This window comes from Campylobacter concisus (assembly GCF_050447485.1).
GTDB lineage: Bacteria > Campylobacterota > Campylobacteria > Campylobacterales > Campylobacteraceae > Campylobacter_A > Campylobacter_A concisus_BQ.
The window spans coordinates 1-57,671 of record NZ_JALMFY010000002.1 but is presented as its reverse complement, the minus strand read 5'-3'; the positions used below and the strand labels follow the sequence as shown (position 1 = coordinate 57,671).

Annotated in this window: 59 protein-coding genes and 1 pseudogene (1 of these 60 running past the window's edge); 47 read left to right on the top strand and 13 right to left on the bottom strand. The window is 40.9% G+C overall.

Going from position 1 to position 57,671, the window contains the following annotated elements; translation table 11 throughout:
* From MTT29_RS09670 to MTT29_RS09570, 21 genes are all read left to right on the top strand, one after another.
* A protein-coding gene (locus tag MTT29_RS09670) for a hybrid sensor histidine kinase/response regulator (RefSeq protein WP_429800508.1) crosses the window boundary here: on the top strand, positions 1-1,775 show its 3' portion. The gene continues 577 nt to the left of window position 1, outside the view; only the last 1,775 of its 2,352 coding nucleotides appear in the window; the start codon falls outside the window, past its left edge; its stop codon occupies positions 1,773-1,775.
* Between the two features lie 7 nt (positions 1,776-1,782).
* Positions 1,783-2,283 (top strand): chemotaxis protein CheW, encoded by a 501-nt coding sequence (locus MTT29_RS09665; RefSeq protein ID WP_429800507.1) that lies wholly within the window; start codon positions 1,783-1,785, stop codon positions 2,281-2,283.
* An 8-nt stretch (positions 2,284-2,291) separates the two neighbouring features.
* On the top strand, positions 2,292-2,918 hold the full coding sequence (gene serB / locus MTT29_RS09660; RefSeq protein WP_429800506.1) for a phosphoserine phosphatase SerB: 627 nt from the start codon (positions 2,292-2,294) through the stop codon (positions 2,916-2,918).
* A 3-nt stretch (positions 2,919-2,921) separates the two neighbouring features.
* Positions 2,922-3,914 carry a transaldolase gene (locus tag MTT29_RS09655; RefSeq protein WP_103648094.1) on the top strand — a complete coding sequence of 331 codons (993 nt, stop codon included), beginning with the start codon at positions 2,922-2,924 and terminating at the stop codon, positions 3,912-3,914.
* Positions 3,914-5,074, top strand: a complete 1,161-nt coding sequence (locus tag MTT29_RS09650; RefSeq protein WP_429800505.1) for a type IV pilus twitching motility protein PilT — start codon at positions 3,914-3,916, stop codon at positions 5,072-5,074. Before MTT29_RS09655 ends, MTT29_RS09650 begins: the two co-directional genes overlap by 1 nt.
* 68 nt (positions 5,075-5,142) lie before the next feature.
* Positions 5,143-5,679 carry a 50S ribosomal protein L25/general stress protein Ctc gene (locus tag MTT29_RS09645; RefSeq protein WP_002939542.1) on the top strand — a complete coding sequence of 179 codons (537 nt, stop codon included), beginning with the start codon at positions 5,143-5,145 and terminating at the stop codon, positions 5,677-5,679.
* Between the two features lie 11 nt (positions 5,680-5,690).
* Positions 5,691-6,239 (top strand): aminoacyl-tRNA hydrolase, encoded by a 549-nt coding sequence (gene pth, locus MTT29_RS09640; protein WP_035143659.1) that lies wholly within the window; start codon positions 5,691-5,693, stop codon positions 6,237-6,239.
* Positions 6,236-7,300, top strand: a complete 1,065-nt coding sequence (locus MTT29_RS09635) for an LptF/LptG family permease (protein ID WP_429800504.1) — start codon at positions 6,236-6,238, stop codon at positions 7,298-7,300. Before pth ends, MTT29_RS09635 begins: the two co-directional genes overlap by 4 nt.
* Positions 7,301-7,355: 55 nt before the next feature.
* Entirely contained in the window at positions 7,356-8,579 is a 1,224-nt protein-coding gene (lysA, locus tag MTT29_RS09630) for a diaminopimelate decarboxylase (protein ID WP_429800503.1), read from the top strand.
* On the top strand, positions 8,563-9,642 hold the full coding sequence (pheA, locus tag MTT29_RS09625) for a prephenate dehydratase (RefSeq protein ID WP_429800502.1): 1,080 nt from the start codon (positions 8,563-8,565) through the stop codon (positions 9,640-9,642). The genes lysA and pheA overlap by 17 nt, the downstream gene beginning before the upstream one ends.
* Positions 9,642-10,739, top strand: coding sequence for a histidinol-phosphate transaminase (gene hisC / locus MTT29_RS09620; RefSeq protein WP_429800501.1), 1,098 nt, complete (start codon positions 9,642-9,644; stop codon positions 10,737-10,739). Before pheA ends, hisC begins: the two co-directional genes overlap by 1 nt.
* A 4-nt stretch (positions 10,740-10,743) precedes the next feature.
* Complete coding sequence (gene fliF / locus MTT29_RS09615) at positions 10,744-12,441, top strand: flagellar basal-body MS-ring/collar protein FliF (RefSeq protein ID WP_429800500.1); 1,698 nt, start codon at positions 10,744-10,746, stop codon at positions 12,439-12,441.
* Positions 12,441-13,472, top strand: coding sequence for a flagellar motor switch protein FliG (gene fliG / locus MTT29_RS09610; RefSeq protein ID WP_012001435.1), 1,032 nt, complete (start codon positions 12,441-12,443; stop codon positions 13,470-13,472). The genes fliF and fliG overlap by 1 nt, the downstream gene beginning before the upstream one ends.
* Positions 13,469-14,335 (top strand): flagellar assembly protein FliH, encoded by an 867-nt coding sequence (fliH, locus tag MTT29_RS09605; RefSeq protein WP_429800499.1) that lies wholly within the window; start codon positions 13,469-13,471, stop codon positions 14,333-14,335. The genes fliG and fliH overlap by 4 nt, the downstream gene beginning before the upstream one ends.
* Complete coding sequence (gene dxs, locus MTT29_RS09600; RefSeq protein ID WP_429800498.1) at positions 14,328-16,154, top strand: 1-deoxy-D-xylulose-5-phosphate synthase; 1,827 nt, start codon at positions 14,328-14,330, stop codon at positions 16,152-16,154. Before fliH ends, dxs begins: the two co-directional genes overlap by 8 nt.
* 71 nt (positions 16,155-16,225) lie before the next feature.
* Positions 16,226-16,636 (top strand): Fur family transcriptional regulator, encoded by a 411-nt coding sequence (locus MTT29_RS09595; RefSeq protein WP_009294652.1) that lies wholly within the window; start codon positions 16,226-16,228, stop codon positions 16,634-16,636.
* Between the two features lie 139 nt (positions 16,637-16,775).
* Positions 16,776-18,182: a CHAD domain-containing protein gene (locus MTT29_RS09590; protein ID WP_429800497.1), complete on the top strand. Its 1,407-nt coding sequence runs from the start codon at positions 16,776-16,778 to the stop codon at positions 18,180-18,182.
* Positions 18,183-18,195: 13 nt separating this feature from the next.
* Positions 18,196-18,918, top strand: coding sequence for a bifunctional demethylmenaquinone methyltransferase/2-methoxy-6-polyprenyl-1,4-benzoquinol methylase UbiE (gene ubiE / locus MTT29_RS09585; protein ID WP_429800496.1), 723 nt, complete (start codon positions 18,196-18,198; stop codon positions 18,916-18,918).
* Positions 18,911-20,077, top strand: a complete 1,167-nt coding sequence (xseA, locus tag MTT29_RS09580) for an exodeoxyribonuclease VII large subunit (RefSeq protein WP_429800495.1) — start codon at positions 18,911-18,913, stop codon at positions 20,075-20,077. Before ubiE ends, xseA begins: the two co-directional genes overlap by 8 nt.
* Before the next feature lie 2 nt (positions 20,078-20,079).
* Complete coding sequence (serC, locus tag MTT29_RS09575) at positions 20,080-21,159, top strand: phosphoserine transaminase (RefSeq protein ID WP_429800494.1); 1,080 nt, start codon at positions 20,080-20,082, stop codon at positions 21,157-21,159.
* Positions 21,159-22,619, top strand: coding sequence for a methyltransferase regulatory domain-containing protein (locus MTT29_RS09570; RefSeq protein ID WP_429800493.1), 1,461 nt, complete (start codon positions 21,159-21,161; stop codon positions 22,617-22,619). The genes serC and MTT29_RS09570 overlap by 1 nt, the downstream gene beginning before the upstream one ends.
* Before the next feature lie 45 nt (positions 22,620-22,664).
* Here MTT29_RS09570 and MTT29_RS09565 read toward each other — a convergent pair whose 3' ends face one another.
* Entirely contained in the window at positions 22,665-23,405 is a 741-nt protein-coding gene (locus tag MTT29_RS09565) for a sulfite exporter TauE/SafE family protein (RefSeq protein WP_148823816.1), read from the bottom strand.
* Positions 23,406-23,549: 144 nt separating this feature from the next.
* On the opposite strand from MTT29_RS09565, the gene MTT29_RS09560 reads away from it, so the two are divergent.
* Both MTT29_RS09560 and MTT29_RS09555 read left to right on the top strand, forming a co-directional pair.
* Complete coding sequence (locus MTT29_RS09560; protein WP_429800492.1) at positions 23,550-24,821, top strand: anthranilate synthase component I family protein; 1,272 nt, start codon at positions 23,550-23,552, stop codon at positions 24,819-24,821.
* Positions 24,822-25,078: 257 nt separating this feature from the next.
* Positions 25,079-25,327 (top strand): annotated as a pseudogene (locus MTT29_RS09555) (phosphatidylserine decarboxylase); the annotation flags it as partial.
* Positions 25,328-25,715: 388 nt separating this feature from the next.
* On the opposite strand, the gene ychF reads toward MTT29_RS09555, so the two are convergent.
* Genes ychF through rpiB form a run of 6 tightly spaced genes read right to left on the bottom strand, consistent with a single transcriptional unit; the run spans position 25,716 to position 30,199 of the window.
* On the bottom strand, positions 25,716-26,819 hold the full coding sequence (gene ychF, locus MTT29_RS09550) for a redox-regulated ATPase YchF (protein WP_103638395.1): 1,104 nt from the start codon (positions 26,817-26,819) through the stop codon (positions 25,716-25,718).
* The gene (locus MTT29_RS09545) at positions 26,819-28,270 is read right to left on the bottom strand and encodes a leucyl aminopeptidase (protein ID WP_429800491.1); all 1,452 of its coding nucleotides are present in this window, start codon (positions 28,268-28,270) and stop codon (positions 26,819-26,821) included. Before MTT29_RS09545 ends, ychF begins: the two co-directional genes overlap by 1 nt.
* Positions 28,251-28,856: a DedA family protein gene (locus tag MTT29_RS09540; protein WP_021086394.1), complete on the bottom strand. Its 606-nt coding sequence runs from the start codon at positions 28,854-28,856 to the stop codon at positions 28,251-28,253. Before MTT29_RS09540 ends, MTT29_RS09545 begins: the two co-directional genes overlap by 20 nt.
* Position 28,857: 1 nt before the next feature.
* Positions 28,858-29,406: an adenine phosphoribosyltransferase gene (gene apt, locus MTT29_RS09535; protein ID WP_002939787.1), complete on the bottom strand. Its 549-nt coding sequence runs from the start codon at positions 29,404-29,406 to the stop codon at positions 28,858-28,860.
* A 20-nt stretch (positions 29,407-29,426) separates the two neighbouring features.
* Positions 29,427-29,759, bottom strand: coding sequence for a hypothetical protein (locus tag MTT29_RS09530; protein ID WP_002939538.1), 333 nt, complete (start codon positions 29,757-29,759; stop codon positions 29,427-29,429).
* Positions 29,756-30,199: a ribose 5-phosphate isomerase B gene (gene rpiB, locus MTT29_RS09525; protein ID WP_103604696.1), complete on the bottom strand. Its 444-nt coding sequence runs from the start codon at positions 30,197-30,199 to the stop codon at positions 29,756-29,758. Before rpiB ends, MTT29_RS09530 begins: the two co-directional genes overlap by 4 nt.
* 109 nt (positions 30,200-30,308) lie before the next feature.
* On the opposite strand from rpiB, the gene MTT29_RS09520 reads away from it, so the two are divergent.
* A complete protein-coding gene (locus MTT29_RS09520) occupies positions 30,309-31,694 on the top strand; it encodes a DUF4139 domain-containing protein (protein ID WP_429800490.1) in 1,386 nt (461 codons plus the stop codon).
* Positions 31,695-31,712: 18 nt separating this feature from the next.
* Here MTT29_RS09520 and MTT29_RS09515 read toward each other — a convergent pair whose 3' ends face one another.
* From MTT29_RS09515 to folD, 3 genes are read right to left on the bottom strand one after another with little or no spacing between them, the layout of a single operon-like run.
* Positions 31,713-32,369, bottom strand: a complete 657-nt coding sequence (locus tag MTT29_RS09515; RefSeq protein WP_429800489.1) for a site-2 protease family protein — start codon at positions 32,367-32,369, stop codon at positions 31,713-31,715.
* Complete coding sequence (gene lepB, locus MTT29_RS09510) at positions 32,356-33,261, bottom strand: signal peptidase I (protein ID WP_429800488.1); 906 nt, start codon at positions 33,259-33,261, stop codon at positions 32,356-32,358. The genes MTT29_RS09515 and lepB overlap by 14 nt, the downstream gene beginning before the upstream one ends.
* A gap of 11 nt (positions 33,262-33,272) precedes the next feature.
* Entirely contained in the window at positions 33,273-34,124 is an 852-nt protein-coding gene (gene folD / locus MTT29_RS09505; RefSeq protein ID WP_012001452.1) for a bifunctional methylenetetrahydrofolate dehydrogenase/methenyltetrahydrofolate cyclohydrolase FolD, read from the bottom strand.
* Positions 34,125-34,207: 83 nt separating this feature from the next.
* Between folD and MTT29_RS09500 the strand changes: the two genes are divergently transcribed.
* From MTT29_RS09500 to MTT29_RS09430, 15 genes are all read left to right on the top strand, one after another.
* Positions 34,208-34,810: a c-type cytochrome gene (locus MTT29_RS09500; protein WP_429800487.1), complete on the top strand. Its 603-nt coding sequence runs from the start codon at positions 34,208-34,210 to the stop codon at positions 34,808-34,810.
* The gene (gene hemL / locus MTT29_RS09495) at positions 34,807-36,090 is read left to right on the top strand and encodes a glutamate-1-semialdehyde 2,1-aminomutase (protein ID WP_429800486.1); all 1,284 of its coding nucleotides are present in this window, start codon (positions 34,807-34,809) and stop codon (positions 36,088-36,090) included. Before MTT29_RS09500 ends, hemL begins: the two co-directional genes overlap by 4 nt.
* Positions 36,090-36,371 carry an AtpZ/AtpI family protein gene (locus tag MTT29_RS09490; RefSeq protein WP_087582590.1) on the top strand — a complete coding sequence of 94 codons (282 nt, stop codon included), beginning with the start codon at positions 36,090-36,092 and terminating at the stop codon, positions 36,369-36,371. Before hemL ends, MTT29_RS09490 begins: the two co-directional genes overlap by 1 nt.
* Positions 36,355-36,873, top strand: coding sequence for a hypothetical protein (locus MTT29_RS09485; protein ID WP_223231290.1), 519 nt, complete (start codon positions 36,355-36,357; stop codon positions 36,871-36,873). The genes MTT29_RS09490 and MTT29_RS09485 overlap by 17 nt, the downstream gene beginning before the upstream one ends.
* The gene (locus tag MTT29_RS09480) at positions 36,863-38,107 is read left to right on the top strand and encodes an MFS transporter (RefSeq protein ID WP_429800485.1); all 1,245 of its coding nucleotides are present in this window, start codon (positions 36,863-36,865) and stop codon (positions 38,105-38,107) included. Before MTT29_RS09485 ends, MTT29_RS09480 begins: the two co-directional genes overlap by 11 nt.
* A gap of 3 nt (positions 38,108-38,110) precedes the next feature.
* Entirely contained in the window at positions 38,111-39,757 is a 1,647-nt protein-coding gene (locus tag MTT29_RS09475) for a flagellar hook-length control protein FliK (protein WP_429800484.1), read from the top strand.
* Positions 39,754-40,020: a FlhB-like flagellar biosynthesis protein gene (locus tag MTT29_RS09470; RefSeq protein ID WP_223227339.1), complete on the top strand. Its 267-nt coding sequence runs from the start codon at positions 39,754-39,756 to the stop codon at positions 40,018-40,020. The genes MTT29_RS09475 and MTT29_RS09470 overlap by 4 nt, the downstream gene beginning before the upstream one ends.
* Positions 40,021-40,086: 66 nt before the next feature.
* On the top strand, positions 40,087-41,787 hold the full coding sequence (locus tag MTT29_RS09465; protein WP_429800483.1) for a methyl-accepting chemotaxis protein: 1,701 nt from the start codon (positions 40,087-40,089) through the stop codon (positions 41,785-41,787).
* Between the two features lie 34 nt (positions 41,788-41,821).
* Positions 41,822-42,388: a CheB methylesterase domain-containing protein gene (locus MTT29_RS09460; RefSeq protein ID WP_103616498.1), complete on the top strand. Its 567-nt coding sequence runs from the start codon at positions 41,822-41,824 to the stop codon at positions 42,386-42,388.
* A complete protein-coding gene (locus tag MTT29_RS09455; protein WP_107831799.1) occupies positions 42,378-43,202 on the top strand; it encodes a CheR family methyltransferase in 825 nt (274 codons plus the stop codon). The genes MTT29_RS09460 and MTT29_RS09455 overlap by 11 nt, the downstream gene beginning before the upstream one ends.
* A gap of 88 nt (positions 43,203-43,290) precedes the next feature.
* Complete coding sequence (gene gyrA / locus MTT29_RS09450; protein WP_429800482.1) at positions 43,291-45,912, top strand: DNA gyrase subunit A; 2,622 nt, start codon at positions 43,291-43,293, stop codon at positions 45,910-45,912.
* A 50-nt stretch (positions 45,913-45,962) separates the two neighbouring features.
* Positions 45,963-46,457, top strand: a complete 495-nt coding sequence (locus MTT29_RS09445) for an LPP20 family lipoprotein (RefSeq protein WP_429800542.1) — start codon at positions 45,963-45,965, stop codon at positions 46,455-46,457.
* Positions 46,433-46,825 carry a hypothetical protein gene (locus tag MTT29_RS09440; RefSeq protein WP_429800481.1) on the top strand — a complete coding sequence of 131 codons (393 nt, stop codon included), beginning with the start codon at positions 46,433-46,435 and terminating at the stop codon, positions 46,823-46,825. The genes MTT29_RS09445 and MTT29_RS09440 overlap by 25 nt, the downstream gene beginning before the upstream one ends.
* 12 nt (positions 46,826-46,837) lie before the next feature.
* Positions 46,838-47,992, top strand: a complete 1,155-nt coding sequence (locus MTT29_RS09435) for a sigma-54-dependent transcriptional regulator (RefSeq protein WP_107945236.1) — start codon at positions 46,838-46,840, stop codon at positions 47,990-47,992.
* A 70-nt stretch (positions 47,993-48,062) separates the two neighbouring features.
* Positions 48,063-49,088 carry an aspartate-semialdehyde dehydrogenase gene (locus MTT29_RS09430; protein WP_021090026.1) on the top strand — a complete coding sequence of 342 codons (1,026 nt, stop codon included), beginning with the start codon at positions 48,063-48,065 and terminating at the stop codon, positions 49,086-49,088.
* Between the two features lie 46 nt (positions 49,089-49,134).
* On the opposite strand, the gene MTT29_RS09425 is transcribed toward MTT29_RS09430, so the two are convergent.
* The 3 genes from MTT29_RS09425 to MTT29_RS09415 form a co-directional block, all read right to left on the bottom strand.
* A complete protein-coding gene (locus MTT29_RS09425) occupies positions 49,135-49,548 on the bottom strand; it encodes an Rrf2 family transcriptional regulator (RefSeq protein WP_429800480.1) in 414 nt (137 codons plus the stop codon).
* Positions 49,549-49,623: 75 nt separating this feature from the next.
* A complete protein-coding gene (locus MTT29_RS09420; protein ID WP_429800479.1) occupies positions 49,624-50,259 on the bottom strand; it encodes an NAD(P)-dependent oxidoreductase in 636 nt (211 codons plus the stop codon).
* A gap of 28 nt (positions 50,260-50,287) precedes the next feature.
* On the bottom strand, positions 50,288-50,662 hold the full coding sequence (locus MTT29_RS09415; protein ID WP_429800478.1) for a cupin domain-containing protein: 375 nt from the start codon (positions 50,660-50,662) through the stop codon (positions 50,288-50,290).
* Positions 50,663-50,904: 242 nt separating this feature from the next.
* Between MTT29_RS09415 and MTT29_RS09410 the strand changes: the two genes are divergently transcribed.
* The 8 genes from MTT29_RS09410 to MTT29_RS09375 form a co-directional block, all read left to right on the top strand.
* On the top strand, positions 50,905-51,882 hold the full coding sequence (locus MTT29_RS09410; protein WP_429800477.1) for a cation diffusion facilitator family transporter: 978 nt from the start codon (positions 50,905-50,907) through the stop codon (positions 51,880-51,882).
* A 37-nt stretch (positions 51,883-51,919) separates the two neighbouring features.
* On the top strand, positions 51,920-52,309 hold the full coding sequence (locus tag MTT29_RS09405) for a transporter (protein WP_429800476.1): 390 nt from the start codon (positions 51,920-51,922) through the stop codon (positions 52,307-52,309).
* An 89-nt stretch (positions 52,310-52,398) separates the two neighbouring features.
* Positions 52,399-54,189 (top strand): translation elongation factor 4, encoded by a 1,791-nt coding sequence (gene lepA / locus MTT29_RS09400; protein WP_103620163.1) that lies wholly within the window; start codon positions 52,399-52,401, stop codon positions 54,187-54,189.
* A 172-nt stretch (positions 54,190-54,361) separates the two neighbouring features.
* Complete coding sequence (locus MTT29_RS09395) at positions 54,362-54,592, top strand: 2-hydroxymuconate tautomerase family protein (protein WP_103566346.1); 231 nt, start codon at positions 54,362-54,364, stop codon at positions 54,590-54,592.
* Complete coding sequence (locus tag MTT29_RS09390; protein WP_103620162.1) at positions 54,586-55,308, top strand: hypothetical protein; 723 nt, start codon at positions 54,586-54,588, stop codon at positions 55,306-55,308. Before MTT29_RS09395 ends, MTT29_RS09390 begins: the two co-directional genes overlap by 7 nt.
* 10 nt (positions 55,309-55,318) lie before the next feature.
* Positions 55,319-55,876, top strand: coding sequence for a YajG family lipoprotein (locus MTT29_RS09385; RefSeq protein WP_021090028.1), 558 nt, complete (start codon positions 55,319-55,321; stop codon positions 55,874-55,876).
* Positions 55,876-56,445 (top strand): ComF family protein, encoded by a 570-nt coding sequence (locus tag MTT29_RS09380; protein WP_429800475.1) that lies wholly within the window; start codon positions 55,876-55,878, stop codon positions 56,443-56,445. The genes MTT29_RS09385 and MTT29_RS09380 overlap by 1 nt, the downstream gene beginning before the upstream one ends.
* A gap of 113 nt (positions 56,446-56,558) precedes the next feature.
* A partial coding sequence (locus MTT29_RS09375; protein WP_429800474.1) for a cache domain-containing protein occupies positions 56,559-57,671 on the top strand: 1,113 nt, incomplete at its 3' end.

Below are 57,671 nucleotides of genomic sequence, written 5' to 3'. Positions count from 1 at the left end.
AAGCAAGACGTGCTTCAAAAGGCATAGCTCCAAAATCTCCTGAAGAGATAGCCCCAGCCGCAAGCGCTGCACCAGCACCTGCACCTAAGCCAGCTCCTAGTAGAGAAAGAGATGCAGATAAAAAAGTGCCAGCAGCTAGTAGCAGCAGTGCAGTAGCACAAGAGCAAACGATACGTGTTGAAGTAAAAAGACTTGATCACTTGATGAATTTAATCGGCGAGCTTGTTCTTGGTAAAAACCGTTTGTTAAAAATTTATGATGACGTAGAAGAGAGATATGAGGGCGAGAAATTCCTCGAAGAGCTAAATCAAGTAGTCTCAAGCCTAAGCTTAGTTACGACTGATATCCAGCTAGCTGTTATGAAGACGAGGATGCTTCCAATAGCAAAAGTCTTTAATAAATTCCCACGTATGATACGCGATCTTAGCCGTGAGCTTGGTAAGCAGATCGATCTTGAAATTTCAGGTGAAGAGACTGAGCTTGATAAATCAATCGTTGAAGAGATCGGTGATCCGCTAGTTCATATCATCAGAAACTCATGCGACCACGGTATCGAAGATCCTGAGACAAGAAAGGCAATGGGAAAACCTGAAAAAGGTCTTGTTCAGCTAAAAGCTTACAACGAGGGTAACCATATCGTTGTTGAGATAGTTGATGATGGTAAGGGCTTGGATGCTGATATGCTTAAAGCTAAGTCTATAGAAAAAGGCATCATCACTGAGCGTGAAGCTGATGCGATGAGTGAGAAAGAGGCATTTGGTCTTATATTTAAGCCAGGATTTTCAACTGCAGCGAAGGTTACAAACGTATCTGGTCGTGGCGTTGGCATGGACGTTGTTAAGACAAACATTGAAAAACTAAATGGTATCATTGATATCGAGAGTGAAGTTGGAAAAGGCACAGTTATGAAGCTTAAAATTCCACTTACACTTGCGATCATTCAATCACTTCTTGTCGGAACACAAGAGGAATTTTATGCGATACCACTTGCGAGCGTTCTTGAAACTGTTCGCGTACCTATCGATGATATCTATACGATCGATGGCAAAAACGTTCTAAGACTAAGAGATGAGGTCTTATCTCTTGTTAGACTTTCAGACGTCTTTGGAGTCAATAAAGTCTTTGACGGCGGAGATCAAACTTATGTCGTTATCATCGGCGTTGCCGAGGCAAAACTGGGCATCATCGTTGATACTTTAGTTGGTCAAGAAGAGATCGTTATTAAGTCAATGGGTGATTATCTACAAAATATCCCAGGCATCGCTGGAGCTACTATAAGAGGCGATGGCCGCGTAACTCTTATCATAGACGTTGGTGCTATGATGGAGATGGCAAAGGATATTAAGGTAAATATTAGAGCCGAAATGGAAGATAGCACTAAAGCAAAAGAGAAACCAAGCGATTATAAGGTTCTAATCGTTGATGACTCTAAGATGGATAGAACCATCATGCAAAAATCGCTTGAGCCAATCGGCGTCACAATCATAGAAGCAACTAACGGAGTAGAAGCACTCAATATAATTAAATCAGGCGAGCATGCATTTGATGCGGTGCTCATTGATATTGAGATGCCAAGGATGGACGGATATACTCTAGCTGGTGAAATTCGAAAATACTCTAAGTATCGCACTTTACCGCTAATAGCAGTAACATCAAGAACGTCTAAAACTGATAGATTGCGCGGAGTAGAGGTTGGTATGACAGAATATATCACAAAACCATATTCGTCAGAGTACCTTGAAAACGTTGTTAGAAAAAATATTAAATTAGGTTAGGGGTTAGGTGATGAATGATAAACTAAACCAAGTTTTAAGCAAACAAAAACAGCAAATTGACGAGCCTGAGATAAAAAACAACGAAGATATAGTCCAACTTGTAGGCTTCGTTGTTGGCGAAGAAGAGTATGCGATACCTATTTTAAATATCCAAGAGATAATCAAGCCTATCGAATACACCCGTGTTCCTAGTGTGCCTGACTATGTCCTTGGTGTATTTAACTTGCGTGGAAACGTTATCCCTCTTATTGATTTGCGAAAACGTTTTTCATTAAATGTTACAAAGCAAAGCTCAAATACAAGATATATCGTCATGAAAGATGAGGATAACATCGCAGGCTTCGTGATAGACCGCTTGACGGAGGCTATCAGGATAGACCGTAACAGGATTGATCCGCCGCCAGAGACTTTGGTAAAAGACAAAGGCATGATCTATGGTATCGGCAAACGCGATCAAAATATCCTTACGATTTTAAAGGTTGAGAGCCTTTTAAAGCGTGATTTTTAGGGCATAGCTTGATAAAACTTTGTGTTTTTGACTTTGACTCTACGATAATGGACGGCGAGACGATTGATATCCTCGCCGCCGCTAATAACGCCAGTGATGAGGTGGCTAGCATAACGAAGCGTTCTATGAACGGCGAACTTGATTTTTTTGAAAGTCTTACAGCAAGAGTAAAATTTTTAAAAGGAATGCCACTTTCAAAGGCAGATGAAATTTGCAAAAATTTACCTATCATGCCAGGAGCTAGCGAGCTTATAGACGCTCTAAAGCAAAAGGGCATAAAAGTCGTGGTTTTTAGTGGTGGTTTTCACATCGCGACTGATAAGATGCAAGAAAAACTTAAATTTGATGCAAATTTTGCAAATATTTTGCACCATAAAGATGGAATTTTAACAGGTGAAGTTGGCGGAGAGATGATGTTTGGTAGCTCAAAAGGTGAGATGATAGATCGCTTAAAGGGGCTATTAAATTTAGATAAAAGTGAGATCATGTGCGTTGGCGACGGCGCTAATGATATTTCGATGTTTAGAAAATGTGATCTAAAGATTGCCTTTTGTGCGAAAGAAATTTTAAAAAAAGAGGCGACGCATTGCGTGGATGTCAAGGATCTGCGTAAAATTTTAAATTTTATAAGGTAAAAAATGTATGACAATGAAGCTAAATTTTCTCTTTGGTGTGACTTTATAGAGAGAGATTTTTTACAAAACGAATTCAACTCTTTGCTAGAAAAAGGCGTTATAAACGGAGCTACAAGCAACCCAGCTATCTTTAAAACAGCTTTTGCATCACCTGCTTACAAACAGATCATACAAAATAGCAACAAGCGTCACCCAAAAGATCTATATGAAATTTTAGCGACTCAAGATATCAAGATCGCCGCATGTAAAATGCTAAAAAACTACGCAAATGGCGATGATGGCTTTGTTAGCATAGAGGTTGATCCAAATTTAAGTGGTGATACGGCTGCTACGATAGAAGAGGGCATCAGGCTTCATAGCCTCATATCAATGCCAAATGTCATGATAAAGATCCCAGCTACAAAAGAGGGCTATGAGGCGATGAGTGCGCTTATGGCAAGAGGTATCAGCGTAAATGCGACGCTCATTTTCTCGCCAGATCAGGCTAAAAACTGCCTAGAGGCTTTTAAAGAGGGCAGTAAGGCTTATGCAAGCCGCTTTGTGGATACGACGATGCCAAAAGGCGTTATCAGCGTTTTTGTTAGTAGATTTGATAGAAAGCTTGATGAGACAATGTCTGCAAAGAGCCTACCAACAGGACAGATCGGCATAATGAACGCTGCAAATATCTATCATATCATTGAGGATTTTGGCTTAGAAAACGTAAGGACACTTTTTGCAAGCACTGGCGTAAAAGGCGGTGGCTTAAGAGGGGATTATTACGTTAGGGAGCTAATGTATAAAAACTCTATAAACACAGCTCCGATAGAGACGATAAAAGAATTTATAAAAGAAAAAGCTGAGGCAAAAAATGCCCCTAGCAAAGAAAATATCTCAAGCTTTTTCCACATCATAAAAAATAATGATATCGATATAAATGCTACTTATAAAGAGCTTTTAAATGATGGCTTAAAGCAGTTTGTTGCAGCATTTGATGAAATTATGAAATCACTTTAATGACCAAACAAGACCTAGACTCATATCTGTGCTCTTTAGTAGATAAAGGCGGTAGCGATCTTCATCTAAAGTCTGCAAGCCTTGTTTATGGGAGATTTAATGGTGAGATCATGCCACTTAGTGAAGAAAATTTAGACCCAAGTGATGCGGTAGCTATAGCAAATGAGCTTTTGGGGACTAAATTTGATGAGTTTATGGATAAAAAAGATATAGATTTTTCTTATAAACTAAATGATGAGTACTGCTTTCGTGTAAATATGTTTTTGCAGATAAATGGAATTTCTGCTGTATTTCGTGTCACTCCAACGAAAATTCCAACCATAAAAGATCTAAATTTACCAAGCGTGATAGAAAAAATTTGCACAGAGACCACTCGTGGCATCATTTTAGTGACTGGCCCAACTGGAAGTGGCAAGACGACAACGCTTGCAAGCATGATAAATTTCATCAACCAAACAAAAAGATCGCACATCGTGACTATCGAAGATCCGATTGAGTATGTATTTAATGACGATAAAAGTATAATCAATCAGCGCTCCATAGGGGCAGATGCGCTAAATTTCTCAGATGCGCTAAGGGCTTCACTTAGAGAAGATCCTGATATCATTTTGGTTGGTGAGATGAGAGATCTTGAGACGATTGAGACTGCCATTAGAGCTGCTGAGACTGGTCACTTGGTGCTTTCGACACTTCACACACTTGATGCAAAAGAGAGCGTAAATAGAATAGTAAATAGCTTCCCTCAAGGCGAGCGAGATAAGGTCAGTCTTATGTTCTCTTCAGTGCTTGCTTGCGTCATCTCACAAAGGCTAGTTAAGACGCTTTTTGGCACAAGATGCCCAGCAGTCGAGATCATGAGAAAAAATACCCGCATAAAAGAGCTCATATCTGAAGAGAAATTTGATGAGATCGACCTTGCCATAGCTGAGTCAAAAAATACTTATGGCATGCAAACTTTTGATCAGCACCTGCTTGAACTTTATGAAAATAAGATAATTAGTGCCGAAGTAGCGCTTGATAATGCTAGCAATAGGGGCGATTTGCAACTTAAGATAAAAAGCTCAAATGTAGCAGGTTTTAGCTTTGAAAATGGTGTAAATTTTGGCAAACCTCAAAGCAAACAAGATCAACCTGAAGTGATCGCGCTTAAAGAAATTTAAATAAGCTTTATCTGAAATTTATAAAGCATTAGATAAAATCAGCACCTATTTTTTATGAAAGGAAAACGATGTTAGAAGGAATCGTTAGAGAGAGTATCGGTAAGAAGTCTGCGAAGGCTTTGAGAAGAGATGGTTATCTAATCGCCAACATTTATGGCAAGGGATTAGAGAATGTTGCAGCTGCTTTTAAAGTCAATGACTTTATTAAAGAAGCACGCAAAAAAGAGAGCCTTGCTTTTGATGTAAAAGTAGGCGGAAAAGTTTATAATGTCGTTATTGTTGATTACCAAAGAGATGTTGTTACAAGCGATCTTAAACACGTAGATCTAAAAGTAGCACTTCCAGGCGTTTTATCAAAATATATGATCCCAGTTAAGCCAGTTGGAACACCTATTGGTCTTAAAAATAAGGGTGTTTTGATCCAGTCAAAAAGGCGTCTTTGCGTAAAATGCACGGCTGAAAATTTACCAAATTCATTTGACGTTGATGTAAGCAAACTTGACATTGATGATACGATTTTGGTTCGTGATATCACAGCTCCTAAAGGCGTTACTATCATTGACGCTGACCGTGTTGCGGTACTTGGAGTTATTAAAGCTAAATAAAAAGGGCTTTTGTGACACTAATAGCGGGGCTGGGCAATCCTGGTCCCAAATACGAAAATACTAGACACAACATAGGCTTTATGCTTATAGACCTCCTAAAAGACTCAAATTTCAAAGATGTTAGTTCAGCTAAATTTCAAGGCGAAGTTTTTAAATTTAACGACATTATCTTGCTAAAACCAACAACTTTTATGAACCTCTCAGGTCAAAGTGTTAAGGCGGTAAAAGACTTTTATAAGCCAGATAGGATCATCGTCATCCACGACGATCTTGATCTTAGTTTTGGTGCGGTTAAATTTAAAAAAGGCGGCAGTAGCGGCGGACATAACGGCATAAAATCGATCGATAATCTAATAGGCAACGACTACGAAAGAGTGCGCGTTGGCATAGGGCATGAGGGCGATGCTAAAAATTTTGTCCTTGGCGAGTTTAGCGATGAAGAAAAAAAGGCTTTAGATGAAATTTTAGCCTATACAAAAAATGCAGTTTGCGAGCTACTAAAGAGCGACATCAACGAAATTTCACAAAAATTTACGGTAAAAAAAGGTCTTATCAAATGAAACTATACGCCAGATACGTTGGCTGGGTCTATATAAAATCTTTTCTTATCGTATTTTTAGCGCTTGAGCTATTTTATGTTGGCATTGATCTGCTTACAAATTTAAAAGATCTGCCACCATCTGCGAACCTTCAGCTACTCTACGTTGGCCTTACTGCGCTAAGTGCCATTAGCTACGTTTTGCCACTTTCGCTCATCTTTGCGCTAATAATTTTACATGTAAATATGGTTCGCTCAAACGAGCTAATCAGCTTTTATGCTCTTGGCATTAGCAAAAATAAGCTCATTTTGCCGCCATTTCTTATCGCTTTTTTTGTGACTATTTTTTATGTCGGACTAAATTTTACGCCATTTGCTTATGCACATGATTATCAAAAAAGTATCGCCAAAAACACCGCTTTTTCAAAAAACACAAACGACTCATTTTTGAAATTTGAAGGCAAATTTATCTATATAAAAGAGCTAAACTCAGCCAAACAAAGGGCAAATGACGTGAGAATTTTTGACATTAACGGCACTGACTTGCTCTCAACAACCTTTGCCAACCACGCTAAATTTAAAGACAATGAGTGGGTTTTAGAGGATGTAAATCAGACCTTTTTGCCTCAAAATTTAGAGCTTGGCGAAAATGGCTTTAGTAAGGTAAAAAGCGAAAATTTAGATGCATTAAGAGGCTTTAAGCCAAAGAGCATCGAGAGCGCTGCAAGCGTTGAAAACTCGAAATTTAACATACCTGATGCGATAAATTTTATAAAGACATTTAAAAACGAAGGCATAGGGCTAGACAGCGCAAGAACAGCATTTTATAATCTTGCTATCACACCATTTTTTGCGCCATTTTTGCTGCTTATTTTTTACTATCATTTGCCAGTAACTGGTAGGTTTTTTAACCTAGCACTCTCAACATTTATCTTTGTCGTCATAACACTCGTAGTTTGGGGACTTCTCTTTATCTTAACCAAATTTGCTCAAACCTCAGTCATCTTGCCAGAGATCGGCATGGTGCTCCCTGTTATTTTGCTTTTTGCATACGCCATTTATCTCATAAAATCGCATCGTTAAGCCAAATTTTGGCAACTTTTTTGTAAAATCAAGCCATTTTAAAAAAGGCTATTTTATGGATTTTAAAGAGCTTGCAAGCAAATACAAAACCCCACTTTATATTTATGATTTTAACTACATTAAAGAGCGCTATGAGGCGCTAAAAAACGCATTTTACGCTAGAAAATCTCTGGTTTGCTACGCTGTAAAAGCAAACTCAAATTTAAGCGTTTTAAAATTTCTGGCTGATCTTGGAGCTGGATTTGACTGCGTGAGCATCGGCGAGGTCAAAAGAGCGCTACTAGCAGGAGCTAAAAGATATCAGATCATCTTTAGCGGCGTTGGCAAGAGTGATGAAGAGCTAAAAGAGGCTTTAGAAAATGAAATTTTGCTGATAAATGTCGAGAGTTTTGCTGAGCTTTTAAGGCTTGAAGAGATAGCAAAAGGGCTAAATTTAAAAGCTAGGATCAGCATCAGGGTAAATCCAGGCGTTGATGCAAAAACGCACCCATATATCTCGACAGGGCTAAATGAAAACAAATTTGGCGTCGATGCGGTGACTGCTAAAAAGATGTATATCCACGCTAAAGCTTCAGAGTTTCTTGAGCCAACTGGCATACACTTTCATATCGGCTCGCAGCTAACTTCACTAAGCCCGATAATAGACGCTGCAAAGATCGTTAGCGAGCTTTTAAGAGAGCTAAGAGCGCTTGAGATTGATATCAAATTCTTTGACGTTGGTGGCGGACTTGGCATCATATATAACGACGAAAAAGAGATAAATTTATATGACTACGCACAAGGAATTTTAGGCGCGCTAAAAGGTCAAGATGTGACTATCGTTTGCGAGCCAGGACGCTTCATCGTGGGCAATGCTGGCTACTTTGTCGCAAGCGTTTTATATGAGAAATTTAACGGCAAAAAGAGATTTGTCATCACTGATGGCGCGATGAATGATCTCATAAGACCAAGTCTTTATGGCGCGCATCACAAAATTTTTGTCGATGGTAAAGACGAAAATTTAGGCACTTGTGATGTGGTTGGTCCAGTTTGTGAAAGCGGCGACTTTTTAGCAAAAGATATAGAGCTGCCAGAGTGTAAGAGTGGCGATATCATCGTGGTTAAGGGAGCTGGGGCTTATGGTTTTAGCATGAGCTCAAACTACAATACAAGAAACAGAGCCGCTGAAGTTTGCGTGCTTGATGGCAAAGATAGGCTGATAAGAAGACGCGAGAGTTTCGAGGACGTCGTGGCACCTGAGATAGAATTTTTGGAGAGCGCTGATGCAAGAGCTAAATGAGCTTAGAAAAGAGATCGACGCGATCGATGATCTTATCTTAAACAAGCTAAATGAGAGAATGAAGCTTGTCGAGCAGATCGGCAAGCTAAAGCAAACGAGTGGGACGCCTATATATCGCCCTGAGCGTGAGCGAGCTATCATAAACCGCTTAACTAGCCTTAGCAAAGATAAAGCTTTAAATAAGGCTGCGATCGAGGCTATTTATCTTGAAATTTTTGCCGTTAGTAGAAATTTAGAGATGCCTCAAAAGATCGTCTATCTAGGACCTGAGGGCACCTATACGCATCAAGCGGCGCAGAGTAGATTTGGCGCGATGAGTGCCTATCTGCCACTTGCTACGATCGAGGCAGTTTTTACAAAGCTAGCTCAAAAAGAGGCAAAATATGGCGTTGTGCCTATCGAAAACAACACTGAAGGCGCTGTTGGAGCTACGCTTGATTGTTTGAGTAAATTTGATGATATAAAGATAGTAGCAGAGCTCTACGTAGATATCCACCACAGCTTTGTTAGCATAAATGAAAATTTAAAAGAGATAAAGCGAATTTACTCGCATCCGCAAGGCTACAACCAATGCCGTAAATTTTTAGAAGATCACCTGCTAAATGAGGTCGAATTTATCCCAGCCAAATCAACCGCCGCAGCCGCATATATGGCATCTATGGATAGAGAATCAGCCGCCATTTGCTCAAAAATCGCAGCTAAAATTTACAATGTGCCAATCGTATATGAGACTATTGAAGATAATATGGCAAATAGAACGAGATTTTTGATTTTAAGCGATTTTAAAAACGCCAAGGTTGAAAACTCGAAAACTTCGATCCTAGCCAAAACTGATCACCGCCCAGGACGCCTTGCTGATCTGCTTTCTATCTTTAAAAATGAAAATATCAATATCACAAAACTTGAGTCACGTCCTATAAAGCAGCGCGAATTTAAGTCAATATTTTACCTTGACTTTGAGGGGCATATCGACGATGAGAAGGTGCAAAACGCCTTTGAACTCGCAAAAGAGAGCGGCGCTGAGATAACGTGGCTTGGAAGCTATTTAAACGGAGATGAGTAATGAAATTTAATGACTTTTTAGATGATCTAGTAAATTACGAGGCTGGGAAGCCGATCGAACTTGTGGTTAGAGAGTTTGGCATTGAGGCAAAAGATGTGATAAAGCTAGCGAGCAATGAAAACCCTTTTGGCACTAGCAAACGCGTAGAAGAGGCGCTAAAAGAGGTCGCTAAAAACGCACATCTCTATCCAGACGATAGCTACTTTGAGCTAAAAGATGGGCTGGCTAAGAAATTTGGCGTAACTAGCAAAAATCTAATCATCGGCTCTGGAAGCGATCAGATCATAGAGTATGCGCTTCACGCAAAGGCAAACAAGCAAAGTGGCGTTTTGATGGCTGGCGTGACATTTGCGATGTATGAAATTTATGCAAAACAAACTGGGGCTAAAATTTACCGCACAAAGAGCGTTGAGCATAATTTGAGTGAGTTTTTAGAAATTTATAATGCACACAAAGATGAAATTTCAGTCATTTTTCTTTGCTTGCCAAATAACCCATTAGGCGAGTGCATTGATGCTGGTGAGGTCTATAAATTTATAAAAAACATTGGTGAAAACACGCTTGTGGTGCTTGATTGTGCCTACAACGAATTTGCCAAATTTAAAGATAGCAAAAAAGAGATAAAGCCAAGCGAGGTGGTGAAATTTAAAAACGTAATCTATCTTGGCACTTTCTCAAAGGCCTACGCACTTGGTGGCATGCGCGTTGGATACGGCGTGGCAAATGAAGAGATCATAGGCGCACTTTCAAAGCTAAGAGCTCCTTTTAACATCACAACTCCAAGCTTAAGAGCGGCGATCGTGGCACTTGGTGATGATGAGTTTGTGCAAAAAACTATGCAAAACAACTTCGAGCAGATGAAGAGATATGAGGAATTTGCAAGGCAAAATGGCATTGAGTTTATCCCAAGCTATACAAATTTCATCACATTTAAATTTAACGAGCCAAAATCAAGCCAGATATGCGAAAAGATGCTAAAAAAAGGTATAATTTTACGAGATTTAAAAAGCTATGCCTTAAATGCGGTGAGAATCACCATCGGTCAGGCATGGCAAAACGATAGAGTTTTTGAAGAGTTAAAGCAAATTTTAAAGTAGGGATATGGATTTTAAGGCATTACTTCATCAAATAAGTCAAATTTATCAAAAGCTTTCACTAAAACAAAAGATCGTCGCGGGCAGCTCGATCGTCTTAGTTGTGGCTTTTTTGGTATTTTTAACGCTTTACAAAAGTAAAAGTGATAGCTTTGCAGGATATAGCGTCCTTTTTGAAAACATTAGCCCAAGCGACTCAGCCTTAATAGTCGATCAGCTAAACAAAGATGGCATCAAGTATAAACTAGCAAACGAGGGCACTATCCTTGTGCCAACGAGCGATGTCTATAAAGAGCGTATCGCTGTTGCAACGCTTGGCATACCAAAAGAGAGCAAGATCGGTTTTGAAATTTTTGACAAGCAAGAATTTGGCGCAACAGACGCCGAGCAAAGAGTTAAATTTCAAAGAGCGCTCGAGGGTGAGCTAGCTAGAACGATCGAGAGCCTCTCATCTATCCAAAAAGCAACCGTAAGAATAGCCATACCAAAAGAGAGCGTCTTTACTGAAAGACAAGCACTTCCGACCGCTTCTATCGTAGTCGAGCTAAAGTCAGGCGTTAGTCTAAATGCGAAGCAAATTTTTGGCATTAAAAACCTAGTCGCTGCCTCTGTTACAAATTTAAGCACAGAAAATGTCAAGATAGTAAATCAAGATGGCGTCGCACTTGGCGATGAAGACGGAGAGTTTGATAGTGATGCCATAGCTCAGCAGATCCGCTATAAGCGCGAGTTTGAAAATAATTACGAGCAAAAGATCGTAAATGTCCTAGCTCCTATCGTAGGCGGCGCTGACAAGGTCGTAGCAAAGGTAAATATCGACTTTGACTTTGATAAAAAAGATACAAAAAGCGAGGTTTATGACCCAAATAACGTCGTAAGAAGCGAGAGTAACATCGAAGAAAAGCGTCAAGGATCAGCTCCAAATGAAGTGGGTGGCGTCCCAGGTGCGGTTAGTAACATAGGTCCAGTTCAAGGACTAGATGATAGCACTTTAAAAGAGCAATACAACAAAAGCTCACAGCAGACAAACTACGAAATTTCAAAGAAAGTGACAAATGTCAAAGGGCAGTTTGCGAGCATAAACAGAGTAAGCGCAGCTGTCGTTATAGACGGACTTTATCAGAGCAAAAAGGATAAAGATGGCAAGCCAACTGGCGAGCTTGAATTTGCCCCGCTTACCAAAGAGCAAAGAGAATCAATCACAAATTTAATCAAGCAATCAATCGGCTACAATCAAAATAGAGGCGATGAGGTAAGCTTGGATAACTTCGAGTTTAAAACTGGCAAAGATGTCAGCACTGGTGAAAAAGTAGACGGCTTTATGAGTAACTACGTAATGCCGTTCTTGCCGCTACTAAAATACATCTTTGCACTTGTTTTACTCTACTTTTTCTACAAAAAGGTCATCGTGCCATTTATGCAAAAAATGCTTGAGGAGACCAGAGAGGAAGAGGAGCAAGCCCAGGACGATCTTGAAGAGATCGAGATGGATGCAGAAGATACGCTCGAGAAATTTAAAGCCGCTCGCAAGAAGGTCGAGGAGCAGCTTGGCCTTAGTGGTGAATTTAACGAAGACGAGCTAAAATACGACGTCCTTCTTGAAAAGATGAAGATAGTAGTCACCGAGCGAAGTGAGGAAATTTCAAATTTACTCCAAGATATGGTTAAAAACGATAGTGAATTTAACATGCGTAAGGAAATTTGATGTCTATAAAACTAACCGATAAGCAAAAGATGATATATGATGATCTTTCGATGCCTGAAAAGATCGCTATTTTACTGATCCAGCTTGGTGAAGAGGCGACAGCTCTTATATTTTCTCATATGGATGTTGATGTCATCACCGAAATTTCAGGCTACATAGCAACTGCAAAAAATATAGACAAACAAGTTGCAGGCGCCATTTTGGAAGAATTTTACGCTCTCATGCAGTCAAATCAATATATGAGAAGCGGTGGCTTAGAGTATGCAAAAGAAATTTTATACCGCACATTTGGCCCAGAGGCTGCTCAGAAAATTTTAGACAAGCTTGCTAAAAGCATGGAAAACTCAAAGAGCTTTGGCTATCTTGATAAGATAAAACCACAACAGCTCGCAGATTTTATCGTAAAAGAGCACCCTCAAACTATTGCGCTAATCCTAGCCCACATGGACTCAACAAGTGCCGCCGAGACGCTAAGCTTTTTCTCAGATGAGCTAAGAAGCGAAGTTGTGATCAGGATGGCAAATCTTGGCGAGATCAGCCCATCGGTCATCAAGCGTGTCTCAACTGTGCTTGAGGGCAAGCTTGAGAGCCTCACATCTTACAAGGTCGAGGTTGGTGGCCCAAGAGCTGTGGCAGAAGTGCTTAACAGGCTTGGTCAAAAAGCTAGCAAAAGCACGATCGAGCGCATTGAACAAAGCGATGATAAGCTTGCTACAACGATCAAAGAGCTTATGTTTACCTTTGAAGATATTATCAACCTTAACGCAACTGCGATTAGAGAAATTCTCAAAAATGTCGATAAAAAGGACCTTATGGTTGCATTTAAGGGCTCAAGTGATGGCATTAAGGATAAATTTTTGTCAAATATGTCTCAGCGTGCAGCCGAAGCATTCAAAGAGGAGATGCAATACCTTGGCGCTGTGCGTGTAAAAGACGTTGAAGAGGCACAAAGACGCATCGTTGAGGTCGTTCAAGGTCTAGCTGATCAAGGTGTCTTCCAAGTTGGCGAAGCAGATGAGATGATAGAATGAAAAGTAGCGTAATAACAAGTGAGACCTCGCCGGCTCATTTTATAGAAAATTATAGATTTAAGGTGCTTGGAAGTAACGAAAGAGCCCAAGATAGCGCACCTGTTTTGATAGAAGAAAATAATCTTAGTGAAGAGCTAAATGAACAAAGCTTAGAGCAAGGTGGTGAAAATTTTGCGTCGCAAAGTCAGCCAGTTCACCAAATGCAGCCAAGCATGCAAAGCCATTTTGGCTCTCAGCCTCAGCCAGCTCACCAGCCTGGATTTGACTCAAGTTTTGTTGAGGAGCTACTTAAAAAGACCGATGAGCTAAGCAGCAACATCATCAAGCTTCAAATGCAAATAGAAAATCAAGAGAGTGAATTTGCAAAACGTCTTGAAGCTGAGATCGCCCGTGCAAAAGAGGATGGCAAAAACGAAGGCATCGCTCAAACAAATGCTGCAAACGAGGCAAAGATAAAGGAGCTTGAGGCTAAATTTAACGCTTCAGCTGCAAAGTTAGATGAGCAATACGCTAAATTTGATGAGTTTTTGAAAAAGAGCGAGGAAGAGCTTGGACAAACTGCGATAAAGATCGCAAAAGAGGTGATAGAAAAAGAGGTGTCAAGCGCATCTAGCCAGATCGCTCATCACCTAGCAAATTCGCTCATTAAAGAGCTAAGCGATGTAAAAAATATAGAAATTCGCGTTAATCCTGAAGATAGCGAGTATCTAAAAGAGCAGTTTAGTAAAAACGAACGCGTAAAAGTAAGCGCTGATGATGCTATAAGTAAAGGTGGCGTGGTGATCATAAGCGAGGGCGGAAACATCGATGCAACGATGCAAACAAGGCTTGAGAAGCTAAAAATGCTGGTAAATAATGAATAAAGACGTTAAAAGCCTAAATGTTGATGAGCTAAACGCGCTTTGCCACGACATCAGAGATAAAATTTTAGCCACTGTTAGCAAAAATGGCGGTCATCTTAGCTCAAATATCGGCGCAGTCGAGATCATCGTTGCGATGCATAAAATTTTTGACGTTACAAAAGATCCGTTTATTTTTGATGTGAGCCACCAAAGCTACGCGCACAAGCTACTAACTGGGCGCTGGGATAGCTTTGATACGCTTAGAAAATTTAACGGCATCAGCGGCTACACAAAGCCAAGCGAGAGCAAATTTGACTACTTTGTGGCAGGCCATAGCTCAACGTCTATTTCGCTTGCAGTTGGCGCTGCAAAGGCGATCAAACTAAAAAATGAAGAGCGCTTGCCAGTGGCTGTCATAGGCGACGGCTCGCTAAGTGGCGGCATGGCGTATGAGGCGCTAAATGAGCTTGGGGATAGAAAATATCCTTGCGTCATCATCCTAAACGACAATGAGATGAGCATAAGTAAGCCAATAGGCGCGCTTAGCAAGTATCTAAGCCAGATGATGGCAGGGCAGTTTTATCAAAAATTTAAAGGCAGGGTTGAGCGCTTTTTAAGCTACATGCCAGACTCCGCAGCCTACATGGCTAGACGCATGGAGGAGGGCATCAGACTCATCACTCCTGGCATGTTTTTTGAAGAGCTTGGGCTTGAGTATATAGGCCCAGTCGATGGACACGACCTCTCAGCACTTCTTAGCACATTTGAAACTGCCAAAAACATGAAAAAGCCAGTCATCGTACACGTGCAGACGCTAAAGGGCAAAGGGTATGAATTTGCCGAGGGTTACTATGAAAATTGGCATGGAGTTGGGCCGTTTGATCTAAAAAGTGGCGAATTTATAAAAAGACAGTCAAACAAGTCAGCCACGGCGATCTTTAGCGAGCAACTTTTAAAGATGGCAAGAGAGTACAGCGACATCGTTGGTGTAACGGCTGCGATGCCAACAGGCACTGGCATGGACGCGCTCATACATGAGTTTCCAGACCGCTTTTGGGACGTGGCGATAGCCGAGCAGCACGCAGTTACCTCGATGTCAGCCATGGCAAAAGAGGGCTTTAAGCCATTCGTCGCGATATATTCGACCTTTATGCAAAGGGCCTACGATCAGGTCATTCACGACGCTTCTATCTTAAATTTAAACATAACCTTTGCGATGGATAGGGCAGGCATCGTGGGTGAAGACGGCGAAACGCATCAGGGCGCTTTTGATATTAGCTTTTTAAACGCTGTGCCAAACATGGTTCTTTTTGCCCCAAGGTGCGAAGAGAGCATGAAAAATGTTATGGAATTTGCCTACTCTTACAAGGGTGTTAGCGCGTTTAGATATCCGCGTGGGGCGTTTATCTTAAGAGATGAGTTTAAAGCTAAGCCACTTGAGTTTGGCAAGGGTGAAATTTTAGCTGACGCAGAGTCGGATATAGCATTTTTAGGCTATGGCAATGGCGTTGGCAAGGCAAATTTGGTTAGAAATTTACTAGTTGGCAAGCTTGAAGCTATCCTTGTCGATCTAGTCTTTGTAAAACCACTTGATAGTGAGCTTTTGCTGGATCTTGCAAAACGCACTAAAAAGTGGTATATCTTTAGTGATAGTGCTAAAAAAGGCGGTGTTGGCGAGATCGTAAGTGCGTTTTTGCAAGAAAATGGCATATCAAATGTAAGCGTTGTTAGCTTTGAGTATGATGATAAATTTATCCAGCATGGTTTGACAGCAGAGGTTGAAAAGAGCCTTGGCATAAGCGCTGAGCAAATTACCCAAAAATTACTAGAGAATAATTAATATCATTTAATAAAGAAACGTTTAATATTACTTTTGCTAGCATAAAGCAAAAATTTGTATAGGGGAAAATTATGCAATATGTATCGTTGCTAAAACAGTCTGGGCTTAAAGTAACGCCGCAGCGTCTTAGCGTTTTGAGAATTCTTGATCGTCACACACATCCAACGATCGATGAGCTTTATGATGAAATTTTGAAAGAAAATCCATCAGTTTCGCTCGCAACTGTTTATAAAAACCTAAACACTCTAAAAGATGAGGGTCTTGTGGTTGAAGTAAATATCGTAAATCAAAAGGCGAGATATGACATTTACGAGCATCCGCATATCCACGTGGTTTGCGAAAACTGCGGTAGCGTCGAGGATATGAGCTATGACGACTCAGAGCTTGGCAAATACCAAGAGGCGCTTGAAAAAAAGATCGGTAACATCATCGAGCGCCTAAATATCGTTGCTAGCGTAAAAAGCTGTAAACACTGCCGATAAGGCAAAATTTATGTTGCATAATGCAACATAAATTTTTATTTTTCTTCATAAAACACTTCAAGCAAGCCTGAAATTAGCATTTTTCTCATTATTTTAAGCACTAACTTGCTAAAATAAACAAAAAATTTCGGAGAAAAATGTGGGTTTGGAGATAGAGCGTAAATTTTTACTCAAAAATTCTCAAATTCTAGATTTTTTAAAAGATGCTGGAGTAGTTTTTAAGCACCTTGAAATTTCTCAGTTTTACACCAAGATCACGCAAAATGAAGAGATCCGCTTCAGAAGTGAAGAGGGTAAATTTATAAAAACGATCAAGCTTGGCAAAGATCTTATAAGAGAAGAAAATGAGGAATTTTGCGAAAAGGCGGAGTTTAAAAAGGCTCTAAAAAACCGCATTGGACGCGTCATCACAAAAGATAGATACATTTTTCGGCTAAACAATAATCCCTGCAACATTGATATCTTTAAAGATGATTTAAACGGCCTTTGCACGTTTGAGATAGAATTTAGTGATGAAAATGAGGCTGTATATTTTAAACTGCCACCATTTTTGGAGCAGTTTTGCCAAGCTGATGTCACCTGCGATAAAAGATATAAAAACAAATTTCTAGCCATCCACGCAAACGAAAATGAACAAATCGACTACAAAAGAGCCTACAATGTCTTTAAAAACAAAGAAATTTCGCCAAATTTTACTGCGAATTTAAAAAGCGGCGAGGCACTTAGGGCTTTATTTTTAAGCATATACAAAGAGATAAAGAAGCTAAAGAGCGACTATCTGCAAGAACATGACGAGGAAATTTTGCATAGCCTGCGTGTAAATTTAAGAAAAGTTAGGTCGTTACTTAAAATTTTTAACGGCGTTTTTGATGAAAAAGTGACGCTTTTTTTTGGAGAGAATTTTAAAATTTTGGCAAATTCAACCAACAAAAAGCGAGACTTAGACATATTTCTAAGCTTTTTAAACGAGCAAAAGCATGCAAATGAGCTAATTTACTTTGTGCAAAAGGCTCTAAATTTAGAGTATGAAAACGTAAAAAGCTACCTAGGCGACGAGGAAAACTACGCATTTTTAAAAGAGTGGGAGATATTTTTAAACGAGGGCGAGTTTTACAGGTCAAAGCTCTTTGATGTGAGCCTTTCGCGCCTTGGCTCGTTTAAGCTAAGAACGCTTCTAGTTTTGGCTCAAAAGAGACTAAAAAGCCTAGATCAAGACTGCCCAAATGAGAGCTTTCACAAGATCAGGATCGAGCTTAAAAAGGTGAGATATACCTACGAGTTTTTGAGTGAGATCTTTTATTTTGACGGGCTTAAAAAGTATGAAGAGCGGCTAAAAGATATGCAAGAGATCTTTGGATCGCTTCAAGACTATGACGTCTGGCTGGGCATCTTAGAGCGTTTGCCAGAGGTTGCTGGCAAGGAAAAACTTGAGAGCAAAATCTACAAACAAATTTACAAAACCAGAGAAGAGATACTAAAAAAACGGCTTAAATTTATAAAAGTAACTCGCAAGATCTCGCGAAATTTAAAAATTTACTACATATAAAGGTCTAAAATTTATGCAAAAACAAGAAAAAATAGTTGATATGTTTAACCAGATCGCTCCGACTTACGACGTCGCAAACAGGGTTTTAAGCCTTGGCGTGGATGTGAGCTGGAGGAAATTTGCTTGCAGATATATGCTAGAAATTTTTAAAAATAAGAGCATAAATATCGTGGACGTGGCTTGCGGCACTGGCGATATGATGGGGCTTTGGAGTGAAATGGCAAAAGAATTTGATGTGGAGGTAAAAAGCCTAACTGGCATCGATCCATCAAGTGGCATGCTAAAAGAGGCAAGGGCGAAATTTCCAAATTTTAAATTTATAGAAGCCTACGCTGATAATACGACGCTTGCAGGCGGTGAGGCTCAAATTTTAAGTATAAGCTACGGCATCAGAAACGTGGTTGAGCGAAAGGCTGCACTAAGAGAGTTTAATAGAGTGCTTGCCCCAGATGGCTACGTAGTTGTGCTTGAATTTACAAAGCGCCAGAAAAAGGGCTTAATAACTGCGCTAAGAGATTTTTATCTAAGTAAAATTTTGCCAAGTATCGGGGGCTTTATCTCAAAAAACAAAGAGGCATACGAGTATCTGCCAAGCTCGATAGAAAATTTCCTCGATGCAAAGAGCTTTTGCGACGAGCTTATAGAGGCTGGCTTTGAGATAGAGCTTTGCAAGGGCTTTAGCATGGACATCTCGACGCTATTTATCGCTAAAAAGGTCAAAGAGATCAATGCTTAGCGTATCTGAGCTAAACGAAAAAGCAAAGGCACTGCTTGAGGCAACCCTTGACTACGTCGAGGTAAGTGGCGAAATTTCGCGCCTAACAAAGCATGCCTCTGGGCACTGGTACTTCACACTAAAGGACGAAAAGTCAAGCATCTCAGCTGTGATGTATCGTATGAATAACCAAAAGGTCAAATTCCTGCCAAAAGAGGGCTTGAAGGTCAAAATTTATGGCAAAGTGACCATCTACTCGCCAAGTGGGTCTTATCAGCTAGTGGCTAGTGCTATGCTGCCTGATGGCGAGGGCGAGCTTGAGCTTGCGTTTAGACAGCTTAAAGAAAAGCTCGAAAACGAGGGGCTTTTTGACATCGGCGTAAAAAAAGAGATACCAAATTTACCTAAAAAAATAGCCCTTGTCACAAGTGCCACTTCAGCAGCACTTCAGGATATGCTAAAAGTCGTCACGAGCCGCTGGAGGCTAAGTGAAATTTATATATTTGACGCACTAACTCAGGGTGAAAATGCCCCAAGCTCGCTTATAAAAGCCTTGAGAAAAGCCGATAGATACGGCGTTGATGTGATCGTTTTGGCGCGCGGAGGCGGTAGTAAAGAAGACCTTTGGTGCTTTAACGACGAGGGTTTGGCACGTGAAATTTACGCTACCAAAACGCCTGTCATAAGCGCTATCGGCCACGAGATCGACTACGTCATAAGCGACTTTGTAGCAGACTGCAGATCTCTTACGCCAAGTGCAGCCATGCTTGATCTGCTGCCTGATGAAGAGGCGTTTTTCCAGTATCTTGACAGGCTCAGCGACGATCTTGACAGCGCTTTAAATTTAAAGATCACAAAGAAGCAAAATTTATTAAATTTACTACTTTCTAAATTTTCATCAAACGCTCTAAAAGCTAGGATCGAGCTAAAATTTAGTGAGGTGGCAAACAAGCAAAATGCCATAACAAATGCCGTATCAAGGAAAATTTTAGTTCTTGGCTCAGCCCTTGGCTCGCTAGAGAAGGCTTATGAGATGAGGGAGCTCTTTTTTGAGAGCACGAAGGGGCTTATCGAGGTTAGAAAAGATGGCAAGAGGGCTGATCTTAGGGATTTAAATTCCAATGATGAGATCGAGCTTATCTCTCAAAATACACATAAAAAAGCAATTATCAAGGAGTAAAAATGAGTAGAAAAATCAACTTTAGCGCAGGACCAAGCGCGATACCACTAGATGTTTTAGAGCACGCAAAGGCCGAATTTACCGACTACAGAGGCGAGGGCTACTCTATCATGGAGATCAGCCATAGGAGCAAGACCTTTGAGGAGATCCACTTTGGTGCGATGGAGAAGATAAGAAAGCTTTATGGCATCGGCGATGAGTATGAAATTTTATTTTTGCAAGGTGGCGCACACTTGCAATTTAGCATGATACCGATGAATTTATACCAAGGTGGCAGGGCTGAGTACGCAAATACTGGCGTTTGGACAAACAAAGCGATCAAAGAGGCAAAAGTGCTTGGCGTAAATGTAGATGTCGTAGCAAGCAGCGAGGATGAAAATTTCTCTTATATCCCTGAGTTTAAATTTAGCGACGATGCCGACTACGCCTACATCTGCTCGAACAACACGATTTATGGAACGCAGTATAAGGCTATGCCAAAGACCAAATCGCCCCTAGTTGTCGATGCTTCGAGCGACTTTTTCGCTAGACCGCTTGATTTTAGTAGTATCGGCTTGCTTTATGGCGGCGCTCAGAAAAATGCAGGCCCAAGTGGTGTGACTATCGTCATTTTAAGAAAAGATCTAGTTGGTCGCGTGAGCAGCCAAAACGTCCCTATGTTTTTACGCTACAAAACGCACGTAGAGGCAAACTCACTCTATAACACACCACCAACTTTTGGAATTTATCTTTTAAATTTAACCATGCAGCACCTACTAGATCTTGGCGGACTTGCCGAGGTTGAGAAGATAAATGCCAAAAAAGCAAGCACGCTTTATAATATCATCGATAGCTCAAATGGCTTTTACGTGGGTCACGCTAAAAAATCAAGCAGATCAGATATGAACGTGAGCTTTACCATACCAAAAGATCATGCGCTTGAGCCAGTTTTCGTAGAAGAGGCGCTAAAAGAGGGCATGCTTGGGCTAAAAGGCCACAGACATCTTGGCGGCATAAGAGCCTCTATTTACAACGCTGTTAGTCAAAGCGACGTTGATAAACTTGGCGAGTTCATGAGAGAATTTGCCAGAAAGCACGGCTGATGAACAAGGCAAAAAAAGCTTACGACGAAATTCCTTATTTCTCAGCTGCATTTAGCGACTGCTCGCCCGTTAGGATAGAGGCGGTTGCTAAATTTCTGGGCTTAAAGGCGGCAAATTTAAAAGATGCTAGAGTGCTCGAGCTTGGCTCATCGTATGGTGGCAATATCTTGCCATTTGCAGCTTCTCACAAAGAGGCAAAGGTCGTTGGCATCGATATCTCAAGCCACCAAGTAGAAGAGGGCAACAAGATCGCAAAGAAGATGAAATTAAAAAATTTCACCCTTCTTGAGCGTGACTTTTTGCACATGAATGAGCACGATATCAAGGAGCTTGGCGAGTTTGACTACATCATCGCTCACGGCGTTTATAGCTGGGTGAGCCCAAACGTAAGAGACGCGCTACTTGCAACGATAAAGGCGCTACTTAGCAAAGATGGCATCGCCTACGTCTCTTATAACACCTACCCAGGTTGGAAGAGCCTTGATATCTTAAGAGACTTCATGCTCTTTGCAAGCGCAAACAGGGGCGATAAAGAGTCGCTACCTCACGTCAAAGAGGAGCTAAATTTCTTGCAGGATTATTTGAAATTTAGCCTGCAAAACCAAAGCGACGTCGTCTATAAAGACAGCATGAAGCTACTTTTGACGCAGCTAAATTTCTTGCAAGGCATCATCGCAAAGGGTAGTGATTATTACATTTTGCACGACTTTTTGGAGGCTAGCAACGAGCCAACTTACTTTCATAAATTTGCTAAACACATCGATAAACACGGGCTTTGCTATATTATAGATGCTTCGCTAAACGATATCTTTGCAAGCTCGACTGGAATATATCGCTTTGACGCGCACATCGAGCAAAGCTACAACACTCGCATCAAAAAAGAGCAGCTAAATGACTTTTTGTTTAATAGATCCTTTAGAAAAAGCCTCATCGCTCATAAAGAAAGGCTTGAGGGCGCTGAGGACTTTGATGCAGTGCTTGGAGAGAGCGAGCTTGATAGGATTTATTTTACATATTTTAGCGAGCAGCCAAGGACAAAAACGCAAGAAATTTTAAGCAAAGCCTATCCGCAAAGCCTAAATTTAAGTGAAGTAAAGGCTGCACTTGGTGAGAGCGAGAGCGAAGCATTTATGGGGCTACTTGAAATTTTAAACGATCAAAACACTAAAATTTCATCCACAAAGCTTGCTGCACTTGCTTATGAGCCTAAAAAAACTAGGCTAAAACCTAGAGCAGCGGCGTATCTGGGGTATTTTCTGGAGGCTAGCTCACCAGTTATTTCTTTAGCAAATGAGCTAAATGGCAAGCTTAGTTTAAGCGTTGAAGAGATCAAGGCTGCCTTGAAATTTGACGGCAAGGCTAGCTTTAAAGAGATCGCAAAGGGCGTAAATTTAAGCGAAGATGAGCTAAAAGAGCTTGCTTTTAAACTAAGCGAAGCTTACTTTTTTGAAGAAATTTAGCTAGTAAATTTGATTAGCTTTTTACATAAGCCCTATCTGCAGGGCTTATGCTGGTATCATATCTTTTAATATCAAACATATCATCGCTATGTAAAAGACCAAAAACCATTTTTTAAGTGTTTTTTTGTCGGTATTTTGCGTCTTTTTAGTGCCAAAGTATGCGCCTATTAGCGAGCCAAGACCTAAAAATGCGCCCTCAGCGTATGAGATATGGCCATTTAGCGAGAGCGAGATGAAGCCAGCGATGGCTGCAAACATAACGAAAAATACGCCCATAGAAACGGCTTTTTTCAGCTCATAACGTAAAAAGCCAACTAAGATCGGTGCGATAAAGACGCCTCCGCCGATACCGATACTAATGGCAAAAACGCCAACAAAAACGCCAACTAAAAATAGCAAAAAGAGCGAATTATTCGCATTTGAGCCGTCGCTGTTTGGTGAAAAGTATAGCTTTATAAGCGAAAAGACAAATGTTGCTAGAAGCATAGACTCAAGTAAGAGTGCAGGCGCGTGCGATACGATGATACCACTAAAACTTGCTCCCACAAGACCCCCAAGCCCCAAAACCACACCACGATCTAGCTTTAAAAGCCCAGCCTTGTAGTTTAGATACGAGCCAAACGTCGCGCTAAAGATCATCTGCATGACACTTATGCCAATGGCAGTTTTCACATCATATCCAAAGGCGACCATGATAGGAACGACGACCGTGCCGCCACCGATGCCAAAAAACCCAGCGATGTAACCAACGCCGATACCGATTATAAATAGTTCTACAAAAAGCATTTTTTCTCCCTCGACTGGTGCAAATTTTAGCCAAGGGGCTCTTAAAAAAATAGTAAAAAAGGCGTAAATTTAAAAATTTAGCCAAAATTCTAAAAAGTAAAAGCGAAAATTTTTTATAATCAATAAAAATTTAAAAGGAAAAAGATGCTCTTAGAACAACCACTTTTTTATTATGAAGCGATCAGAGAGAAATTTAAAAATAGCTACCTAGCCGAAGACAAGACACAGACGATAATCGGCATCGACTGCGAATATATCGATGAAAAAGATATGGACTTTTACGGACTTAGAAGCTACTTTGATACCAATCGTAACAGATCACTCGCACCTTTTGCTGGGCTTTTTGGCGTTTTTGCTTATGATGGCGTGAGATATTTCGAGTATATCGGCGAAGGGAAGACTAAAAAATATGAATTTCCAAAATTTATCTATGCCGATGCTAAAGCATATCTGCACTTTGATAAGATGAGTAAAATTTACACTTTTTATGGAGATAAAGAGAGGTATTATGACTTTTTGCTAAATTTAAAGGCTGAGTATAAGGGCGAAAAAGAGTGTGAATTTAGCATAAAAACTGACCTTAGTAGCGAGAAGAAACACTTTGAGGATATGGTTGAGGTGGCAAAAGAGTATATAAGAAGCGGCGACGTCTTTCAAGTGGTGCTTGGCGAGCTACTTGAAATTTCAACAAATATGAGCAGCTTGGACTTTTACAAAAAGCTAGCCACCGCAAATCCAAGCCCATATATGTTTCATTTTCCTACGCCTTATGGCGATGTGGTTGGCTCGTCGCCTGAGCTTGTTTTTGAGATGAAAGGGGAGCAAATTTTTGTAGCACCAATCGCAGGCACAAGGCCACGTGTGGGCGATGCAAATGCTGACGTGGCGCTTGAAAATGAGCTTTTAAGTGACGAAAAGGAGCTAGCTGAGCACAAGATGCTAATCGATCTTGCAAGAAATGACATCGGCAGGGTTTCAGAGCCAAAAAGCGTGTCGGTAAAAAATGCGATGCATATCCAGAAATTTGAAAAAGTGATGCACATCGTTAGCGACGTATATGGCAAGTGCGCTAGGGAGCTTAATCTTTTTGACGTGCTAGCTAGCATCTTCCCGGCTGGCACGCTAAGTGGTGCGCCAAAGATCAGAGCGATGCAGATAATCAATGAGCTTGAAATTTTTGAGAGAAATATCTATGGCGGGGGCATTGGATTTTTGCATTTTAATGGCGACGCTCAGGTGGCTATCCTTATCCGCTCAGCCATCTTTGTGCCAGAAAAAAATGGCTTTAGCGATGTCTTTGTCGGAGCTGGAGCTGGCATAGTCTATGACTCAAAAAGCGAAAAAGAGTATGCTGAAATTTGCCACAAACGAGCCAGCGTGGTGAATGTCTTTAAAAACAGCGCAAAAGAGGTTTAAATTTACAAAGTAGGAGCTTTCATGCCAGGGCAAAATTTAATCTTAGCCATAACGATTTTTGTTTTTATATGTGCATGCTTTATGGCGCATAGGGACAATAAAAAGAATTTGCAAAAGAAAAATAGATAAATTTTATAGTTTTTAAATTTGCAAGTAGCAAAACGACCTGCAAGGGTGTAAATTTGTATTGTTTTGTTATATTGTTTTTTAAAAATGTAACTAATGTCAAGATAAATTTAATCCTAGCCGTAATGAGCCTAGTTTTCGTGGGTGTGCTAAACGTTGGCAAGATGAAATTTAGCTTTGATGAGCGTATCCAGACAAATGTAGTGGCAAATTTCACGCAAATTTATGAGTATGAAAATTTACATATCAAAAAGGGTGAGCGTCTAGGAATTTTGAGCTTGGCTCAACTATCGTCATACTTGGCGAGAAATGCAAACAAGTATAATCTCTTTGAAAATAAAGAGCTAAAATTTACTGAGGCGATCAGACTTAAAAAATAAATATGCTAAGCATATAGGTAAATTTTTATACTTGGTCAATGTTGTTTATTAGGATTGGTCTATTTGCCTAAACTTTGGTGGTGTTTTCACGTGTTTATTATATAAGCTTAAAACAGTATCACAGTTTTTGATCCATAAACTCATAGTATTTAAAATTTATCATAGGCGTGAAAGCTTGTAAAAGATAGTGAGTGCATTATTTTATCTACCAAAATTTCTCTAGGCTTTACTTTTTCTTAAGACTGAATTGGCTCATAAGATTATGAGTTGATATATTTTTTAAAAGAATTTTATTAACTTGTTATAAAAAATTTAAATTTGCCTTGCAACCCAAGGCTTGAATATTTTATGTGTAAATTTTAGCTATTTAGCCCAAAAAGGGCTAAATTTAGACATTAAACCTAAAGTGCATCACGTCGCCATCTTGCACGACGTAGTCTTTACCTTCAAGTCTCATTTTGCCAGCTTCTTTGGCTCCGTTTTCGCCGCCATGTGCGATGTAGTCATCATAGCTTATCACTTCAGCTCTGATAAAGCCTCTCTCAAAGTCATTGTGGATGACGCTTGCTGCCTTTGGCGCTTTCCAGCCATTTGTGATCGTCCAAGCCCTAACTTCCACGACGCCAGCGGTGAAATAGCTTATCAAATTTAGCTTTGCAAAAGATGTTTTGATGATTTTTTCAAGACCGCTCTCGCTCGTGCCAAGAGAGGCTAAAAACTCGTGTGCCTCCTCATCGCTTAGACCTATTAGTTCCTCTTCAACCTTGGCGCAAAGCTTGATCACCTCGTGATCTGAGGCTTTAGCATACTCTTTTAGTGTTTTTACAAATTTATTATCTTCGCTAAGCCCCTCTTCATCGACATTTGCGCCATAAACTACCTCTTTAGCACTTAGAAGCCTTAGCTCTTTGTTGAGCGCTAAAAACGCCTCACTATCTCTTTGCTCGAAGCTGCTTGCGCTTTTGCCATCATTTAGATGGGCTAAAAGCAAATTTGCTATCTCAAGCGCCTCTTTAGCGCCCTTTGCATTTGCTTTTGCCTCTCTTGTGAGCTTTTCTATCTTTTTGTTTAGCTGCTCGATGTCAGCTAGTATCAGCTCGGTTTGGATGATCTCGATGTCTCTTACTGGATCGACGCTGCCCTCGACGTGAGTGATGTTTTCGTCTTCAAAGCAACGAACGATGTGTAAGATAAGCTCGGTTTCTCTGATGTTTGATAAAAATTTATTGCCAAGTCCCTCGCCAGAGCTAGCCCCTTTTACGAGGCCTGCGATATCTACAAATTCGATGGTTGAGTATTGAATTTTATTTGGACTAACTATCTTTGCAAGCTCATTTAGGCGCTTATCAGGCACTGGCACGATGGCTTTGTTTGGCTCGATAGTGCAAAACGGATAGTTCGCACTTTCTGCGTTTTGTGCCTTTGTAAGTGCGTTAAATGTTGTTGATTTGCCCACATTTGGTAGGCCTACTATTCCAACTGAAAGTCCCATCAATTCTCCTTGCTAAGTGCTTGTAAAAAGTATAAATTCATCCTCACGCCAGCCCCGCTCGCACCTGCTTGGTTGTATCCCCAAGCCTTTTCGCGGTATGCTGGGCCTGCGATATCAAGGTGTAGCCACTTATCTTTGTACTCATCTTTGATAAATTTGGCTAGAAACATGCCAGCTGTGATCGCGCCGCCATATCTGCTTGAGGCGCAGTTGCTAACGTCTGCGATCTGGCTTTTTATAAGCTCGCTAAGATAAGGGTTAAAATCAAGCGTAGTCGCTAGCTCGCCGCTATCTTTTATCTTGTTTTTAAACTCGCTTTTTAGGCTCTCGCTGTTGCCCATGATGCCTGTTGTGTATTCGCCAAGTCCCACGACGCAAGCGCCAGTTAAGGTTGCCATGTCGATTAGGATGTCTGGCTTAAAGTCCTGCGCGTAGCTTAGGCAGTCAGCCAGCACCAAGCGTCCCTCTGCGTCGGTGTTTCTCACCTCTATGCTAACGCCACTTCTTGAAATAAGCACGTCATCAGGCTTATAAGCGTTGCCTCCGATCATATTTTCAGTCGCACCTAAAATGGCGTGAATTTCAAATGGTAAATTTAGCTCCGCTGCACCTTTTATGATGCCAAGAGCTGCTGCTGCGCCGCTTTTATCTGATTTCATAGTAAGCATATAATCAGCCGGTTTCAAGCTAAGGCCGCCACTATCGTATGTTAGCCCTTTGCCGACAAAGATGATGCGTTTTCTAGACTTTTTAGGCTTGTAGGTTAGGTGGATGAGCCTTGGTTTATGCACGCTTGCGCGATTTACCGCCAAAAATGCGTTCATATTCTCTTTAGCTAAAAATTTCTCGTCATAGACCTCGCACTTTATGCTTGCGATGTTTTTGGCTAAATTTAAAGCGTCCTCGGCCATCTTTTGTGGTGTGTAAATTTCTGGAATTTCATTTACGATATCTTTTGTGAAATTTGTAGCATTTGATATTATCTCTGCCTCTTTAAAGCCCTCATTTGCAGCTTTTAGATCGACCTTTGTGCCAGCAAATTCTTCAGTAGAAAAGATGATCTCTTTAAGGGTGTATCTCTCTTTTTTTTCTTTATACTTGTTAAATTCATAGCTTCCAAGCAAAAAGCCCTCAGCTAGCGCCTCAAAGCTTAGTTTTTGGCACTCCGCTACGTAAGAAGCTAGTTTTATGCTCTTAATATTTAGCGACTTTAGCGCGTTATAAGCTTTAGCAGCCGCAACCCTAAGCTCGTCAAGATCAAGCTTAGAAAGCGGCACGTAGGCTCTTTTTGCCTCGCTTAGGATAAGGACGCTCTCGCCTTTGTAATTATTAAATTTAATAGCCTCTTTATCGCTTATAAATTTATGTTTTAACTCCTTATCCACTACGAAAATTAGTTCAATATCAGCTTTTATATCTTTTAATTTCTTATCAACTATTTGAAACTGCATGTCTTCTGTCTCTCCTTTCGTTTAAAATTTTATTTTCGATGCGCTTAAATGCATAGATCAAAAGCCCCATAAATATAGCAACCACTGGGATAGCGACGTACCAGTGCTCTTTTGCTTTTTGCAAAAGCACAAGTATATGCTCGCCAAGTATCCAAGCAGGTATGGTGGTGATCGCCGCCCAGCACCAAGCGCTGATCAAATTTATAAAGGCGTATTTTTTAGCATCATAGCCAGTAAGTCCTATGCAAAGCGGGATGATGACACGAAAGCCATACATATAGCGTTGCAAAAAGATGATTGGCCAGCCGTATTTTTTCAGCATTATGTGCGCCACTGCAAATTTTCTCCGCTGCGTGTGAAGCCTTTTTGCGATGTATTTTTTATTGTAACGGCCAAGATAGAAGTAAATTTGATCTCCCACAAAGCCTCCAAGTCCAGCCACAAAGATAGCAAGCGCGATGTGCATGTGCGTGGTGTGAGCGAGAATTCCAGCCATTATTAAGGCCATCTCGCCCTCCATGATACACCAGACAAAAAGTATGATGTAGCCGTACTCTTTAAGCAGCTCTATAAAAAACTCTTCCATTCTAAACCTCTAAAACGCTGTAAATTTTAGTAAGCGACTTTAGCTTTTCGCTACCTTTTAGATCGACTAGATCTATGAGAAAGCACGCCTCTACGCAGGTTGCGTTAGTTTGATTGATAAGCTCAACTGAAGCCTTTGCAGTGCCTCCAGTGGCTATGAGATCGTCCATCAAAAGCACTCTAGCACCTGCTTTTTCTCCAAAAGCATCGATGTGAATTTGCACTTCATCGACGCCGTATTCTAGGCTATATTTTTGAGAAAGCGTGATAAAAGGCAGTTTTTTTGGCTTGCGAATAGGCACAAAAGGCAGCCTTAGCCTTGCTGCAAGCGCTGCACCAAAGATGAAGCCACGAGACTCGATACCAGCGATATAGTCGATATTTGCGTCCTCATATCTAGCCACCAAATGATCTATCAAAAAGTTAAATGCCTCTTTGTTATTTAGTAGCGTCGTGATGTCGCGAAAAACTATGCCAGGCTTTGGAAAATCGTTTATGCAGCGAATAGAGTTTAGTAAAAATTCTTTACCTTTTTGATCTAAAATTTTCATAAATTTCCTTAAATTTGAGATTATAGTAGCGCTTCGATCTTGCCTTCAAGCTCACGTATGCGTTGCCTTAGCTTGTCGTTTTCTAGGCGGTACTGGGAATTTCTTGTGCGAAGTGAGGTGACGTCGTTTTTTGTTTTGTTTAGCTCGTCCGTCAAAATATCGATGTTACCGAGGCTGCGTTGCAGCTGGATCTGAAATTTTCTTATGACGACCTCGGTGTCTTGGAGGTTATTTTTCATAAAATCTTTTGTCGCACGCTCTTTTTTTAGAAGCGTTTTGAAGTAAAAAACCATGACGGTTAGGTAGATCGCGGCACAAACAAGAGCGGTAAAAACGATCCACTCGCCTATCATTTGCCTGCCTCAAGCTCTATTTTTTTGACTCGTCTTTCGTGTCTGCCACCTGCAAACTCAGTCTTTAAAAAGGCTTCTACCGCCGAAATAGCAACGCCTGCACCGATAACCCTTGCGCCAAAAGCGATGACATTTGCGTCATTGTGCTCTCTGGCAAGTCTTGCGGTAAATTCATCGTGACAAAGGGCACACCTAACGTTTTCATGCCTGTTTGCAGCTATTGAGATGCCAATGCCTGTGCCACAAACTAGCACGCCGTAGCAGTTAGGCTCAAGCTTGCTCGCTAACAAATGCGCATAATCAGGGTAATCAACGCTATTTTTATCATTTGCACCAAGATCAACCACTTCGTATCCAAGCCCTTTAATAGCCTCTTTAAGCTCGTTTTTTAGCTCAAAACCAGCGTGATCGCTAGCTAAGAAAACTTTATCTATCTTCATGAAAAGTCCGTTAAATTTTTTGTTGATTATAGTCAAAGTTGCATTAAAATAAAATTTTACTCTCAGCCAAAATGAAGCTATAATTTACCAAAAATTTAAAGGAGAAAATGTGAAAAAAGTGCTCTTTTTAGCGGCTTCTACGCTAGCCTTTGCAAATGAAAATCTAATAGAGATCTACACAGATCAAACGATCATCACTCAAAAATTTAATGACGCAAATAGCTCTTTTAGCGCCTTTGTGCCAGAGGGTGTGCAGAGTGAGAACATCACTATAAATGGGGATTGTGACGCGAATGCTTATCTAAAAAAGATAAGCGAAGAAAATAGCCAAAGTTACATAAAATGGAAGCAAGAAGTTGTAAATTTAAATAATAAACTTGAGGCGCTAAATGCAAGAGGTAGGTTTATAGAGCAAGCTTTGATAGGAGAAAATAAAAGTAACGATGTGACAAAAAGAGCTGATGAGTTTTATAAATTTAGCCTAGAAAATATCGAGAAAATTTCAACTGCTAAAAGTGAGCTTGAAGTGCTTAAAGAAAATGAGCCAAAGAGCGAAATGGCTGGATTTTTGCAGCTTGATATGAAATTTGCTTGCAGCCCAAAAGAGGCGACGCTTTCATATATGGATGATGAGGCGCCAAAGACGCTAAATGAAATTTATGCAGACACAAAAAACAAAAATATCTTAATAAAACAAGAAATTTTACTCACCAACCCATTTGCAAGTGAAGTTAAAAATTTAAAGCTCGCTATCTATCCGACCAGATATCAAAAGGCGCTTGCTCCAAGCAAGTTTTACCCTTGGTATGAGGAGAGCGAGGCTGAAGCTGATGGTTACGGCGCTTCAAAAAATATGCTAAGAGCTGCGAAAGTCGCTGCTGAGGTCGCTGATATGCGTGTGCAAAGAGATGAGAACGAGTTTGCCAAAATTTGGAAGATAGATGGGATAAATTTAGCAAAAGGCGAGAGCAAATATATAACTTACGATACACAAAAAATGGACGCAAATTTTAGCGTTTTTGCTGATTTTTACGGCTCACTAAAGGCATATAACGTAGCTAGCTTTAAGCTAAATGACGATCTAACGCCAGCTAAAACGCAGTTTTACGTTAATGGTGTGAGTGTCGGTAGTCCAAGCGAGTTTGAGATGAAAGCTAAAGATGAGCCAGTGCAGTTATTTTTAGGACAAAACGAGCTAATCGAGCTTAAAAAAGAGCGATTAAATAAATTTAAAAAGAGCTCGCTTCTTGGCAAAGACCGCATAAGCGAAGAGGGCTATGAGATAAGTGTAAAAAATAACTCAAGTAAGAGTGTCGATGTCACTTTGGTTGATCGCGTGCCAGTATCTGCTGACGAGGCTGTAAAGGTTGAGATAAAGGGCTTTGATAAAAAAGATATCAGCAAAGATGGCAAGGTGGAGCTTAAATTTAGCCTTGCGCCAAAAGAGGAATTTAAAAAAGAGTACTCTTATAAGATCACAAAGCCAAAAATTTAGAGCAAATTTGCTCTAAATTTAGCCATTTATAAAGGCGCTTGCGATATCTAAAACGTATCTTGTCGGATAAAAGATAGTATCTTTTAAAGGCGAAATGAGGATGATGATAAGGATGACAAATCCGTATCTTGAGATACTCTCAAGCTTTTCTGCCAGTGCGTGAAAGCCAAAATTTCTAAGCGCATACTCCAGTGCGTGAAAGCCGTCAAGTGGTGGGATCGGATAGAGGTTAAAGATGGCTAACATCAAATTTAAAAGCGCAAGCGTAAATAAAAACTGAAGTAAAATTTCAAAGGTTTCTATGTTTAATAAAGCTTTTAACACAAAAAGCGACAAGATGCCTAGGATGATGTTGTAGCAAATGCCAGCTAGACTTACGTAGATAGCTGCCTTGTAGCCGCCATTTCGCACGACTGTGTAGGTATTCACAGGCACTGGTTTTGCCCAGCCAAACATCATACCAGTGCTTAGATAAAGCACCAATGGCACGATGATAGTGCCAACAAGATCGATGTGTTTTATGGGGTTTATGCTAAGTCTGCCAAGATTTTTTGCTGTGTTATCGCCAAATTTATAAGCGACATATCCGTGAGCGATCTCATGACCGACGATGGCGATTATTAAAGATAGGACGATAGTAGCGACTTTTATGGGGTCAAAATTAGTGAAGTCCATCAACTTCTCCTTCTTTTAGAGCTTGTTTTGTGAAAAACTCATCGTTTTCTATCGTATCTACAAAGCGTCCGATACGCTCCCAGCGCACATTGTAGTTATTGTCCCAGCTAAAATATATAAACCAAGGCTGACCAACTATATCTTTATAAGCCACGCTTCCCCAAAAACGGCTATCGTTTGAGTGGTCGCGGTTGTCGCCTATCATAAAGTACTCATCTTTTGGCACTTTGACGTAAAAAGCGTTAAAGTTAAAATTTGGATTTTGCGGTAGTGAGCTAATGAGCGCTGGCTTCATAAAAACGTTTGATTTGTTTGTATTTAGCATGAAAACCATCTGCTCAAATAAATTTACATTTTCATCGTAGTGGATGCCGCTAAATCTATATGGCTCTTTTATGAAAAGCTTGCCATCAAGCTCGACAACATCGCTACATGAGTAGCCAAATTTACTCTCTTTGCCGTTTAAATTTTCACGGCAGTTTGCCTTTATAAAGCTATCTCCCTCTTTTGGGCGTAGATAGAGGGCTTTTTCAGTAAAAACGATCTCGTCCTCGCTAGTTGCAAAGCAGCGCTTTACAAAGTGAGTTTTCTCATCATTTGGATAGCGAAATACGACTATATCGCCCCTTGCAGGACCATCGCCAGTTATAAGGTGACCATTGTCATTTAGCTCAGGTAAAATTTTCATCTCAAGCCATGGAATTCTTGGCGTTGGTATGCCATAAACATACTTTTTAGCAAATAAAAAATCCCCAACCAAAAGCGTGTTTTTCATCGAACCAGACGGGATCACAAAGGCTTGAGCTACAAAGAAAATGACAAGCAAAACGATGATAACCGTACCTGTCCAGCTCGAGCAAAAGTCATAAAATTTAGTAAAAGCTCTCTTCATTATCTCACTCTTTAATTTTTAGCTATCTTTGCTTGTGCAGCAAGGATTGTGTTGTTTAAAAGCATGGCTATGGTCATCGGGCCAACGCCGCCAGGAACAGGCGTGATATATGAGCATTTTGGTGCGACCTCGTCAAAATCCACATCACCCACAAGCCTGCCATCATCAAGTCTGTTTATGCCTACATCAACGACTACTGCTCCATCTTTTACCATGTCAGCCTTTAAAAAAAATGGCTTACCAATGGCTGCAACGATAAGGTCAGCATTTTTGCAAATTTCTTTTAAATTTTTAGTCTTGCTGTGCGTCACAGTAACCGTTGCAGAGGCATTTAGGAGTAAATTTGCCATAGGTTTGCCAACGATGTTGCTTCTGCCGATCACCACTGCATTTAGCCCAGCTACTTCTATGCCATACTCTTTTAAAATCTCCATCACGCCAAGTGGTGTACAAGGCACGAAGCCGTCAAGTCCGCTAACAAGCTTGCCAACATTTACAGCGTGAAAGCCATCTACATCTTTTCGTGGATCGATCGCTGCGAGCACGACGTTTGTATCGATGTGCTTTGGCAGTGGCAGTTGAACCAAGATGCCATGGATGCTATCGTCTAAATTTAGCACGTTTATAAGTGCTAGAAGCTCGTTTTGGGTTGTATTTTCGCTTAGACGGTGAGCCACGCTTTTTATGCCGTATTCGTTGCAGGCTTTCTCTTTGGCTCTAACGTATGTTTGAGATGCCTTATCTTCGCCGACCAAGACGACGGCCAAGGTTGGCTCGACACCAAATTTCTTTAGCTCATCAGCTCTTACTTTTACGCTTTCTTTGACCTTTAAAGATACGGCTTTTCCGTCTAAAATTTTCATATTTGATCCTTACTTAAAAGCTTTTTTAATCACAAGGGTGGTATCATACCTAAAAATAAATTAAATTTTTAAAAGAGAGGTTTATGAGGTCTGTTTTTTTGATTTTGCTTTTTTGCGTGGCGATTTTTGGTGCTGATTTTATCACAAAGACCGAGTACGCCAAGATGCTCTACCTAAATCCACGTGGCATAGGCTGTGACAAATGTCACGGCGCAAAGGGCGAAGGCAGTCTGATCTCTAAATACAAGCACTTTGACAAAAAGGCAAACAAAACGGTCGATGATGAGCTTAGAGCACCAAAGATAAATGATATAGAATTTGAAAGCTTTAAAGCCGCTCTAACAAAGCCAAAAGGTGTCATGCCAAGCTACTTTTTGACAGACGAAGAGACGACTATACTTTATGAATACATCACAAATCAGATGAAACCTCCTGCAAAAGCGCCAAAAACACAAAATTTAGCCAAGTCAGCCACGCCTGCTGCTACGCAAAAACAGCCTGAACCCGCTAAAACTGCGCCAAGCGAAAAAACTGCAGAGCCAGCTAAAAGCACCCCGGCAAAACCAGCTGAGCCCGCAAAGCCAGCTAACACGCAGGCGCAAAAGACACCAGCAAAACCAGCAATAAATCAAAAAGATAATCAAAAGACAAATTTAAAAACACAAAATCAAAAGGATAAAAAATGACAAATAAAGAGGCATTTAGCGAAGCTAAAAAGTATATCCCAGGTGGCGTAAATTCACCTGTTCGTGCATTTGGCAGTGTTGGTGGCGAGCCTGTGATGATAGATCATGCTAGGGGTGCTTATCTATACGACGTCGAGGGCAAAAAGTACCTTGACTTCATCCAAAGCTGGGGTCCGCTCATCTTTGGTCATTGCGACAAAGACATAGAAGAAGCGATCATCTCTGCTGTAAAACAAGGCGTTTCTTACGGCGCTCCATCTCCAAAAGAGACCGCTCTAGCAAAGCTAATATGTGATGAGTTTAAACAAATAGATAAAATTCGCTTCGTTAGCTCTGGCACAGAGGCTACCATGAGTGCTATCAGAGTGGCTAGAGGCTACTCTAAAAAAGATGGACTTATCAAATTTGAAGGCTGCTACCACGGACACAGCGACGCACTTCTTATCAAAGCAGGAAGTGGCGCTACGACATACGGCAACGCTTCAAGTGGCGGCGTGCCACAAGATGTTGTGAAAAATACATTTTTAGCTATCTACAACGATATAGAGAGCGTAAAAGCCATCTTTGAAAACAACAAAGACAAAATAGGCGTCGTCATAATCGAGCCTATCGCTGGAAATATGGGGCTTGTGCCAGCTGATAAGAAATTTTTAGAAGAGCTTAGGGCGCTTTGCGATAAATTTGGCGCAGTGCTTATACTTGATGAAGTTATGAGCGGTTTTAGAGCTTCTCGCCTTGGCTCATATCCATTTCACGAAGTAGATGCCGATCTTGTCACATTTGGCAAAGTTATAGGCGGAGGCATGAACGTCGCTGCATTTGGCGGTAAGGCTGAAATTATGGACTGCTTAAGCCCTGAAGGTGCAGTATATCAAGCAGGTACGCTAAGTGGCAACCCAGTGGCGATGAGCGCTGGTATAGCGGCTATTTCAAAGATAAATAGCGACATAAATTTATACGCTAGACTTGAAAAACTAGCTAAAAAACTAATGGAGGGCTTCAAAGAGGCAGCAAAGAGCGCTGGTATCGCTATACAAACCGATGTTCGTGGCTCGATGTTTGGCTACTTTTTTACAGAGCACGCCGTGAAAAACTACGACGATGCGTTAAAGAGCGATACAAAGCTCTTTGCTAAATTTCATCAAGCGATGCTTAGACGCGGAATTTATCTTGCACCTAGTCAGTTTGAGACGGGATTTATCTGCGATGCGATGAGTGAAGCGGATATCGACCTAGCGGTAAGTGCAGCTAAAGAGGCATTTTTGGAGATAAAAGCTTAATGGCAAAATTTAAGATAAAAGATATTGTAGCAGGTGCTGAGCAGCTAAGTCTTGGTATATCTATGGTCGTGGCTGTGGTTATCGGCACTGGGCTGGGGTATCTTGTAAAAAAGGCTACAAATTTCACGCCAGCGCTTTGGATAGGGCTTGCTTTTGGCATCGCAGCTGCCATTTTAAACGTTTATAAAGCCTACAAAGCGCAGGTTAAAAGCTTAGATGAGCTAAAGGATGAAGCTAGATATAAAGGCTATAAAAAAGACGATGATGACGAGGACGATTAGCAGGCTTTTTATTTGCTACTTTGCGCTTTGGCTAGCCCTTAGCGCGGTTGGCAAATTTATATCAAATCAATTTTTTATAAGCTCGCAAATTTCATTTTTTGCCTCGCTTATCATCCTAACGGCTAGTTTTTTTGCCTATAAAAACCGCATAAATTCAAGGCTAGAAAATGCAAGAGGGGAAATTTTAGCCAAGATAGAAGAAGAGGACGAAGAAGATGATGAAATTTTGCCCCAGAATGAGGCAAAAGAATTTAGCCTAAAAGATGAAAAAGCAAGGCTAAAAAAGCAGAAATTTTCATTTAAAGATAGAAGCTTTGTGGCAGCCTTTATGCCTTATCGCTTGGTTGCGTATGCGATACTTTTTTTTGGATTTATATTTTTAAAAAATGAAAATTTACTAAACGTGCCTGGCTTTTTAGTGGGGCTTGCTCCGATGCCTATTGGAGCTTTTATCTTTGGGATAATGCAAAATAATTTAAGAAAGGACGCAGATGGCAAGTAGTTTTAGGATCATTCGCTCGATGGGACCGCTATTTTTGGGCATGAGCCTGCTTTTTATAGGAAACGGCCTAGTTATCGCCTCTTGTAGTGCGCTACTTAAGCAAAATGGCGTAGGCGAGCTTGCGATTGGACTAATTAACACTGGATTTTTCATAGGAGCGTTAATTAGCACGATCACAGCGCACAGGATCATCTCAACCACTGGCCACATCAGAGCTTTTGCTATCTTTTCAGCTATATTTGCAGTCTCAGCCATGCTTCACGCCATAAGTGAAAATTTGATCTTTTGGGCGATTTTGCGAGCCTTTTTGGGATATTGCTACTACGCACTTTTGATGGTTATAGAAAGCTGGCTAAATGCTAAAATCCCAAACAAGATAAGATCGCGTGTCATCGCCTTTTACGAGTGCGTTTTCTACACGAGCTTTGGACTTGGAATTTTGATCTTAGCGCTTGATCTTAGCGCATTTGAAATTTTCATCATCAGCGCAGCCTTTATCATGCTCTCAAGCATACCTTTAAATTTAATCCGCATCAATCAGCCTCAAATCCCGCAGCGCCAACCCATAAACATCCCTAAAATTTTTGGCATCGTCCCACTTGCCCTCGTAGGAGCGCTAGTTGCAGGACTTGCGATAAATGGCTTTTTTTCTATGGCAAGCCTCTTTGTCTTGCTTCAAGGATATAGCGCAAAAGAGGCGTCATTTTTTATGACCATAGCGATGGCTGGGGGTTTTTTAGCTCAAACGTTTATCGGAGGCTTTTCAGATAGATACGGCAGACGCCCAGCGCTCTTGCTTTGCAGCGCCGTGGCATTAGTTAGTGCAGCACTCTTTTTGCTAAATGGCTCAAATTTGATCATTCAATACATACTTTCATTTTTCTTTGGCGGTGGCATTTTTTGCACATACGGACTTTCGCTCGCTAGGGCAAATGACGAGATCACAGACAAGACAAAGAGCGTCCAAGTGGCGCGTGCGCTGCTTTTTAGCTACTCTTTTGCCTCGCTTTTCTCGCCACTTCTTATGAGCTATGCGATGAAAATTTTTGGCGCATTTGGCTTTATCTATGTCTATTTGGTGCTTTATGTTGGGCTTATTTTGTTTGCACTAACTCAAAAGACCATACCACAGCACATGAGAAAAGACTACAACGACAGGCTCGTTGCAAGGACGGCTGGCATCGCGACTATTCAGCAAAATGGCAATTTTGCCGATAGAGAAAATAAAAAGTAGAAAATGGACGTAGCAAATTCTCTAAATATATCAAACACCTCGGTTCAAACTGGGCAAAACGCCGCTCAAAACGCGCCTGTCCGTAAAAACGAGGGTTCGCTTTTTAAAAATCAGCCAGCCCAGACGCCAAGCGAACAAACCGTCTCAAACGCCCTTGATAACGTTGGTAAGCTAGTTGCAAGGGTGCTTGATGATCTAAAAAGTGCTTCAAGCCTTAGCAGGGCTGAGCAAATTTTATCTCAGGCAAAAGATACAAAGATCGCTCCAAATTTAGCTAGTGAGCTCTCAGACCTTGCCAAAAGCCTAGAGGCAGAAGCTGCGCAAAATGAAAGCCCTGAGATAAAGAGCCTTGCTCTAAAACTAAAAGAATTTCTAAAGCCAATCGCCGATCTAAAAGCTGGCTCGCTAAATGATCAGATCAAAAACTCTGGCGTCATGCTTGAAGCAAATTTAAAAGATGCGCTTACCCCAGAGAAGCTGCCAAGCTCGATACAAAAGCTACTAAGCGATATAAAAAATCTCTCAAATCAAAATTTACTTAGTCAAATTTTAACCCTAAATGATGAGAGCTTGGATAATCAAAACTCGTTTATGAAGCTTACTTCTATGCTTGAAAAAGCGAGCGGTGATGCTAAAAACATCCTTGATAACTCAAGTGTAAAAACGCTTTTAAAAGATGTGGATAAGCTTGATAATGTGGCTAAATTTCTAGATAAAAACTTCTCAAAAGAACAAAGCGCAGACGCTGTTAAAAATCAGACCAGTAAGATGGAGAATTTAATCTCAAATTTAAGCGAGAAGGTAGGAAATTTAGCTAGCGAAAAGTTAAATCAAAGTGTGGCTTTTAGCTCAAATCACAAAGAGCTAAAAGCTATCCTTGAGAGCCTAAAAAACGATCTAAAAATGCTAAATAATATAGGTGATGAGGCTGGGCTTGTAAAGGCGTTTAACGAGGTTAGTGACGTCTCAAAAGAGGGCAGCTTGCAAGATAAGCTCCAAAGTGCAGCAAGACGCCTAGCTCATAGCCTTAGCCTAGCAGACCCAGAAGCAAGTGCGGCAAAAAGCGATCTAGCCGAAAGTAAGGCGCTTTTAAAGCAGCTAAAACTAGCCACTAACGACATAAACAACATCACGACAAAGAGCCAGAGTGAAATTTCAAAGGTGCTAAATCAAGATGTAAAAAGCACGCTTTTAAATATCAGCGAAAAGAGCCAAAATACCCAGACCGTCAATGCTGCAAACAAGATGATCTCGCAAATAGAAATGCATCAGATGGTCTCAAGCTTGCAAGGAGGCATACAAACTTATATGCCATATATCTGGGACGGCGTGGAGGGCGGAAATGTCGCGTTTAAACAGGGCAAAAAGGATAAATTTTATGCCCAGATCGATCTAAATTTTAAGAAATTTGGCCAGATAAATGTGATGGTGGGGCTTGTGGATAAACGCTATATCGATCTATCGGTGGCAACGCAGACAAATGAGTTTAAAGAGCTCATTTTATCTAGCTCAAGCGAGCTAAAGCAAGCGATCTCAAAGCTTGGACTAATCGTTTCAAATTTTAACATCAAGACTTCGCCAAAGGTGAAGCTAAATGATAGATTTAAAAATTTTGGCGGCCTTGATGTGGGCTTTGATAAGAAAATTTGATGCAAGTAAATAAGAAAAAAGCCGTTGCCCTTGGCTACAACAGATCGCAAGATAACGCTCCAAAGGTGCTTGCAAGCGGTGCTGGCGAGATAGCAAACAAGATAATAAGCCTTGCAAAAGAGCATGACATACCGATCAAAGAGGATCCTGATCTCATTGAAATTTTAAGCAAGGTCGAGGTCGATCAAGAGATACCGCCAAATTTATATAAAGCGGTGGCTGAGATATTTAGCTTTTTATATAAGATCACAAATAAAAAGTAAATATTGCACTTTAATAGTGCTATAATCTCAAAATTAAGGAAATTTAAACATTAAAAAGGAGGTATTATGAAAATTTCATCAAAAGTGACGATGATGATTGTCTCGTCCCTACTGGTGCTTGGAGCCATCTTAGTCTTTCTAAACATTTACGAGCAAAACAAAGCGATAGAATTTTCCACCAAACAGCTGACTGAAACGATCTTAGCCGACAAAAGAGCAGCTTTAAGTGAAGAGATGGATATCGTTTCAAACATTTTGCTAAAAATTCAAGAGGTCTATGACGACGCAAACGAGACCATAGAAGATCAAAAAGAAGATATTATCGACTATCTCTCAAGGGCTAGATTTGGTGATGGTAAGCTTGGTTACTTTAGTCTCTCAACAATAGATGGTGTGGTTATTGCAAACCCTGGTATACCTGAATTTAATGGACAAAATAGGCTTGATGCAACTGACGCAAATGGCTATAAATATGTAAAAGAGCTTATCGAAAAGGCTAAGCAAAATAGTAATGGAGACTTTGTAAATTTTGTTGCGAAGTCAAAGGATGGCAATACTATAAGAAAGATAGCACGTGGACAAAAGCTAAATTTATTTCATGAGGATGTGCTTTTGATGTCTGTTGTTGATCTTGAGGGTATGTATAAAGAGATAGATAAAATTTCAGCTACCATGCAAAATGATGCCAATGCAAACACTACAAATTTCATCGTCATAGCCGTCGTAGTTTTAATCATCTCACTAATAGTTGCCATGCTCTACTCTAAATTTTCTATCACAAAACCGCTAAATGAGCTAATCTTGCGAGCTACAAACCTCTCAAGTGGCGATGGCGATCTAACAAGAAAACTAGAAGTCGTCGGCAAAGATGAGATAGCAAAGGCAAGCGAAGCCATAAATAAATTTATAGAAAAAGTAAGGGTTTTAATCGCAGAGGCAAAAGATATCTCAAATGAAAACAGCTCCATCGCAAACGAGCTTAGCTCAACCTCCGTCCAAACTGGTCGCGGGGTAGAAAACTCAAGCAAGATAGTTCAGAGCGCTGGGAAGGATTGCGCTGAGATACAATCATATATGAAAGATTCAATCGAAGTTGCAAAAGGTGGCAAAGATGATCTTCAAAAGGCGCTAAGCTACGTTGATGAGACGCTAAATACCATCTCAAATTTATCTTCAGAGATCGCTCAGACATCTGATATTGAAAATCAAATGGCTGGCAAGATTGAGCAGCTTAGCCGTGACGCTGAGCAGGTTAAATCAGTCCTTGTTGTTATCAACGACATCGCTGATCAGACAAATTTACTAGCTCTTAACGCAGCCATCGAAGCAGCACGTGCAGGCGAGCATGGACGTGGCTTTGCAGTCGTTGCAGATGAGGTTAGAAAGCTAGCTGAGCGCACTCAAAAGAGCCTTACTGAGATAAACGCAACTATCAACGTCATCGTTCAAGCTATAAATGAAAGTAGCGAGCAAATGAGTATAAACTCTAAGCAAATAAGCGAGCTAACAGGCGTGGCAAACAACGCGCAAAACACCATAAGAGATATGAGTGGTATCATGAGATCAGCCATAGGACTGTCTGATAAAACTATCGAGGACTATATAAAGACTGGCAAGGATATTGACGATATAGTAAAAAGCATGGAGGGCATAAGTCAAATTTCATCTCAAAGTGCAAGAAGCGTAGAAGAGATAGCTTCAGCTGCTGAGCATCTAAACAAGATGACAGATACGCTAAATGCAAAACTTGACGAATTTAGAACTTGATTTGTGTGGTAAATTTTAAATTTAAAGGCAATTAGTGGCTCAAAAACTGGTCTTAATAGGGGCTTCTACAGGAGGCCCAGGTCATATAAAAAAACTATTAAAAGATATAAATTTAAATGGTGCGATGGTCGTCATAGCTCAGCATATGAACAAGATGTTTATAAACTCATTTGTCACGCAAATGGGCAGGGAGTGCAACATAAATGTTGAAATTCTAAGCGAAAAGACAAATTTAAAAGAAAATATCGTCTATATCTGTGATCAAAATTTTGAAATTTCAGCGACTTTGCCAGTTAGTGCAAAGCCACAACCTGAGATAAAAACGATATATACGCCAAATGTTGATGTACTTTTTAACTCAGGCACGCAGATCTCCAAAAATGTAAATTTACTTGCGATCTTGCTAACTGGCATCGGCGATGATGGCGCAGCTGGGCTTGATAAGCTCTATAAAGCAGGTGCAAAATGCATAGCTGAAAATGAAGAGAGCGCGATAGTTTATGGCATGCCAAAGCGTGCTAAAGAGCTAAATCAAAATTTAAAATCGTTAAATTTAATGATGATAAGAAAAGAGCTTGAGGAGTTTTTAAATGCTTTTTAACAAAGTGGATAAACAAAGCGAAGTTTTAGAGGCAAAAGCACCAAGCGATATGGATGGATTTAACGAATTTATGAGCACTATAAAGACGCTTTGCGGGGTTGATCTGGAGCCAAAGAGAGACATCACTCTGCAAAGAGTTAGTATATTTGCCAAAAATCGCCAGATAAAAAGCTTTAAAGATCTAGTTTCGATGATAAGATTTGACACGCTGCTTAGGCAAGATCTTTTAAATTTAGTCACCGTAAATGAGACATATTTTTATAGAGAGTTAGCCCAGCTAAAAGACGTGATCTACTACGCAAAAGAGCTTGGGGAGGCTAGAATTTTATGCGCGCCTTGCTCAACTGGCGATGAGGTCTATTCGCTTGCTATGCTTGCTTATGAATTTGGTCTTAAACAAAGTGATATCCAGCTAACTGGCATCGACATAAACTCAGAAGCCATACAAGCTTGTAGCGTAGGAAGCTATGGCGAGAGGAGCTTACATAGGCTAAGCGAGTTTCAAAAGGAGAGATTTTTTACAAAAGTTGATGATAAATTTCAGATAAAAAAAGAAATTTTACCAAGGTGTGAGTTTAAAATTTTAAATGTTTTTGATGATGCGATGTTTAATCTTGGTAAATTTGACATCGTCCTTTCAAGAAATATGATGATATATTTTGACGACGAATTTAGGCTAAAATGCGTCGAAAGGCTTCATAAGCTACTTAAGCCAGAGGGCAGGCTCTACGCAGGACACGCTGATCTTGTGCCATACACCCCACTTTACACAAAGCGTTTTTCAAACGGAGCTACATATTACGAGCGCGCTTAAGGGTTAAATTTAACCCAGGCCGCTTTGCCCTTAGCAAGTTTTTATCAATTTTTGGCTAAAATCCCACAAGCTAAATTTAAGGATAAAAATGAAAGACAATCTACTTGAATTAACTCAAGATATCGCTTCAGTTGATATCGAAGATTCTATAAAAAATAGCTATCTTGACTACTCTATGAGCGTCATCGTCGGACGTGCTTTGCCTGACGCTAGAGACGGACTAAAGCCAGTTCATAGAAGAATTTTATACGCTATGGATAACCTCGGTGTTGGCAGCAGAAGTGCTTATATGAAGTCAGCTCGTATCGTCGGTGAAGTCATCGGTAAGTACCACCCACACGGCGACATAGCGGTTTATGACGCACTTGTTCGTATGGCTCAGAAATTTTCTATGCGTTATCCAGTCGTTGATGGACAAGGAAACTTTGGCTCGATTGATGGCGATAGCGCAGCTGCGATGCGTTATACAGAAGCTAGAATGACTATGCTTACTGAAGAGCTTTTAAAAGATATCGACAAAGACACGGTTGATTTTGTGCCAAACTACGACGACAGAGAGGTTGAGCCAGATGTTTTGCCTAGCCGTGTGCCAAATTTATTATTAAATGGCTCAAGCGGTATCGCTGTCGGTATGGCGACAAATATCCCGCCACACAGCCTTGATGAGCTTATAGATGGCCTTTTGCTGCTTCTTGAAAACAAAGAGGCGACACTTGAAGAGGTAATGGAATTTATAAAAGGTCCAGACTTCCCAACTGGCGGTATCATCTTTGGCAAAAAAGGCATCATAGAGGCCTACCGCACAGGTCGTGGCAGGGTCAAACTAAGAGCCAAAACTCATATAGAAAAAAAGCCAAACAAAGATGTCATCGTTATCGACGAGCTGCCTTATCAAACAAACAAAGCAAGGCTTATCGAGCAGATCGCCGAGCTTGTAAAAGATAAGCAGATAGATGGCATCAGCGAGGTTAGAGATGAGTCAGACAAGGACGGCATCCGCGTAGTCATCGAGCTAAAACGTGACGCAATGAGCGACATCGTGCTAAATAATCTCTTTAAATCAACCACGATGGAGAGCACTTTTGGCGTTATTATGCTTGCTATTAATAACAAAGAGCCAAAGGTATTTAACCTTATCGAGCTACTTAAGCTATTTTTAAATCACAGAAAAACGGTCATCATTAGAAGAACGATATTTGAGCTTGAAAAAGCGCGCGCAAGAGCCCATATCTTAGAGGGTCTAAAGATCGCACTTGACAACATCGACGAGGTGATCGAGCTTATTAGAAATAGTGCTGATACGGCGGTTGCTAGAGAGGGCTTGATGAGTAAATTTAACCTCTCAGAGCTTCAAGCAAACGCTATCCTAGATATGCGTCTAAGCAAGCTTACAGGCCTAGAGAGAGAAAAACTAGAGGCCGAGCTAGCCGAGCTTATGGCTGAGATCGCAAGACTTGATGAAATTTTAAAGAGCGAGATATTGCTTGAAAATTTGATCAAAGAGGAGCTTCTTGAGATCAAAAATAAATTTAAAGTACCAAGAGTGACTGAGATCGTTGATGACTACGATGATATCGATATCGAAGACCTCATACCAAATGAAAATATGGTAGTAACCATAACTCACCGTGGCTACATCAAGCGTGTGCCAAGCAAGCAGTACGAGAAGCAAAAACGCGGCGGCAAGGGCAAAGTAGCGGTCACGACATATGACGATGACTTTATAGAGAGCTTCTTTACTTCAAATACCCACGATACGCTTATGTTTGTGACAGACCGCGGACAGCTATACTGGCTAAAAGTCTATAAAATTCCAGAGGGAAGCCGCACAGCAAAGGGCAAAGCAGTTGTAAATTTGATCCAGTTGCAGCCTGATGAGAAGATCAAAGCGATCATCCCAACGACTGACTTTGACGAGAGCAAATCGCTAGCGTTCTTTACTAAAAACGGCATCGTAAAACGCACAAATTTAAGTGAGTTTAAAAACATCCGCTCAGTTGGCGTAAGAGCTATAAGCCTTGATGAGAATGACGAGCTAGTAACTGCGCTCATCGCTCAAACATACGATGATATGCCAGTAACTGACCCTGAAAATGAGCTAAGCGTTGAGACAGAGGTGCTTGAAGTTGAAGAGCTTCAAAATGAGATCGACGAAGATAGTGCAAACGCCGAAGAGGACGCAAACTCAGGCGATGAGACAATGCTATTTGTAGTTACCAAAAAGGGTATGTGTCTTAAATTTAAGATCAGTAAGGTTCGCCAAATGGGAAGAACGGCACGCGGCGTAACTGGTATCAAATTTAAAGAGCCAGGCGACGAGGTCGTAGGCGCTGCGGTCATCGAAAGCAATGATCAAGAAATTTTAAGCATATCTCAAAAAGGTATCGGCAAGCGCACAACCGCTGATGAGTATCGATTGACAAATCGCGGTGGCAAAGGCGTCATCTGCATGAAGCTAACAAACAGAACAGGCGATCTTGTGGGCGTTGTGATGGTTGATGAAGAGCAAGATCTCATGGCTCTAACATCAAGCGGTAAGATGATCAGAGTCGATATGCAAAGTATCCGCAAAGCAGGACGTAACACAAGCGGCGTGATCGTCGTAAATGTAGATGGCGATGATGTTGTAAGTATCGCAAGATGCCCTAAGGCTGAAGACGGCGAGGACGAAGAAGAAGCACCAAGCGAAGATATGGGGCTTTTGGAATAAAATTTGCTATTAAATTTTAAATAAAAGCATAAAAAAGGTTGTTTATGAAGATTAAAATTTTATCTTTTGCTTTGATGATCGCTATTTTTGGCGGTTGCTCATTTAATGGCTTTATGGGCGAGCCAACTAGCACATCAAACCGCAACGTAGTCATCCAAAAGGTCGATAAAGACGATCTTAGAGAGGTGATGAAAAAAGAGAAGATGATATATGATAGCGCTCCAAGAGAGACCACTTTTAGAGCCACAGGCGAGGGCATAGCTCCGCTAAATTCGCTCTCATACGCTCAGTCTGTCACTCTTGCAAAAAGAGCGGCGATGGCTGATGCTTATTCGCAGCTTGCAGGTAAGCTTTATGGCGTAAAGATCAACGCTGAAGACACCGTAAGAGACGCGATGCTAAACGACTCATCTATCACTTCAAAGGTTCAAGGCCTTGTCAAAAACGCAAGGATCGTAAGTGAAAATTTCAAAGACGGGCTTTATAAGGTAAATATGGAGCTTAAGATAGACGAAGATAAGTGGCGAGAAGTCTTTTCTTACTAACGATACTTTTAAATTTCGCCTTTTGCCTGGAGGAGTTTATCTTCTGGGCAAAGGTCGATACGACAAATCATATCATCGCTAATGAGGAAATTTCTTTCTCAAAGGCGATGACTTTAACGCCAAACCCAAAACCAAAATTTCTTTGCCAGATAGACGCTTTTAAAGATGAAAACACCACAACTCTTGGCTTTTTAAATTTACACAAAGATGAGATATTTGACTGCTTTGCCTTAAAAAAAGTGATGATAAAAAATGAGCTTTATGTCAAAAATACACAGATCTCAAACGCTTCAAATTTGAAAATTTTACCAGTTAGATTTATGGTGGAATTTAAGCCAAAATCCGCTATCATCGGCACACTTCAATAAAAAAGAGATCAAATGAATATCGTCATAGTAGAAGATGACATCAATATGCGAAAGTCGCTTGAGATCGCACTTGGCGAGTATGAAGAGCTAAACATTAAAAGCTATAAGAGCGCAGTTGAAGCTCTAAAAAAGCTAAGCGACGACACTGATCTAATAATCACCGACATAAATATGCCAAAGATGGATGGACTTGAGTTCATTAAGGAGTTAAACGGCAAATTTGACGTCATCATAATGACTGGAAACGCCACACTTAACAAGGCGATCGAGAGCGTTAGGCTCGGCGTGAAGGACTTTTTAACCAAGCCATTTGACGTCTCAACGCTATATGAGGCGATAAAAAGGGTAGAGGCGCTAAAACAAAAAACTCCAAAAAGCATAAAAAAAGTTGAAACTAAAAGCGAAAATAACGGCTTTTTAGCCACTTCAAAGGCACTAGAAGCCACGCTAAATATCGCGCTAAAAGCTGCAAGAACTGACGCTTCAATAATGCTTAGTGGCGAAAGTGGCGTTGGCAAGGAAGTCTTTGCTAAATTTATCCACGCAAACTCACCAAGAAAAGACGCTGCATTTATCGCTTTAAACATGGCTGCTATCCCTGAAAATTTGATAGAAAGTGAGCTTTTTGGCTTTGAAAAAGGCGCCTTTACCGACGCAGCTACTACCAAAAAAGGGCAGTTTGAGCTGGCAAATGGCGGAACGCTATTTTTAGATGAGATCGGCGAGATGCCTATAAATTTACAACCAAAATTGCTTCGTGCCTTGCAGGAGCGCGAGATAACAAGACTTGGCGCTATAAAGAGCGAAAAGATAGACGTTCGCATCATCTGCGCTACAAATGCAAATTTAGAGCTTGCGATGAAAGAGGGCAGGTTTAGAGAGGATCTTTTCTACCGCCTAAACACGATCCCACTTTTCATCCCGCCACTTCGCGAGCGAAAGGATGAAATTTTGCCTATCGCGCAGGATGCTTTGGATAAATGCTGCAAAGAGTATGGCTTTGAGGCTAAAAATTTCTCAAAAGCAGCCAAAGAGGAGCTTTTGGGCTATGACTACCCAGGCAACATAAGAGAGCTCATCTCAGTCGTGCAGCGTGCAGCGATACTAAGCGAGGGCGATGAAATTTTGCCAAAAGATCTATTTTTGCAAGCAAGAAGTAAAAAATAGGTAAAAATTTAAGTTTTTGACTAGTAAAATTATGCAAATTAAGAAAATTAAAAGAAACCAAGGAGAGCAGATGAGAAAATTTAACGTAGCGGTCGTTGGTGCTACTGGAGCGGTCGGCGAAGAGCTTTTTAGAGTTATGGAGGAGGTTGATTTCCCAGTTGGTGAGCTTTTGCCACTTGCAAGTGCAAAGAGCGTTGGCATGGAGATCGAATTTAAGGGCAAACACTACAAAGTAAAAGAGCTAACCGAGAAAGTTTTTAGCGAGCACGAGATCGATATCGCATTTTTTAGCGCAGGTGGCTCAGTTTCAGAGAAATTTGCCAAATTTGCAGCCGATAGTGGCGCAGTAGTCATCGATAACACCAGCCATTTTAGGATGGATAAAGATATCCCGCTAGTCGTACCTGAGTGTAACCCAAGTGACATTGCTATGTGGAAAAACCGCGGCATCATCGCTAATCCAAACTGCTCAACCATCCAAATGGTGCAAATTTTAAAACCACTAAATGACGCTTTTGGCATCAACAGGGTCGATGTTTCTACCTATCAAGCAGCAAGTGGCGCTGGCAAAGAGGGCATGGAGGAGCTTGTTGTTCAGATGCAAAAATTCTTTGAATTTAAACTTGATGAGTGCGAGCCAAAGGTCTTTGCGCACCGCCTAGCGTTAAACGTGATCCCACACATCGACGTCTTTTTGGACAATGACTATACAAAAGAAGAGATGAAAATGGTCAATGAAACGCAAAAAATTCTTCACAAAGATATCGAAGTGAGCGCGACATGCGTGCGTGTGCCGGTGCTTAGAAGCCACTCTGAGGCGATCACTATCCACTTCGATAAGGACGTGAGCGCAGATGCGGCAAGAGAGGTTTTAAGCAAAGCTCCAAGCGTCGTCGTAGTCGATAATCCAGCTAAAAAAGAGTATCCGATGCCTACTATCTCAAGCGATACAAACGAGACTTATGTTGGCAGGATCAGGGTTGATAACTTTAGATCAAATGTGCTTCACCTTTGGTGCAGTGCCGATCAGATCCGTGTGGGAGCTGCGACAAATGCCGTCAGGATCGCACAAAAATGGATAGCGATGCAAGAGTAGTTTAAAATTTATCTTTGGCTAGAAAGGTCAAATTTCTAGCCTAAATTTATCTCGCAAGCTCGTCTAATAAATCTTGCAAAGTAACGTTTTTTAGCTCGTTTTCTAGGGCAGTTTGTGCTCTTAAAAAGTGTCCCGTCAAAAGCTCCTCTATCCTGCCACCAAGCGGGCAGGCTTTGGGCGAGTCAGAGTGAATTTTAAAGAGTTTTTCTTTGTCGTTTACTGCGTTAAAAATTTCAAGTAAATTTATATCTTTTGGCTCTTTTGCAAGGCTCACTCCACCAACTCCAGCTGCGACATTTGCGAGCCCTGCAGCCTTTAGGACGCCAAGTAGCTTTCTAACGATAACCGGGTTTGTATTTATACTGCCAGCTATAAATTCGCTAGTAACCTTCTCGTCTTCAAAAAATTTAGCACATAAAAGCGCATGTATCGCAGTTGAAAATTTAATACCAACTTGCATAAACTCCCTTAAATTTCATATTTAAACCTCTAAGTTTAGCAGGCATAAGTTTAAATTTGCCTGCTAAAACTAAACTCACGCCCTCTCGCCAACTGCGGTGAAGCGTTTTTGGATAAATTTCTTGTTTTTTAGCTCGTCTATGATCGCAAGCGCAAGGTCTGCGTAGCTTACATAGCTCTCGTTTTGCGAGTTTAGTATGAGATCGTCCCCGCCAAGCACGTATTTGTCGGTGCGAGCGCCATTTTCATCGTAGTCGGCTGCCGGACTTACATATGTCCAAAGCACGTTTGCGCTACCTTTTAGCTCAAAATATGACTCTGCCGTAGCCTTTGCCACGCCCATATATGCTGCTGGGAAGTCTGGGGTGTCCATGAGCATAGTGCCTTTGCTATCAATAAATAACGTGCCAGCGCCGCCAACTACGATGAGCCTTGTGCTAGTGCCTTCTAGTAAATTTACAAGGTGAGCGGCCACTTTTTTGTGAAGTGGGAAGGTTTCTTCGCTCCATGCTGCAAATGCGCTGATAACTGCGTCAAAGCCAGCTAGATCAGCCTTTGTAAGCCCGAAAATATCTTTATGGATAACCTTAACGCTTTCGTTTTTATACTCTTTGTTTCTAACGATCGCTGTGACGTCGTAACCTTGTTTTAGCGCTTCTTTTACTAAATTTGCACCGCTTTTGCCGTTTGCACCGATGATTGCTATTTTCATTTTTTTTTCTTTAAATTTGTCTTTAAATTTACAGCCAGCTTGGCTTTACGTCATCAACTATCACGCCGTCACTCATTGTGTATTGCTCTAGGCTACCGCGTTTTGTCTGGATACAGATCATTTTGATGCCGTTTTTGCCAGCCCTAAAGCACCTCTTACCCTCTGGATCTATGCGCACCGCGTCGCCTTTGCTTACTTTTATCACTTCGCCGTCGATGAAAAGCTCGCCATCGCCATCAGTGATGATGTAAAGCTCCTCGTTTTGCTTGTGTGCATGGACAAATGGCACGCTTGTGTTTGCTGGAAGCTCATTTATAGATACCTCACAGCCAGTTAAATTTAAAGCCTCTTTTAGCTCAACTCTTGGCTCGTTTGCGATCTTTGCAACCTGATAATTTTTCATTTTGTTCTCCTTGTTTTTTGTGTTGTAATCTTTTTATTTACAACCGATGAGCGAAGTATAATAATTTTTTGTTGTAATGTCAAGAGTTACAACAAAAATTTTATCATTTTTAAATTCTTAAGCGCCATTAAAGCACACGCAGGGCATATTTACGCAGTTTTTAGCTTGCTTAGTCTCTAGTCAGACGGCAGCAGAGCTAGCTAGGGACGTTTAAATTTATCAGTAAAAGGTGATCATTTTAGATGCAAGAGACTCACTCTCACCACTCTCACGCCGAGCATGGCGGTATGCACATTCACACGAACAATAAAAATGTTCTTAGAAATTCATTTTTTCTAATTTTCATGTTTATGATAGTTGAGGCCGTTTTTGGCTTCGTTTCAAACTCGCTTGCGCTTATTAGCGACGCATTTCACATGCTCTCAGACGCTGCGGCTCTCTTTTTGTCGCTGGTTGCTTTTAAGATCGCAGAAAAAAGGGCAAATTTACAAAAGACCTTTGGCTACAAAAGGGTCGAGATCATCGCCGCTTTTATAAATGCCATCGCTCTTATCGCACTTGCAGTCTTTGTCGTAGTCGAAGCTATCATCAGGCTTTTTAACGAGCCAGAGATCAAAGCTGAAACGATGCTATTTGTTAGCATTTTGGGGCTTGTGGTAAATTTAGTCGTGGCTATTTATATGCATAAAAGCGCTGATACAAAAGAAAATTTAAATATGAAAGGTGCTTATTTGCACGTGCTTGGCGACACGCTTGGCTCAGTTGGTGCCATCGTCGCGGCGCTTCTTGTGATGAAATTTAACTTCACGCAGGCCGATAGCATCGCAAGTATCTTTGTCTCGCTACTCATCATAAAAAGTGGCGCTAGCTTGCTAAAAGATAGCTTCAATATCCTGATCGAAGCCGTGCCGCTTAAGCTTGATACGGATGAAATTTTAGGCGTTATAAAGGGCGTAGATGGCGTTAAAATCGTGCATGACCTGCACATCTGGGCTATAAATGCTGGCACAAATGCGCTCATAGCCCACGTGGTGGTGGATGATGCGCTAAGTGTGGCTGAAATTTCAAAGATGATAAAGCACATCGAGCACGAGCTTTCTCACGCAGGCATCGGCCATGTCACGCTTCAGTTTGAGAGCGAGAGCCTTGGACATAAAGACGATCTCATCTGCGAGCTAAAAAGCGCGCATAAAGACGAGCATTTTGGGCATCATCACTAAAATTTGAGTGAAATTTGACGCAAAAGGCTTAAATTTAATGTTTCGCATAAAAAATGAATATCTAGTAGTCGTGGCTATGTGCTTGCTTGGTATTTTTATGGATATGGTTCCTCTTATCGCAGTAAATTTCGTAGTAGCCTTGATCTTCGCTCTATTTTGTATGAAAAAGGATTATATATTTATTTTGTTGTTGACGTTAAATTTTGCTCTATATTTTAACGCTATAGACACCCCTTTTGAACAGCCAGAGCTTTGGATTTATCACGTGCCAGTGCTTGCAACTGCGACATACGGGCTTAGCGCTTTAGTTTATGCTTCAGCCTTTTTAGCTTTTTTGCCGCTTCTTGCTTATCTTTATTTTTTATATTCACTTTGCGTTGTGCTCTGCGCTTTGCGTAAAAGTTTAAGAGCTAAATTTGAGCTTTAAATTTAAGCCTTGCTAGCCTAGCAAACTCATTTTTACTCAACTTTAACGATTTTTTTTATAAAATCGCCTAAAATTTAACTAGGGATTTCATGAAAAACATTAGAAACTTTAGCATCATCGCTCACATCGACCACGGCAAAAGCACGCTTGCTGATCGCCTCATTCAGGAGTGTGGCGCTGTAAGCGACCGTGAGATGAGCTCGCAAATCATGGACACGATGGACATCGAAAAAGAGCGTGGCATTACGATCAAAGCCCAATCTGTCCGCCTAAACTACGCACTAAATGGGCAAAATTTTGTTCTAAATTTGATAGACACCCCAGGACACGTTGATTTTAGCTACGAGGTGAGCCGCTCTTTGGCTAGTTGCGAGGGCGCACTACTTGTCGTGGATGCTTCTCAGGGCGTGGAGGCGCAAACCATCGCAAACGTCTATATCGCACTTGAAAATAACCTAGAGATCATCCCAGTCATCAACAAGATCGACCTGCCAGCGGCTGACCCTGCTAGGGTAAAAGACGAGATCGAGCACATCATCGGCCTTGACTGCTCAGGAGCGATCGAAGTGAGCGCAAAAACAGGCGTTGGCATAAAAGAGCTGCTTGAAGCGATCATCACGAGGATCCCTGCACCAAATGGCGACGTAAGCAAGCCTACAAAGGCGCTCATTTACGATAGTTGGTTTGACAACTACCTTGGCGCGCTTGCTCTTGTGCGCGTTTATGATGGTGAAATTTCAAAAAATGACGAAATTTTGGTCATGGGCACAGGCAAAAAACATATCGTGCTTGACCTCATGTATCCAAATCCTATAGCTCCGATCAAGACTAAAACGCTTAGCGCTGGCGAGGTCGGTATAGTCGTGCTGGGGCTTAAAAACGTTAGCGATGTGCAAGTTGGAGATACGATAACGCAGTCAAGAAATCCCCTAAAAGAGCCAGTTGGCGGCTTTGAGAGGGCTAAGCCATTTGTTTTTGCGGGACTTTATCCTATTGAAACTGATAAATTTGAAGATCTGCGTGACGCGCTGGATAAGCTTAAGCTAAATGACAGCTCCATTAGCTACGAGCCAGAGACCTCGGTCGCGCTTGGATTTGGCTTTAGGGTTGGCTTTTTAGGTCTTCTTCATATGGAGGTCGTTAAAGAGAGGCTAGAGCGTGAATTTGACCTTGATCTCATCGCCACAGCGCCGACCGTGACTTACGAAGTAATTCAAACTGATGGGGTAAATTTAAAAATTCAAAACCCAAGCCAGTTGCCACCTGTAAATAAAATAGACTCAATCCTTGAGCCATACGTGAAAGCGACTATCATCACGCCAAGCGAGTTTTTGGGCAACATCATCACGCTTTTAAACAACCGCCGCGGCATACAAACAAAGATGGACTACATCACGACTGACCGCGTTTTACTCGAGTACGATATACCGATGAATGAGATCGTGATGGACTTTTACGATAAGCTAAAGTCAAGCACCAAAGGCTATGCGAGCTTTGACTACGAGCCAAGCGACTACCGCGTGGGCGATCTAGTAAAGCTTGATGTAAAAGTGGCTGGTGAGACGGTCGATGCGCTCTCTATCATCGTGCCTGAGAGTAAGGCGCAGACAAAGGGCAGGGACTTCGTAAAGGCGATGAAAGAGATCGTGCCACGTCAGCTCTTTGAAGTGGCGATACAAGCTAGCATCGGCAACAAAATAATCGCTCGTGAAACCGTAAAATCAATGGGCAAAAACGTCACAGCTAAGTGCTACGGCGGCGACATCACGCGTAAGAGGAAGTTGCTAGAAAAGCAAAAAGAGGGTAAGAAGAGGATGAAGGCGATTGGTAAGGTGAATTTGCCGCAAGAAGCCTTTCTCTCGGTCCTAAAAATAGACTAGCGGCGTGCCGTGAGCGCTTTTGAATGAGCTTTAAATTTTCTCTCTTCGATGGACTATTTGTCCTATCTTGATCGAAAATTTATGCGCAACATCCAAAATCATCTCACGACATTATGACTTGTCTTATGCTGTTTTTATAGGTTTAAATACTAAATTTACAAAAAGGAGTGCTATGCCATTTGTGAAAATTTGCGTGACAAAAGAGAATGATAGCCCAAGTGTGGAGCAAAAAGAGAAGATGATAAGCGGAGTTACAAAACTAATAAGCGAAATTTTAGGTAGAAGCGCTCAAAATACTGTTGTCATTATCGATGAGATCGATACGAACAACTACGGCATCGCAGGCGAGAGCGTGAAAAATCTCCGCAAAAAACAAAAGGAGCAAAAGGAAGTGAAATGCTAAGAGCGACATTATTAGCAGTTTTTGCAGCCATCTTTCTAACTGGCTGTGTGGCAAAAGCTAGCCTTTGTCTATCGTGCGAGGGCATAGACGGCGTGCAAAGTGCGAGCATAAGCAGCCAAGATAATACCTATTTTGAAGAGGTTATGAGGATCCCAGCTGACTGCAGCGCTTGCAAGGGCAGGGGCGATGGCGTCTTTATAAATGGCGTCAAGTATAGAAGTGACGTGGCGATAAATTGCTGCTTAGAAAAAAATATGATCGACATAAATGTCGGGCTAAAGAAGGTCTATTTTCATAGGATCGTGGATGCTAGAAGCAGCGCAAGGTCTATTTATTACACAAGAGAAGATGGTAGCGGCGTAGTCTTTAACTCAAACCCACGCCTTGAAGTGCTCTTTTATATGTTTTTAAAACGTGAGCTAAATTCGCGTGGCATCGTGGTCGTGGATACGCAAACATCGCCTTATACATATAGACTTGATTTTAGATTTGACGAGCTTAGAGGCACTTACTCAAGAAGCTCTGAAATTTTAAACGGACATCTATATGGCGAGCTTGTGCTTTCAGATATAAATTTCAAAAAACGAATTCCTATCTCGACTAGACACCACGTGGAGGAGCTTGAGGCGTCAAAAAGTGGTCAGTTTGACTTCTTTATCGCGCTTTTAGTCAAGCAAGCTGCCATAAAAGTGGCTGATGAGATCACTAAACTTTGAAAGGAAAAATATGAGTAAATTTAAATTTCTAGCTATCTTTGGACTTTTTGTCCTATTTTTGAGCGGTTGTGCGCCTACTCAGACAGTAGTTGCATTTGATCCTTACAAAACTGCTGCAAGTCAGCAAGCTAACGGCCTTGAAGTATATATAAGCGCGGTGCATGATAGTCGCAAAAACAAAAGCACTATCGCAACTATAACCGATGGCAGAGGCACTGTAAAAGAGTATGTCGTGCTTCAAAACGATCTCGCGACTTATTTTAGCGACTCCCTTAAAAGAGAGCTTGCAGCACGTGGCGCAAATGTAAATGGTATGGGTGGCGTTGTGGTTGAAGTTTTCATAAACGAATTTGAAGCAAATATGAGCGGATATAACAGCGACAACACAAGAGGTAAGATAAAGATCACTCTTAAAATTCAAAAAGGCGATCAAAGCATCATCAAAAATATCTCAAACAATCAAACCAAATTTGAGCTAGTTCGCACTGGCGGAGCATTTAAGCCATTCTTAACAGACATCATCAACGACGCCGTTAAACGCTCTGCGATCGCTATCTTAAATAGCTGATGTTTTGTGCGTTTTGCAAGAGCTTTACGCTAAAGACATTTTGTAAAACCTGCTCGCAAATTTTAAGTGAGCCAAGCCCTGTAGTAAGAGAGCTAGAGGGCTTTAAAATTTATAGCTTCTATGGCTACTCTGAGATCAAAGAGCTCATCCACTCAAAGCACCAAATGCACGGACTTTTTATATATAAAAATTTAGCCAAATTTGCATTTAAGAAATTTGCTGAAAATTTTAACTTTCCAGAGCAAATTTACGCCCTGCCGATAGATGATAGAGTGCATAATGGCTACTCTCACACAGCTATTTTGGCAAATGAACTTCGTGCTAAAAACCTTAAACCCATCTTTCACGCCCTGCATGCGACAAGCAGTGTCAGTTATAGCGGCAAGGATCTTAAATTTAGACAAAACAATCCAAGAAATTTTAAAATTTTAAAAAAGATCACGGCGCCAGTTATCTTGATAGATGACATCGTAACCACTGGCACAACGATACTAGAAGCTAGAGATACGCTTCAAAAAGCAGGCGTTGATGTACTTTTTGCACTTGTTTTGGCAGATGCTAGAAACTAAGCTTTATATGAAATTTAGCTTGAAATTTCACACCTAAATAATTGTAAATAGCTATTAATCATAAAAAAATTTGCCGATATAAACATAAAATTTTACACAAAGGGATTTTGTTTATGAAAAAAGCAGCAAACAAGATAGCACTCATCATCGTAGTGCTTTTAGTTGTCTCGCTTGGCGTGTTTTCAACGGTGAATTACACAAATACCAAGGAGAGGATTTATGATCTAGCAAAGGAGTCTAAGACTTCATCTTCAAAAGTTTTGCAGTTTTATATGAATGCATTTTTTGAAGATAAGCTTGCAGCCGTTCAAAATTTTGCTAGTTACATCGAGGCGCATCCGCAAATCTTAGATGACAAAGAGGCTTTGGAAAAAGTGCTAATGGATGCAGCGCAGGTTACTGATTTTTCTGAGTTTTACTTTGGTTATGCGGCTGATGGTGCTGTTTATAACGCTGTGCTTGATGGCAAAGATCGTAAATTTATGGTTTTTGATCAGAGAAAAAACTATGATGCAAGGGTTAAGGGCTGGTACAAGGACGCTGTTGCAAAAGAGGGCATCATTTTTTCAGCTCCATACACAAGCTCAGCTGGTGGCTTAAATTTAACTATTGCTAAAAAGGTAGTCGTTGGTGGTAAGGTTGTTGGTGTCTTTGGCGTGGATATGGGTATAGATAAGCTTGATAATGGGCTTAATAAGATAAAACCAACTCCAAGTAGCGCAATAGCTTTATTGGATCTAGAGCATAAAAAAATAATTCATTTCGTTCATAAGGATCTTATTTTATCTGATGCTAGCGAAGCTATGAAGATCATTGATGACTACTCAAATGAGTATAAGAAAAATGGCGATAAAACATTTACTTATAATCTTAGAGGCGCAGAGAGACTTCTTGTTTGCGAGCTTTATGATCAAGCAAACTGGCTTGTATGCTCTGCAAACTCATGGACAGACTATGACGAGAGCTTAAATAAGACATTTATTTCACAAATCATCTCATCAATAGTATTTATAGTAGTCATTGTCGCACTTCTTTTATTTGTAGTTAGCAGATCACTTAAGCCACTCTCAAAGATATCTGATTCGCTTATTTCGTTCTTTAAATTCCTAAACTACGAGATCAAAGAGCCTATCAAGTCAAATATCGTTTCAAAAGATGAATTTGGCGTTATGTCTTCTCTCATAAATGAAAACATCCAAAAGATCCAAACAGCTAAAGAAAAAGAA

Bases quoted from the DNA above. Each gene is read 5' to 3' on its own strand.
- MTT29_RS09655 (WP_103648094.1), top strand. From the start codon at position 2,922: ATGTATGACAATGAAGCTAAATTTTCTCTTTGGTGTGACTTTATAGAG.
- MTT29_RS09650 (WP_429800505.1), top strand. From the start codon at position 3,914: ATGACCAAACAAGACCTAGACTCATATCTGTGCTCTTTAGTAGATAAA.
- MTT29_RS09645 (WP_002939542.1), top strand. From the start codon at position 5,143: ATGTTAGAAGGAATCGTTAGAGAGAGTATCGGTAAGAAGTCTGCGAAG.
- MTT29_RS09635 (WP_429800504.1), top strand. From the start codon at position 6,236: ATGAAACTATACGCCAGATACGTTGGCTGGGTCTATATAAAATCTTTT.
- lysA (WP_429800503.1), top strand. From the start codon at position 7,356: ATGGATTTTAAAGAGCTTGCAAGCAAATACAAAACCCCACTTTATATT.
- pheA (WP_429800502.1), top strand. From the start codon at position 8,563: ATGCAAGAGCTAAATGAGCTTAGAAAAGAGATCGACGCGATCGATGAT.
- hisC (WP_429800501.1), top strand. From the start codon at position 9,642: ATGAAATTTAATGACTTTTTAGATGATCTAGTAAATTACGAGGCTGGG.
- fliF (WP_429800500.1), top strand. From the start codon at position 10,744: ATGGATTTTAAGGCATTACTTCATCAAATAAGTCAAATTTATCAAAAG.
- fliG (WP_012001435.1), top strand. From the start codon at position 12,441: ATGTCTATAAAACTAACCGATAAGCAAAAGATGATATATGATGATCTT.
- fliH (WP_429800499.1), top strand. From the start codon at position 13,469: ATGAAAAGTAGCGTAATAACAAGTGAGACCTCGCCGGCTCATTTTATA.
- dxs (WP_429800498.1), top strand. From the start codon at position 14,328: ATGAATAAAGACGTTAAAAGCCTAAATGTTGATGAGCTAAACGCGCTT.
- MTT29_RS09595 (WP_009294652.1), top strand. From the start codon at position 16,226: ATGCAATATGTATCGTTGCTAAAACAGTCTGGGCTTAAAGTAACGCCG.
- ubiE (WP_429800496.1), top strand. From the start codon at position 18,196: ATGCAAAAACAAGAAAAAATAGTTGATATGTTTAACCAGATCGCTCCG.
- xseA (WP_429800495.1), top strand. From the start codon at position 18,911: ATGCTTAGCGTATCTGAGCTAAACGAAAAAGCAAAGGCACTGCTTGAG.
- serC (WP_429800494.1), top strand. From the start codon at position 20,080: ATGAGTAGAAAAATCAACTTTAGCGCAGGACCAAGCGCGATACCACTA.
- MTT29_RS09570 (WP_429800493.1), top strand. From the start codon at position 21,159: ATGAACAAGGCAAAAAAAGCTTACGACGAAATTCCTTATTTCTCAGCT.
- MTT29_RS09565 (WP_148823816.1), bottom strand. From the start codon at position 23,405: ATGCTTTTTGTAGAACTATTTATAATCGGTATCGGCGTTGGTTACATC.
- MTT29_RS09560 (WP_429800492.1), top strand. From the start codon at position 23,550: ATGCTCTTAGAACAACCACTTTTTTATTATGAAGCGATCAGAGAGAAA.
- ychF (WP_103638395.1), bottom strand. From the start codon at position 26,819: ATGGGACTTTCAGTTGGAATAGTAGGCCTACCAAATGTGGGCAAATCA.
- MTT29_RS09545 (WP_429800491.1), bottom strand. From the start codon at position 28,270: ATGCAGTTTCAAATAGTTGATAAGAAATTAAAAGATATAAAAGCTGAT.
- MTT29_RS09540 (WP_021086394.1), bottom strand. From the start codon at position 28,856: ATGGAAGAGTTTTTTATAGAGCTGCTTAAAGAGTACGGCTACATCATA.
- apt (WP_002939787.1), bottom strand. From the start codon at position 29,406: ATGAAAATTTTAGATCAAAAAGGTAAAGAATTTTTACTAAACTCTATT.
- MTT29_RS09530 (WP_002939538.1), bottom strand. From the start codon at position 29,759: ATGATAGGCGAGTGGATCGTTTTTACCGCTCTTGTTTGTGCCGCGATC.
- rpiB (WP_103604696.1), bottom strand. From the start codon at position 30,199: ATGAAGATAGATAAAGTTTTCTTAGCTAGCGATCACGCTGGTTTTGAG.
- MTT29_RS09515 (WP_429800489.1), bottom strand. From the start codon at position 32,369: ATGGACTTCACTAATTTTGACCCCATAAAAGTCGCTACTATCGTCCTA.
- lepB (WP_429800488.1), bottom strand. From the start codon at position 33,261: ATGAAGAGAGCTTTTACTAAATTTTATGACTTTTGCTCGAGCTGGACA.
- folD (WP_012001452.1), bottom strand. From the start codon at position 34,124: ATGAAAATTTTAGACGGAAAAGCCGTATCTTTAAAGGTCAAAGAAAGC.
- MTT29_RS09500 (WP_429800487.1), top strand. From the start codon at position 34,208: ATGAGGTCTGTTTTTTTGATTTTGCTTTTTTGCGTGGCGATTTTTGGT.
- hemL (WP_429800486.1), top strand. From the start codon at position 34,807: ATGACAAATAAAGAGGCATTTAGCGAAGCTAAAAAGTATATCCCAGGT.
- MTT29_RS09490 (WP_087582590.1), top strand. From the start codon at position 36,090: ATGGCAAAATTTAAGATAAAAGATATTGTAGCAGGTGCTGAGCAGCTA.
- MTT29_RS09485 (WP_223231290.1), top strand. From the start codon at position 36,355: ATGACGAGGACGATTAGCAGGCTTTTTATTTGCTACTTTGCGCTTTGG.
- MTT29_RS09480 (WP_429800485.1), top strand. From the start codon at position 36,863: ATGGCAAGTAGTTTTAGGATCATTCGCTCGATGGGACCGCTATTTTTG.
- MTT29_RS09475 (WP_429800484.1), top strand. From the start codon at position 38,111: ATGGACGTAGCAAATTCTCTAAATATATCAAACACCTCGGTTCAAACT.
- MTT29_RS09465 (WP_429800483.1), top strand. From the start codon at position 40,087: ATGAAAATTTCATCAAAAGTGACGATGATGATTGTCTCGTCCCTACTG.
- MTT29_RS09455 (WP_107831799.1), top strand. From the start codon at position 42,378: ATGCTTTTTAACAAAGTGGATAAACAAAGCGAAGTTTTAGAGGCAAAA.
- gyrA (WP_429800482.1), top strand. From the start codon at position 43,291: ATGAAAGACAATCTACTTGAATTAACTCAAGATATCGCTTCAGTTGAT.
- MTT29_RS09435 (WP_107945236.1), top strand. From the start codon at position 46,838: ATGAATATCGTCATAGTAGAAGATGACATCAATATGCGAAAGTCGCTT.
- MTT29_RS09430 (WP_021090026.1), top strand. From the start codon at position 48,063: ATGAGAAAATTTAACGTAGCGGTCGTTGGTGCTACTGGAGCGGTCGGC.
- MTT29_RS09425 (WP_429800480.1), bottom strand. From the start codon at position 49,548: ATGCAAGTTGGTATTAAATTTTCAACTGCGATACATGCGCTTTTATGT.
- MTT29_RS09420 (WP_429800479.1), bottom strand. From the start codon at position 50,259: ATGAAAATAGCAATCATCGGTGCAAACGGCAAAAGCGGTGCAAATTTA.
- MTT29_RS09415 (WP_429800478.1), bottom strand. From the start codon at position 50,662: ATGAAAAATTATCAGGTTGCAAAGATCGCAAACGAGCCAAGAGTTGAG.
- MTT29_RS09410 (WP_429800477.1), top strand. From the start codon at position 50,905: ATGCAAGAGACTCACTCTCACCACTCTCACGCCGAGCATGGCGGTATG.
- MTT29_RS09405 (WP_429800476.1), top strand. From the start codon at position 51,920: ATGTTTCGCATAAAAAATGAATATCTAGTAGTCGTGGCTATGTGCTTG.
- lepA (WP_103620163.1), top strand. From the start codon at position 52,399: ATGAAAAACATTAGAAACTTTAGCATCATCGCTCACATCGACCACGGC.
- MTT29_RS09395 (WP_103566346.1), top strand. From the start codon at position 54,362: ATGCCATTTGTGAAAATTTGCGTGACAAAAGAGAATGATAGCCCAAGT.
- MTT29_RS09390 (WP_103620162.1), top strand. From the start codon at position 54,586: ATGCTAAGAGCGACATTATTAGCAGTTTTTGCAGCCATCTTTCTAACT.
- MTT29_RS09385 (WP_021090028.1), top strand. From the start codon at position 55,319: ATGAGTAAATTTAAATTTCTAGCTATCTTTGGACTTTTTGTCCTATTT.
- MTT29_RS09380 (WP_429800475.1), top strand. From the start codon at position 55,876: ATGTTTTGTGCGTTTTGCAAGAGCTTTACGCTAAAGACATTTTGTAAA.